Origin of the sequence: Streptomyces sp. NPDC017890 (assembly GCF_044328675.1) — a bacterium.
In the GTDB taxonomy this organism is placed as follows: Bacteria; Actinomycetota; Actinomycetes; order Streptomycetales; family Streptomycetaceae; genus Streptomyces.
In genome coordinates this window covers 1-56346 of sequence record NZ_JBIRHU010000032.1, presented here as the reverse complement: position 1 = coordinate 56346, position 56346 = coordinate 1, and the positions used below count along the sequence as shown (strand labels likewise).

Sequence of the window (56346 nt, the reverse complement as noted above, 5' to 3'; positions counted from 1 at the left end):
CGCCACGCGCGGAGGTGCTGGCCACGGCCGCGTCGACGCCGACCGTGGTCATCGGGCACCACGACGCCTCGGACACCTACGACTCGGTCGTGGACGCCGACGACCTCGGCGCCGGCCTGGTGGTGGATCACCTGGTCTCGCTCGGCCACCGAGACATCGCCCTGGTCTCGGCCCCGGGCGCCCGGGCCAACAAGTGGAGGCGCACGCCGGAGGCCGTGCTGAGCGAGGGCTATCTGCACGCGATGGAACGGCACGGACTCGCCCGGTTCGCGCGGGTCCACCACACCGCCTACTCCGACGACGGCGGTTTCAAAGCGGGCATGACGCTCCTGACGGCCGACCGTCCGCCGACCGCCGTGATGACCGGTGCGGACGTCGCAGCGCTGGGCGTCTACCGCGCTGCGCACGAACTCGGCCTGCGCATCCCCCAGGACCTGTCGCTCGTCGGCTACAACAACACCGCGCTCGCCGCTCTGGCCCCCGTGCAACTGACCAGCGTGGACCAGGCGGGACACACCATGGGCTCCGCCGCCGCCCGGATGCTCGTCGAACGCGTCGAAAGCCGAAGGGACAGACCCATGCAGACCACGATGACCCCCCGCCTGGTGGTGCGCTCCACCACCAGCGCACCGGCGGGACGCTAGGCCGTGGACCCCCGGCCGGCTGCCGTACCCACGGCACCCCGCGAAGGTCGTTCCGGCGCAGGAGCGGCCGTGGCCGGACGGGTCGGCCGTGCACGTTCCCGGGTCGGCATCAAGGACGTGGCACGGGAGGCGGGCGTCTCGCTCGGTACCGTCTCCAACGTCCTCAACCGGCCCGAGATCGTGTCCGAAGGGACGCGCACGCGCGTCCTGGAAGTGATCGACTCCCTCGGCTACGTCCGGGCCGAGGGCGCCCGGCAGTTGCGCGGGTGGGCCTCCCGGGTGATCGCCGTCATGGTGCTCGACATGGCGAACCCGTTCTTCACCGCGCTCGCCTCCGGGGTGGGAGAGGCCGCCCGTGAGGCGGACCTCGGCGTCATGGTCTGCACGGGCGCCCACGTTCCCGCCGAGGTGGCACGCCACCTGTCGCTGATCACTTCGCACCAGGTCCGCGGCGCCGTGCTGGCCTCCGGCGAGGGAGTGGGGCGCACCGTCGCGGCCTTCCGCCGCAACGCGGTCCCCTTCGTCGTGGCCGACCAGTACGCGCCCCAGCCCGCGGCCTGTTCCGTCGGGATCGACGACGTGGCGGGCGGCCGGGCCGCGGTACGTCACCTGGTCGAGCGGGGCCACCGCTCCCTCGCCTACGTCAGCGGCCCCGACCGCCTCCAGCAGGTGCGGGACCGCCGCCGGGGCGCCCTCACCGCGATCAGCGAGTCCGGCCTGCCGTCCACCGCGCTCAGGGAACTGCCCTGCGACGCCCTCACGGTGACGGCCGGAAAGGACGCCGGACATCGCATCCTCGGTCTGCCGGTGCGGCCCACCGCAGTCTTCTGCGCCAACGACCTGCTCGCCCTCGGTGTCCTGCAGGCCCTGTACGAGGCCGGCCTCGGGGTGCCGGACGACATCGCGGTGGTCGGGTACGACGACATCGAGTTCGCCGCGTCGGCCGTGGTGCCGCTCACCTCGGTACGACGACCGGCGACCGCCATGGGACGGCAGGCCGGCCGACTGCTCATCGAGGACACGGCCCACGGGGCCGGGCACACGCACAGCCACGTCGTGCTGCAACCCGAACTGGTCGTACGCCGATCGACGATGGCGCGTCCCGCACGCTGACCGCGCCGGCACGGGGGCGTGGGAAACGTGCGCGGCGACGGCCACGGTTACGGGCACGGAACGGTGAACGGGCATGACGGGACTCCGGCCGTCTGTACGGGAGATCGATCCCGGAGGCGAAGGGGTCCGGGACCGGGGAAGGACGTCGAACGGGAACGCGCCGACGTACCCCGTTCGAGCATGCGTCCTGTCGGGCGACCTGCCCACCCCTGCCGTGATCGATGTTGCGGATAGCATCCATCCGTTCCGTGGATGACGTCCGCGGTCAGTGGCGGCGCCTCACCGTTCACCTCGGGCTCGTCGGCCATCCGTCTGCCGACTCGGGCGAGGGTCTCGCGCAGCGGTGGTGGTTCTGCCTCGTCGCCGACGGCCGTCCGAGCATCGACGACCGCCTCATCCGCGAGAACCTGGTCCCGCTCGCCCGGGTCGCCCGCCACCGCGACGACGCAGCCGGCCGGCATGGCCACGCGGGACCTCACCGTCCGCAGCCCATTGACACGGAGGAAACACCCTCGCAATATGATCTGTACACCAATGATTGATGTACAGATCATTTGCGGAGCCGGAGCGGAACCGACCGCCTCCGCCTCCCGGTGCCCTCCCGTTTCGGCTCATGGAGGCCAGATGCCCGAAACCCTCTCTCCACTTCACATCGCCGTGGTCGGTGGTGGCATCGGCGGACTGGCCGCCGCGCTGGCGACCGCCCGCGCCGGCCACCGCGTGACGCTCGTGGAGCGAGCCGCCCGGTTCGGCGAGATCGGGGCCGGCCTGCAGCTCGCCCCGAACGCCTCCCTCGCCCTCGACGAACTCGGCGTGTTGCCGTCCGTCCGGCGCACCGCGGTGGCACCGCATCGGCTGGTGATGATGGACGCGCTCACCGGGAACGAGATCACCGCCCTCGACCTGCGCGGCGCCGCCTACACCGAACGCTTCGCGCACCCTTACCTGGTCACCCACCGCACCGACCTGCACGCAGCGTTGCTGGCCGCCTGCCGGCAGCACCCCGGCGTCGCACTGCGCACCGGGCACACCGTCGCCGAGGCCGAACAGGACGGCTCCCGCGTCCACCTGCACTTCGCGGAGGACCACGCGAGGCTGACCGCCGACGCGGTCGTCGCGGCGGACGGACTGCACTCCCGCCTGCGCCGGGCACTGGTGGGCGACGGGGAACCGGTCTGCTCACGCTACGTCGCGTTCCGCGGGGCCCTGCCCACCGGGAAGATGAGCGGCCGGATGTCCCAGCACGCCGCATCGGAGGCGGTGATGGTCTGGGCGGGGCCGCGCATGCACCTGGTCCAGTACCCGGTACGTCGCGGTGAGCTGTACAACCAGGTCGCCGTCTTCGAGAGTGACCACTACACGCCTGACTCCGACGAGTGGGGCACCGAGGCCGAGCTGGAGGAGCGCTTCGGCGGCGCCTGCGAGGCCGTGCGCGACGCCCTGCCCCTCGTCTCGCGCGACCGTCGCTGGCCGCTGTTCGACCGCGCCCCGATCGACAACTGGGTGCACGGCCGGATCGCGCTCCTCGGAGACGCCGCCCACCCCATGCTCCAGTACCTCGCGCAGGGCGCGTGCCAGGCGCTGGAGGACGCCGTGACGCTCGGACAGGCTCTCGGCCGGGACGCGGACCCCGTGCAGGCCTTCACCGCCTACGCGGACCGGCGCCGCGAGCGGACGGCCCGCGTCCAGACCAACGCCCGCCGCTTCGGCGAGATCTGCCACCTGGAAGGCATGGGAGCCACCCTGCGCAACATGCTCCTCTCGTCGCGCGGCCCCGAGGCGTTCGACGACATCTCCTGGGTGTGGACCCCTGCCTCCGCCCCTGTTCCCGCCCTGTGACCCAGCCGACGTAGGAGGACACCATGACGACCGACGAACTCGCGTACAAGGCCCTGGAGGGCCTGGGGGCCGCCCCGCTGTGGCGCTTCTACGGCAACCTGTTCCCCGCCCAGCCCAAGAGCCGTGCCGTCCCCTACCGCTGGAACTGGCGCGAACTCCGCCCGCACCTCCTGCACTTCTCCAAGGCCCTGTCCCTGGAGGAGGCCGAACGACGGGTCCTCATGCTCGTCAACCCCGGCCTCACCGACCCCCCGGCCACGGTCAACACCCTCTACGCGGGACTGCAGATCATCCTGCCCGGCGAGACCGCGCAGGCGCACCGGCACACGTCCAACGCCTTCCGCTTCGTCCTGGAGGGCGACGGTGCCTGGACCACGGTCAACGGCGAGCGGGTCCTCATGGCCCCTGGCGACCTCCTGCTCACCCCGGGCTGGCACTGGCACGACCACACCCACGAGGGCGACGCGCCGATGATCTGGCTCGACGCACTCGACTACCCCCTGGTCAACGCCCTGGAAGCCGGCTTCTACGAGCAGTACCCGCAGCGGCTCCAGCCCGTGACCAAGCCCGACGACAACGGCAGCCGCCAGTTCCTGCACGGCCGGCTCACCCCCGCCTGGCTCACCCAGGACGGGCCCAGCTCCCCCGTCACCCGGTACACCTGGCAGGAGACGGAGCGCGCCCTGGACGCCATCGCCGACACGGCCGACGGCAGCGACGTCGACGGAATCGTGCTGGAGTACACCAACCCCTGGACCGGCGGCCCGGTCATGCCCACCATCGGCTGCCGTGTGCAGCGGCTGCGCCCCGGTTTCGAGGGGGCCGGTCGCCGCCACACGGCCTCGACGATCTTCAACGTCGTCCGTGGCGAGGGCGCCACGATCGTCGACGGCGAGCGGCTGGAGTGGTCCGAGCACGACACCTTCGCCGTCCCCGGCTGGGCCTCCTACCGCCACGTCAACGCCTCGGCCTCCGCGGACGCCGTCCTGTTCTCCTACAGCGACGAGCCGGTCATGCGTTCCCTCGGCCTCTACCGCACCGAAGACGCCGACCCCGGCGCCTGATCCGTCCACCCGACACCCACAAGGAGGCCAGCATGCGTCTGGCACTGTTCAACAAGGGACGCCTCGGACTCGTCGACGGTGACGACCTCGTCGACGTGACCGACCAGGTCGCCGGCGCCGACACCGCCGGCCCCGCCGGGGCGCTCCAGCGCTGCATCGAGACCACCACCGACGGGAGGACCGGCCGGTTCGAAGTCACCGGCCGGGCCCGTCTCCCGCTGGCTGAAGCGGTCCTGGAAGCCCCCCTTCCCCGCCCCGGGAAGATCGTCGGCGCGCCGGTCAACTACCTGGACCACAAAGCCGAGATGGAATACACCACCTCGGTCGCCGACCTCGGCATCTTCCTCAAGGCGAACTCCTCCGTCATCGGCCCGGGCGAGGACATCCTCCTCCCCTACTCCGACAAGCGCACCGATCAGGAAGGCGAACTGGGCGTCGTCATCGGCCGCAGCGCCTCGCACGTCAGCGCAGAGGAAGCCCTGGACCACGTCTTCGGCTACACCTGCGTCCTGGACATCACCGTCCGCTCCGGCGAGGACCGCTCCACCCGCAAGTCCTTCGACACGTTCACTCCCCTCGGCCCCTGGGTCGTGACCGCCGACGAGATCCCGGACCCGGACACCCTCGGCCTGCGTTGCGACGTCGGCGGCACCACCCGGCAGCGCACCAACACCGCAGACCTCATCTTCGGCGTCCGGGAACTGATCGCCTACACCTCGTCCGTCATGACGCTGCACCCGGGCGACGTGATCGCGACCGGCACCCCGGCCGGTGTGGGACCGCTCGGCCACGGTGACCGCGTGGTCCTGGACATCGAGAAGGTCGGCCGCCTGGAGGTCGGGGTCGACGGCTCCCGGGCCACCCCCTACGACCAGCGTCCCGGCCGCCGCAGCCGCTGACCGCGCGGTCGCCGCCAGGTGGTGCCGGCCCTCGTAGACTCCTGGGCACCGGCCGTTTCCCCGGCCGGCACCACCCCGGCGGCAGACGGACGGAACACTGTGGCGCACGCACTGGAACTGCACAACTACGTCGGGCACCTGATCCGGCGCGCGGAACAGGTGCACACCGCTCTGTGGCACCGGCACGTGTCCCGGGAGATCACCTCCCAGCAGTTCGCCGTCCTCAACGCCCTCAGTCGAGACCCCGGCATCGACCAGCGCACCCTCGCGCGCTTCACCTCGCTGGACCGCTCGACGGTCAACCACATCGTCCGTCGGCTGACCGAGCAGCACTACGTCAGTCAGGTACGCGACGAGGAGGACCGCCGACGGACCCTGCTGAGCCTCACGGACGAGGGGACCGAACTGCTCGACTCCCTGATCGGTCCGGCAGAGGACATCAACGAACAACTTCTCGACGCGCTGCCCGGCGACGAGCGGAAGCTGGCCGTCGCCATCCTCCGCAAAATAGCGTCGTTGGACGACGAGTCACTCAGCGACGGCCCGTGAATCAGGGGCGAAAGCGGCCCTTTTCATCGCCGGTGTCACCCTCACCGCGGCCGGCTTCGAGGACTCCTGGACCGGCGGCGTCTCCAGCACCGCCCATCGACCCGGCCCGAACCGTCCGGAAGCGTCCCGGGACGGTCTCACCATCCGCCTTCCGCCCGGCAGGGCCCACGCCGAGGCAGACGCACGGACGGTGGCGGGCAGCAGGCCGCCCTCGTAGAAGCAGGCGTCGAGCAGCGGCTTCTCGATCAGTTTCCCGTATCAGCGCAGCTCAGGGGAGCCACACATACGCCGGGAGAGCTCTCCAATTGTCTGGACCTATTTTGTCTAGACCTCTTGCCCTGCCCGTGACCCGCGGGCTACGTTTCCCGCAGTTCGGAGCCCTTCACGTTTCCTTCGATTCCCTTGATGAGCAAGGCTGGAAGGAGCATGTCCGCATGCAGGACCGGAGTCTGTCCAGACGAACCGTTCTCGCCTCCGCGACCGCGGTCGCCGCGAGCGCGACGGGCGTCGTGGGCGTGGCGGCCACCCCCGCCCTCGCGCACCACCGCGACAACCGCCTCAAGAAGATCATCTCCAGGATGAGCATCGAGGCGAAGATCGGCCAGCTGTTCGTGCCGTACTTCTACGGTACGTCGGCGACTTCTCCCAGCCAGTTCGACCAGGACCGCAACCTCAGGGAACTCGGCGTCCGCACCGTGGCCGAGCTCATCGCCAAGTACCACATCGGCGGTGTCATCTACTTCTCCGGCTGGGCGAACAACATCCAGGACCCCCGGCAGATCGCGGACCTGACGAACGGTGTGCAGCGGGCCTCGCTCGCCCTGCCCACCCCCATCCCGTCCCTGATCTCCATCGACCAGGAGCACGGGGCCAACGTCCGCATCGGCAGCGGCGCCACCCAGCTGCCGGGCGCGATGGCGCTCGGCGCGGGCCGCTCGCTCTCCGACGCGCGCACCGCCGGACGGATATCGGGCACCGAACTCGCCGCCTTGGGCATCCATCAGAACTTCGCCCCGGTCGCCGACGTCAACGTCAATCCGGCCAACCCCATCATCAACGTCCGCTCCTTCGGCGCCGACGCCGGCGAGGTCGGTCGCATGGTGGCGGCCCAGGTGACGGGGTATCAGCAGGCCGGCGTCGTGGCCTGCGCCAAGCACTTCCCGGGCCACGGGGACACCGCGCAGGACAGCCACACCGGACTGCCCGTGATCACCCACTCCCGCGAGGAGTGGGACCGCATCGACGCCCCGCCCTTCAAGGCCGCGATCGCCGCCGGCGTGGACTCGATCATGACCGCGCACCTCCAGGTCCCCGCGCTCGACCCCAGCAACGAACCGGCCACCCTGTCGCCCGCGATCCTCCAGGGCGTGCTGCGCGACGAGCTCGGCTTCGACGGCGTGATCGTCACCGACGCCCTCAACATGCAGGGTGTGCGCACCAAGTACGGCGACGACCGCGTGCCCGTCCTCGCCCTCAAGGCCGGCGCCGACCAACTGCTGTTCCCGCCGGACATCGGCGTCGCCTACAACGGTGTCCTGGCCGCCGTCCGCAGCGGAGAGATCACCGAGGAGCGACTCGACGAGTCGGTCCTGCGCATCCTGCGGGTCAAGGACAAGGTCGGCCTGCTCAGCGACAGCCCCTACGTCTCCGCGAAGGAGGTCGACCGGGTCGTCGGCGCCCGTCGGCACCGCCTCGCCGCCGCCCGGATCGCCGAGCGCACCACCACCCTGCTGGTCAACGAGGCCGAGGCGCTCCCGCTGCGCCGCAGGCAGAAGAAGCTGCTCGTGGTCGGCGCCAGCCCGGCCTTCCCGACCGACGCCACCCGCACCACGGTGCCCGAGCTGGCCAAGGCGTTCGACGGACTGGGCTACAGCACCACCCACCTGGCCACCGGCCGGGCGCCCGACCCGGCGAAGATCGACGAGGCCGTGGCCGCCGCGCAGGGACGGGACGCGGTGGTGGTCACCACCGACAACGTCAACGCCACCAGCACCCAGCGCACCCTGGTGTCCCGGCTGCTCGCGACGGGCGTCCCCGTCGTCCACCTCGCCGTGCGCAACCCCTACGACATCGCCCACCTCGGCGACGTCCCGGCCTCTCTGGTCTCCTACTGCTGGACCGAGGTCGAACTGCGCGCCGCCGCCCGGGTGATCGCCGGCCGGGTCGAGCCGCGCGGCAAGCTGCCCGTGCCCATCCAGCGGGCCGACGACCCGGCCGAGGTCCTCTTCCGCTCCGGGCACGGTCTGTCGTACGACGGCTGACGCCGCGTCACCGCACAGCCTTCCGCCCCGGTGCCCCCTGAGGGGGAGCACCGGGGCCGACGGCGTCACCCGCTGAGGCGGACGTGCACGGCGCCCCCGACCCCGGCGCGCCGTACCGCCACGCGGTCACGTGGACCTGGTGCTCGTGTGGGCGTTCGACGGCGTTCTGTGGTCCCCGGCCGACGGGTCGGCAGGTCCGGGCAGCTCGCTGGGACCGGCGCTCGGGGCCGGACGTCCGGGGGCAGAGTCGGTGCTCTCGCCGAGGAAGCCTCCCGACTGGTGCTGCCACAGCTTGGCGTAGGCACCGTTCGCCGCGAGCAACCCCTCGTGGGTGCCCTGTTCGACGACGCTTCCGTGGTCGAGGACGACGAGACGGTCCATGCCGGCGACGGTGCTCAGGCGGTGGGCGACCACGAGGGCCGTACGCCCGTCCATCAACCGCCACAGGGCGTCCTGGACGAGGATCTCGCTCTCCGAGTCCAGCGCGCTGGTCGCCTCGTCGAGCAGCAGGATCGGGGCGTCGCGCAGAATGGCCCTGGCGAGGGCGACGCGCTGGCGCTGACCGCCCGAGAGTTTGACCCCCCTCTCCCCGACCAGTGTGGCGAAGCCGTCGGGGAGTTGCTCGGCGAACTCCCTGACGTGCGCGGCCTCGGCCGCCGCGAGGATCTCCCCGTCGGTGGCGCCGGGCCGGGCGAACGCGATGTTGTCACGCAGGCTGCGGTGGAACATGGCGGGTTCCTGCGGGACGTAGGCGATCAGTGAGCGCAGGTCGGTCTGGCGCAGCCGGCTGATGTCCTGACCACCGATCAGGATGCGTCCGTCCTCGATGTCCGACATCCGCAGCAGGAGCCGGGTGAGTGTGGTCTTGCCGCCGCCGGACCTGCCGACCAGACCGATCCGTGCGCCTGCGGGCACGTCCAGGTCGAGCTTCTGGAAGATCGGCTTCGCCTCGGCGTGGGCGAAGGTCACCGCCTCGAAGCGGATGCCGGTGTCCCGCGGTGCGAGCGGTTCGGGTTCCGTCGGGTCGACCACGGTGGGCGGATCCAGCAGCAGCTCCGTGAACTGCGCGGCCTCGGTCATCGAGCTCTCCAGACGCCGGTAGATCTGGTTGAACTCGAACATGATCTGGGTGGCGTTGGAGTAGTAGGTGAAGGCGACGACGACCTCCTCCACTCCCTGGCCCGACCCGCCGAAGGTGACGGCGACGAGCAGACCCAGCACGTTGGTCAGCACGGACATGGGGGCGATCAGGGTGTCGACGCGGAGATTGCCGTAGTCCCATGACCTCAGCGTCAGGCGCCGGGACTCCGCGACACGGCTGCGGTGTTCGTCGCCCTCCCGCCGCTCTGCCGCGAACGCCCGGATGGTCTCCATGTTCACGAGGCTGTCGGCGACGTGGCCGGAGACCCGGGCGACCGCCGCCTCACGGTCGTTGACGAGCCTCTGCCGGCGGCGGATCAGAGGTGTCGCGGCCACCACGGTCAGCGCGATCATCACCAGCAGGCCGGCGACGAGCATCGGTTCGTAGCTCCACAGCACCACGGCACCGAACAGCAGGGGGACGAGACTGCCCACGATCCGGTACGTCACGGTGTCGACGAAGTCCTCGAAGCGTTTGCCGAAGCTCAGCACCCGTTTGGTCAGGGAGCCGGCGAAGTTGTCGTGGAAGAACGCCGCGTCCTTGGCGAGGAGTTTGTCCATACCGCGCACGTACAGGTGTTCCATGCCGAGGGCGTCCACGCGGTTCAGGCAGTGCTGCCCGATCCGCCATACCGTCTCGGCGAGCAGCAGCGTCACACCGAAGCCCAGCACGTACGGCATCGCCGAGGAGAGGGTGAGACCGCCGTCCTCGGCGGCCTGTCCTGCCAGTTTGGCGATCAGCAGGGGGGCGACGTAGCGGATACCGATGTTGCCCACGGCCGGCAGCAGCAGCGCGGGCAGCGCCAGCAGTCGTAGTCGCAGCAGTTCCCGGCAGTAGTGGCGCAGCGCCAGAACGACCGCGCTCCTGCCCGGCGTCGGCCCTTGTGCATCTGTGGTCCCCATCACACCCCCGAAGGTTCGGAAGTCGGAAGTCTCCCGTCCGGGAAGGTTCTCAGTCCAGGCATTTACGGCGGACTGGCGAGAACCGGACACCCTGCCTGGCTGGGGTCGGCGGCCAACATTCAGGGCGCGCACTACGCGGGCCGCACGTGCTGACGTCCGACCATCGGTGAGCGTCTGCGGGCACAGGCGGGTGACTTCGCCTGTGCCGCGGCACCCCGTTCGCGCGTCGGCCGAGATCCGGTAACCACTGTGGCCGGCCGTCCGGACCGGTGGCGGCGGTGGGCCGTCGGTCAGAGGTCGCCGGGGCCGCCCAGGCCCGTCAGGGCGCCGACCGGGTCCAGGTCGGGGGTGCCGCGCGGCCACCAGTCCTCTCGGCCCGGCTCGGACTCGTAGGCGTACCAGAGTCCTGCCCGGCCGAGCCTGAGCTGGACGTGTTCCCGGGGGTGGGTGAGGCGGTTGCGCCAAGGGCGGAAGGCGGGGAGGTCGGCGGCGAGCAGCAGCGGACGGGCCCGGTCGAAGCGGCCGGCCGGCGGATCCCAGGGCTCCTCCAGGACGTCGAGGCCCTCCGGTCCGCCCTGGCGCCAGGCGGCCACGGCGCGCGCCAGCTCCGCCGTGCCCCGGCCGGCGGCAGCGGCGAGGGACGCGTAGAGCGCTCGGGTGCCGACGGTGAGGCCGGAACCGGGGCGGGCCGCGGCGAGGCGGACGGCGTCCTGCCACAACGTCAGCCCGCCGACCGGGTCACGGCCCGTGGTGAGCAGGGCGTGGGCGCGGGCGGCCGCGTCGGTGGCGAGCTGGTCCAGCGCGAAGGGGTCGGGGCCGCCCGGCGCCGCCGGGTAGGCCGGTGGCTGTTCGGGGTGCGGGGGCGTGGGCAGCGGCGCGGGGAGGGGCGGCAGGGCTCGCACGGTCAGGGCCTCGCCTGCCCGGACGCCGGGCAGGGGCGCCGGTCCGCGGTCCTGGGCTGCGCGGGCGGCACGGGCCGCGTTGAGCCGGGACAGGGCGTCGAGCAGCTCGCGTTCGCCGCGGCCGCGGAGCAGGAGCAGGACGAAGGGGTCCGCGTCGAGCAGCCGTGCCGTCTGGTAGCAGAGGGCGGCGGCGTGCTTGCAGGGATGCCCGGAGTCCGGACAGCTGCACTGCGGGGCGAGGTCGCCGGGGCCGGGGAGCAGCGGGACCCCGCAGTCCGCCAGGGAGTGGGGCAGCTCCTTGTCGAGGAGAGCGGCGATGTGCCCGGGCCGTTCGACGGCGGCGTCCAGGAACCGCTCCCAGTCGGCGTCGCCGAGCGTGCGCAGCCGCACCTGCACGCGGTACGGCCGGGGCCGGCTGCCCTGCACGTAGGCGAGGGCCAGGCCGGGCGTCACGGTGATGGCGTCGACGTGCCCCCGCTCGGCGTACCCGCGCCCTCGCGCCAGCCGCGCGGCGTCCAGGGCACCCTCCTCCAACGCGGTCACCCACGCGTTCCCCCACCACGTTGCGGCGAAGCCCTCGTCCGCCGCCCTGGGCGGGAGGGCGGGGAAGGTGCGACGGAGCTCGCCGTCGCGACCCGGTGCCGCCATCGAACGGGGAGCCCGAGGCTTCGCGGGCGGTGTGGGGAGGGCATGGCCGTGTGCCACCGGGTCCGGCGCCTGAGGCCGTGGGGGCGGTGGAGGAAGTGGGGGCGGTGGCTCGGACGACGATGCGGAGGAGAGCCGAGGTTCGTTGGCAGTGGACGTGGGAGGTTGGGGGGCGGGGTGGTACGGGCCGGGCGACGGGTCCGGCTCCCGGTGCGTGGCCACCGGGTTCTCGGCGGTGCCGCCATCGGCGGGCTCCCCGAAGGGCAGGGCCTCCCCGGCGGGGTCCGCCTCCGGAGGCAGACGGAACGCGTCCGCGACGAAGTCCCGCACGGCGCGGGCGCGGGCGTCGGCGGTACGCGAACCGCCGGGCCCCTGCGGGCGGCCGGCCTGGCGGGACGGTCGCCGTGTGCTCACCGCGCCGTCGGCCGCGGTGGCCGCTTTCGCCTGCCGGCGAGCCGCCCTCAACGCCTCGCGCGCCACGTCCGCCGGTCGCCCGTCGCCCCCGTCCGCGGAGCCGGGGCGGGCGGCGGGGGTGGTCGCGTCGGCGGGAGCGTGTGTCGAGCCAGGGGTGCTCGCCTCGCCGGAGTGGTCCATGGGGGCAGCGGCTGTTGTGCCGCCATGGACAGCCGCCCCGGCGGACCCGGTCACCTCTTCGGGCCGGTCCGCTTCATCTCGCGGAGCGCCGCGTGTGCCCGGTGGGCCGTCCGTGGCCGCGTCCGGCTTCGCGTCCCGAGGGATCCCTCCCTCCCCCGCCGCGCTGTCGGCGCCGCCGTCCGTCCGCACGTGCCGTGCGGTCCGCGCGCTGCGCAGCGCCGCGCGTGCGATGTCCCCGGGGCGGTGCCCGGGGTGCTCGTCCGGCTTCCGGTCCTGGTCCCGGTTCTGGTCCTGGTTCTGGTCCTGGTCCTGGTCCTGGTCCTGGTCCTGGTCCTGGCCACGGCATTGGTACTGGTTGAGGTCCTGGTCACGGCCGTGGTCCTGGTCGGGGCACTGGTCCTGGTCGTTGCCCTGGTTGGGGCCCTGGTCCTGGTCGTGGCCCTGGTCCCGGCCTTGAGCCCGCTCCCAGTCTTGCTCCGGGTTCCGGTCCCGGCCTCGGTCCTGGCCCTGCTCCCGGTCCCGTCCGTGTGCCCGCGCCGGCTCACGGCCCGTGGCTCCCGCATTGACGCCGGCGTCGACGGCGGGGCCCGGCGCCCGCTCACCTCGCTCGCGCGCCTCGCGCAGGGCGCGGCGGGCCTCGTCGGCGGGCCGGGGGGTCATGACGGCCTCCGCAGGGACACCAGGTCGGACAGTTCACGGGCCGTCAGTTCGGTGAGGGCCGCCTCGCCGGAGCCGAGGACCGCGTCGGCGAGGGCACGCTTCGACTGGAGCATCTCGGCGATGCGGTCCTCGACCGTGCCCTCGGTGATGAGCCGGTGGACCTGGACCGGCTGGGTCTGGCCGATGCGGTAGGCGCGGTCGGTGGCCTGTTCCTCGACGGCCGGGTTCCACCAACGGTCGAAGTGCACGACGTGGCCCGCGCGGGTGAGGTTCAGGCCGGTGCCGGCAGCCTTGAGGGACAGGACGAGGACGGGAGTCGCCCCGCTCTGGAAGCGGTCCACCATGCGCTCGCGCTCCGGGACCGGTGTACCACCGTGGAGCAGGTCTACGGGGACCGCGCGGGCGGTCAGGTGGGAGGTGATGAGGCGGGCCATGCCGACGTACTGCGTGAAGACCAGCGCCGAACCGTCCTCGGCGAGCAGCGTGTCCAGCAGCTCGTCCAGCAGGGCGAGCTTGCCGGAGCGGGCGGTCAGCCGGTCGGCCCCGCCCGGCGGGTGCTCCTCCTTCAGGAACAGCGCGGGGTGGTCGCAGATCTGCTTCAGCGAGGTCAGGAGCTTGAGCACCAGGCCCCGGCGGCCGATGCCCTCCGCCGACTCGATGGCGAGCATCGACTCGCGCACCACCGCCTCGTACAGTGCGGCCTGTTCGCGGGTGAGGGGGACGGGGTGGTCCGTCTCGGTCTTCGGCGGCAGCTCGGGAACGATGCCGGGGTCGGACTTCTTGCGGCGCAGCAGGAAGGGGCGGATCAGACCGGCGAGGCGCTCCACGGCCTCCTCGTCCTCGCCGTTCTCCACCGCGCGCGCGTGCCGGGCGCGGAAGGACTTCAGGGGGCCGAGGAGGCCGGGGGTGGTCCAGTCGAGCAGCGCCCACAGCTCGGAGAGGTTGTTCTCCACCGGTGTGCCGGTCAGTGCCACGCGCGCGGGGGACGGGATCGTGCGCAGGGCCTTCGCCGTCGCCGAGTACGGGTTCTTGACGTGCTGCGCCTCGTCCGCGACGACCATGCCCCAGTGCTGCTCGGCCAGTGTCTCGGCGGCGGACCTCATCGTGCCGTACGTGGTGAGGACGAAGCCGCCGGCCAGGCCGTCCAGGGTGCGGTCGGGGCCGTGGAAGCGGCGGACGGGGATGCCGGGTGCGAACCGGTTGATCTCGCGCTGCCAGTTGCCCAGCAGGGAGGCGGGGCAGACCACCAGGGTCGGTTCGGTGCGGGCCCGCTTGAGGTGCAGGGCGATGACGGTGACCGTCTTGCCGAGGCCCATGTCGTCGGCGAGGCAGCCGCCGAGGCCGAGGGAGGTCATGAGGTCGAGCCAGGCCAGGCCGCGCAGCTGGTAGTCGCGGAGGGTGGCGCGCAGGCCCGGCGGTGGTTCGGCGGGGTGTACGCCTTCGGTGAGCCGGTCGCGCAGGGCGGCCAGCGCGCCGACCGGCACCACCTCGACCGTCTCGCCGTCGGCCTCCGCGCTGCCCGTGAGGGCGACGGACAGGGCGTCGACCGGGTCGAGCAGGCCCAGGTCGCGCTTGCGGGCACGGCGGACCAGGGTCGGGTCGACCAGCACCCACCGGTCGCGCAGCCGGACGACCGGGCGGTGGGCCTCCGCGAGGGTGTCCATCTCGGCCTCGGTGAGCGGGTCGCCGCCGATCGCCAGCTGCCAGCGGAACTGGAGGAGGTCCCCGCTCTCGAAGAAGCCGGTGCCGTCGGTCGCGGAGCCGGGAGCGGGCCGGACCACCGCTGTCGCGGTGAGGTCCTGGGCGAGGTCGCGGGGCCAGTGCACGGCGACCCCGGCGGCGGAGAGCCGGCCGGCCGCCACGCCCAGCAGGTCGATGACCTCCTCCTCGGAGAGGCTGAGGACGTCGGGCGCGTCCTGCTCGGTGAGCCGGTCGAGAGGCGGCCAGACGCGCGCCGCGCGCCGCACCGCGAGGGCGGCGTCCACGCGCGCGCGGGGGCCGAACGCCGCGTCGGCGGCTCCCGACCACAGGTCCGCCGCGTCGGCCACGAGGGTGGGGTCGGCGAGGCTGTGCACCTGGACGACCGCCGCTCCCGCGCTGCGCGCGCCGGGGTTGCCGTCGCCGTCCCCGTCGAACAGGTCGTACGCCGACAGATCCAGGCGGAGCGAGATCCGCACGCCCGCGTCCATGCCCGCGGCGACCTCCGCGGCCCAGTCGTGGGCGTCGGGCAGGCGCTGGGCTCCGCGTGCGGCGAAGGGTCGCCCCGAGGCGTGGGGTGCGGCCGGGGTGCGGGGCAGGGTGTCGGCGACCGCGTCCAGGAAGGCACGGATCAGTGCTTCCGGTTCCGGCAGCCGGATCGGGCCGGGGCCGTCCAACGGGACCGCGTGGCCCTCCGGGGGCATCGCGGCGGCCACCGCCCGCAGGTGCGCGACGTCGTCGGGGTCCAGCGGGCCGGCCCGCCAGGCGTCGTGCCCGGTCGCCGTCAGGCCGGGCAGCAGCCGGCCGCGCGCGGTGAGCCGCAAGGCGTGCAGCGCCGCGGCACCCCAGCACGCGGTGGCCGGGTGGGCCGCCGGGTCGTGCCGGGCGTGCACCAGCAGGGGCAGCGCCTCGCCGAGCGGGAGCGACAGCGCGGGCGTCGTCCCGCGCCGCACCGAGGCGCCGTGCCGCCGTACGACGGTGAGCTCCGTGAATCCGGGGGGCCGGGCATCGTCGCCGGGAGGCAGGACGTCACCGGGAGACGGGGCGGCGGTCACGGGCCCGCCCTCGGGGTCCCAGAAGGCGATGCGTGCGTCGCGCGGCAGAGCCGCGGGCCGGAAGACGGCCGCGAGCCGGACGGGGACGGACGGCGCGGGCCTCTCCGGCTGCCTCGCCCCTCGCCGCTCCCCCGCTCGTCCGGCGGACGTCGTGCCCACCACAGCCATGTCGCTCATACGTCCTGTCACCTCCCGCCCGTGTGCCGGATCAGATGTCTTCGACTCTACGGGCGGGGTCTGACAATCGGCCCTGGCGGCCTGCCGGGCCCGGCCGTCACGCGTACGCGGTCAGGGGACCGTGCGCGAGACGACGTACACCATCGGGTAGTCCGGGTTGTCCATGTTCACGACGACGTCCTGGGTGGGTGCCGGGTCCCGCTGCTCGTTGACGAGGCCCCACCAGGCACCGGACCCGCCGAACTCCCAGCCGGTGACCTGCTGGGCACGGTCGCTGATGGCGATCTTGTCCCGCTCCAGTGAGTCCCGGTCGACGTCCAGTCCCGCCAGGAAGGCGTCCAGTCCGGCGCCGGTGGTCTCGAACTGGACGTAGAGGCGGCTGGTCTTCCAGTTGTTCGTCTCGTAGTACGCGACCTCGTCGGACGGGACGGGGACGGGCACCTCGTAGATGCGGCGCTGGAGCTTGGACGGCCAGCCCTCCGTCATGCCGGTCGCCGCGTACTTCGCCTCCTTCTCCCTGCCGCTGTCGCGGCTCTGGTTGGCGGAGATGACGAGGTAGCCGGCCGGGATGCCGATGAGGAGCACGATGATGAGCAGGGTGAGCGACCGGCGGCGGATCACGTGCCGGCGGTCCTCCGCCGGGGTCCGGGACCCGTCCGGGGGCCCGGCCTGGTGGGGCAGGGAATCCGTCACAGCGACTCCCGGGTCGTACGGCGGGCCTCCGCGTACCGCTCGTAGCGCTCGTACCGCTCCACCCGGCGCCGTTTGGCGCGGCGGAACCGGCGGGCGACCAGCCGGGCCAGGTCGGCGGCGCCCACCATGCCGGCCTCGGGGCCGAGCTGGGCGCGGACGATGCGGGCCTCGGGGCGGTAGCCGCGGCCGGTGAGCTGGCGCTTGAAGGCGTCGCGGGCGGGGCCGATCAGCAGGTCGTCGGCGGCGCTGACCCCGCCGCCGATGACGAAGCAGGACGGGTCGAGGGCCGCGGCGAGGTTCGCGATGCCGACGCCGAGCCACTGTCCGATGTCCTGGAGCAGCTCGACGCACATGGCGTCGCCGTCACGGGCCAGGTCGGTGATCATCGGGCCGGTGATGTCGCCGATGCTTCCCTTGACGTGCTCGATGATCCCGTAGGCCACCGGCGAGTCGGCGGCGGCCAGCTCACGGGCCTCCCTGACCAGGGCGTTGCCGGAGCTGTACTGCTCCCAGCAGCCGCGGTTGCCGCACGGGCAGCGGTGGCCGCCGGGCACGACCTGCATGTGGCCGAACTCTCCGGCGACCCCGTACTTGCCGCGCTTGACCTGGCCGTCCTCCAGGATCGCGCCGCCGATGCCGGTGCCGAGCGTGATCATGACGAGGTGGTCCTCGCCGCGCCCGGCGCCGAAACGCCACTCGGCCCAGGCGGCGGTGTTGGCGTCGTTGTCCACCAGGACGGGGACGGCGAGGCGTCCGGCGATCCGGTCGCGCAGCGGTTCGTTGCGCCACGACAGGTGGGGGGCGAACAGCACGCGGTTGCGGTCGGCGTCGACCCAGCCGGCCGCGCCGATGCCGACGGCGTGCACGTCGTGCCGGTCGGAGAGGTCCAGTACCAGTTCGACGATGGTGTCCTCGACGACCTTGGGACTCTTGGACTTGTCCGGGGTCTCCGTGCGGAGCTTCTCCAGGATGTTGCCGTCGGCGTCGACGACGCCCGCCATGACTTTCGTACCGCCGATGTCGATACCGACCGTCGGCACGCGGGGTGCCGTCAGATGCGAGCGGCGTTCCCTCGTGCCCACGGTGCGCAGGACCGGGGCGCGGCGGGAGCCGATGGGGGCGGTGAAGTCACGGTAGGTGCTCATCGGGTGCGATTGTGCCGCACGGTCGTGTCGGGTGCCGAATGGGACAGGGGGTGGTGTGACCGGTTCGTTGCCCGGCGCGGGTGCGTCGCGGCTGGTCGCGCCCGCTCGGCCGAGCCGCAGATTGACACGGCCCCGCGCCCCTCAGGGGCGTCGCAGCTCATGGCGGAGATCGTCCAGCTCGTTTCCGCCCGCCATCTGCCGCGTCAGCTCGTCGAGCGTGATGTCCTCGCGCTCGTGGTTGCCCACCATCGTGCCCCGCTTCAGCAGCACGAACCGGTCCCCCACCAGGTACGCGTGGTGCGGGTTGTGGGTGATCAAGACAACACCCAGGCCCTGGTCGCGTGCCGCCGCCACATATTTCAGGACCACACCCGACTGCTTCACGCCCAGCGCCGCAGTCGGCTCGTCCAGCACGAGCACCTTCGCACCGAAGTGCACCGCGCGGGCGATCGCCACGCACTGGCGCTCACCGCCGGAGAGGGTGCCGATGGGCTGGTCGACGTCGCGCAGGTCGATGCCCATGCGGAGGAGTTCCGCGCGGGTGGTGCGGCGCATGTGGTCGACGTCCATGCGCTTGAACGGGGCGACGCCCTTGCGCGGCTCGGAGCCGAGGAAGAAGTTGCGCCAGACCGGCATGAGGGGGACGACGGCCAGGTCCTGGTAGACGGTGGCGATGCCGCGGTCCAGGGCCTCGCGCGGGGAGGCGAGGCGGGTCTCCTCGCCGTCGAGGCTCAGTGTGCCACCGTCGTGCTGGTGCAGACCGGCGATGATCTTGATGAGGGTCGACTTGCCGGCGCCGTTGTCGCCGAGCACGCAGGTGATCTCACCGGCGTGGACCTCCAGGGTCACGCCTTCGAGGGCGCGGACGTTGCCGTAGTTCTTGCTGACGCCGGACAGCTCGACGAGCGCCGTACGTGCTTCCGTCTCGGTCACTTGGTGGCCTCCGCGCGCTTGCGGACCCAGGCGTTGAGCAGGGTCGCCAGGAGCAGCATCGCTCCGAGGAAGAACTTGAACCAGTCGGGGTTCCACTCGGCGAAGACGATGCCCTTGCTGGTCATGCCGAAGATGAGGGCGCCGACCGCCGAGCCGACGGCGCTGCCGTAGCCGCCGGTGATCAGGCAGCCGCCGATGACGGCCGCGATGATGTAGATCAGCTCGTTGCCGACTCCCTCCCCGGACTGGACGACGTCGTACGAGAAGAGCAGGTGCTGGCCCGCGATCCAGGCGCCGAACGCCACGCCCATGTAGAGGCCGATCCTGGTCCTGGTGACCGGGACGCCGACCGCGCGGGCGGCGTCCTTGTTGCCGCCGACCGCGAAGATCCAGTTGCCGGCGCGGGTACGCAGCAGGATCCAGCTGGCGACGGCGACCAGGGCGAGCCACCACAGGATGGTGACCTTGAAGCCGACACCGCCGATGGTGAGCGTGGAGGCGAAGACCTCGCGGGCGGAGGGGAAGCCCTCCATGTCGGCGATCGTCTTGGTGGAGACGGTGCCGTCGATCAGCTTGGTGAAGCCCAGGTTCAGGCCGGTCAGCATGAGGAAGGTGCCGAGCGTGATGATGAAGCTGGGCAGTTTCGTCCGGGTGAGCATGAAGCCGTTGAAGGCGCCGATCGCCAGGGTGACCAGCAGGGACACGCCGACCCCGACCCAGACGTTGGCGGTCATCTGGTAGCTGAACATCGACGACACCAGGGCCGACGTCGTGACCATGACGCCCGCGGACAGGTCGAACTCGCCGCCGATCATCAGCAGCGCCACCGGGACGGCCATGATGCCGATCGTGGAGGCGGCGTAGAGGACCGTGCTGAGGCTGGAGGCGCGCAGGAAGCTGTCGGCGAAGAACGCGAAGAAGACGAAGACGGCGATCGCGCCGACGACGGAGCCCAGCTCTGGGCGGCCCAGCAGTTTCCGCAGCGGAGAAGCCTGCAGAATCCTTTCGTCAGTCCGGGCCTCCGTGGTGGCGCTCATCGAGTGCCCCGCTTCGTGTAGTCGGCCAGCTCGGCGGCGTCGTCCTTGGTGATGATCTGCGGGCCGGTGAGCACCGGCCGGCCGCCGCCGAGGACGTCGGCGTTGTACTTGTACAGCCACAGCAGGTCGACCGCCTCGTAACCCTGGAGGTAGGGCTGCTGGTCGACGGCGAAGCCGAGGGAGCCGTCCTCCAGTCCGGCGGCCACCTTGGCGTTCAGGTCGAAGGTGTCGATCTCGGCCTTGCTGCCCGCGCCCTGCTTGGCCTTCACGGCGGTGTCGGCGTACGGCGCGCCGAGGGTGACCACGGCGTCGACGGCCTTGTCGGTCTGGAGCTTGGCCTCGATGGCGGACTGCACGTCCGGCATGCTGGTGCCGTTGACGTAGAGCCGCTCGACCTTGCCGTCGAAGGTCTTCTCCACGCCGTCGCAGCGCTGCTCGTGACCGACGTTGCCCTGCTCGTGCAGCACGCAGACCGCCTGCTCGCGCCCGCGCTCGTTCAGCTCCTCGCCGACCGCCTCACCGGCGATGGTCTCGTCCTGGCCGATGTGGGTGAGGGCGCCGAACTGCTTGGACTCCTGCGAGCCGGAGTTCACGGTGATCACCGGGATGCCCGCCTTCCGGGCACGGTCCAGGGCGGACTTCATGGCGGCGGGCTTGGCGAGCGTGACGATGATCCCGTCGACCTTCTTGTCGATGGCCGTGTTCACGAGCTCCGCCTGCTGCTGGGCCTCGTCGTCCTGGGAGTACAGGAAGTTGATGTTGTCCTTCAGCGCGGCCTGCTCGGCGCCGCTCTGGACGATGTCCCAGAACGAGTCGCCATCACCGGAGTGAGTGATCATCGCGAAGGTCCAGCGGGGCGTGTCCACCGCCGCCTTCCCCTGGGCCGACGCGGCCTTGCGGGCGTCCTCGGCGCGCTTGCCTCCAGTGCTGCTGCAGCCGGCCAAGGACACCGACAGTGCCCCTGCCAGCGCTATGCCTACCCAGGTCCGAAACCGTGCCACGAGGCCGTGCCCTTCTCGCTGTGCCGTGCTGTGCGTGCCGGAGTCCGCGGGAACCCGGCCGGGTTCTCGAAACCCCAAACGCCCCATTGTGCGACACGGGAAACGATCACTCGGCGCCGGGGAACAGGTGTCGGTCACATTGTCCGGACATTGCGACGAACTCGCACGACGAACCGCACGGCGTACCGGACGCGCATCGGACGGTGTACGGGGCAGCGCGTCGGACGCGTATCGGACGCGTTTCGGACGGCAACCGCCTGGCCGCTCCGCACCGCCCGTCGGCCCGGTCAGGACCGTACGAGGAGCTGGAACTCGAAGGAGTAGCGGGACGGCCGGTAGGTGTGCGTGCCGAACTCGACCGCGCGTCCCGTGTCGTCGAACGTCGTGCGCTCCATGGTGAGCAGGGGGGCACCCTCGTCCTCGCCGAGCCGCTCGGCCTCGCCGGCGGTGGCGGCCCGGGCGCCGATCGACTGGCGGGCGCTGTGCAGGGTGATCCCGGCGGCGCGCATCAGCCGGTACAGGCCGGTGGCCTCCAGCTGCCCGGTGTCCAGGTCGAAGAGACCGGGCGGCAGGTAGTTGCACATGTACGCCATCGGCTCCCCGTGCGTCAGCCGCAGCCGTTCCACCCGGTGCACGTCGCTCTCCTCGGCGACGCCGAGCGCGGCGGCGACCTCGGCGGTCGCGGGGACGACGGTGTTGACCAGGACCTTCGTGGCCGGGCGCTGCCCCGCCGCCTCCAGGTCGTCGTACAGGCTGCTGAGCTCGAGCGGGCGCTTGACCCTGCTGTGCACGACCTGGGTGCCGACGCCCCGGCGGCGCACGAGCAGGCCCTTGTCGACGAGCGACTGGATGGCCTGGCGGACGGTGGGCCGGGACAGGCCGAGCCGCGCGGCGAGCTCGATCTCGTTGCCGAGCAGGCTGCCCGGGGTCAGCGCGCCGTGCCCGATCGCCGCCTCCAGCTGCTGCGACAGCTGGAAGTACAGCGGCACGGGGCTGCTGCGATCCACGCTGAGGTCCAGCGACACGGTGGGATCCACTTCTGGTTTCGGCACGGGCCGAGCGTAGCTCCGTGCGCTGTTGACGGGAAGTTGTGCAGTTCGATTGTCCGGACATACACATTGACAGTGCGCGGGCTGTGAGCCCACTTTGATTCCATGCGCATCGGGGTCATCGGGACGGGCCGCATCGGCACCGTTCACGCCAACACGCTCAGCCGCCATCGCGACGTCGGATCCCTGATCCTCACGGACGCCGACATCACGCGGGCGCAGGACCTGGCCCACCGGCTGGGCGAGACCGCGGCACCGGGGGTCGACGAGATCTTCCAGTGGGGCGTGGACGCCGTGGTGATCACCACGGCGACGCCGGCCCACGCCGAACTGATCGGCCGGGCGGCGCGCTCGGGGCTGCCGGTGTTCTGCGAGAAGCCCATCGCCCTGGACGTGCCCGGCACGGTGCAGGCGATCGCCGAGGTGGAAGCCGCCGGAACGATTCTTCAGATGGGGTTCCAGCGCCGCTTCGACGCCGGCTACACGGGGGCCCGCGAGGCGGTACGGTCCGGGCGGCTCGGCCGGCTGCACACCGTCCGGGCGGTGACCAGCGACCAGGCGCCGCCACCGGCCGCGTATCTGCCGCAGTCCGGCGGGCTCTACCGGGACACGCTGATCCACGACTTCGACATCCTGCGCTGGGTGACCGGCCGGGAGATCACCGACGTGTACGCCGCCGGGTCCGACGCCGGGCCGCCGATGTTCCGCGCGGCACACGACGTGGACACCGGCGCGGCGCTCCTCACGCTGGACGACGGCACGCTGGCCACGGTGACGGCGACGCGGCTGAACGGCGCGGGGTACGACGTGCGCATGGAGCTGGCCGGTGAGCTGGACCAGATCGTCGTCGGCCTGGACGACCGTACGCCGATCGCCTCGACGGAGCCGACCGGGCCGCCGGCCGCGGACAAGCCGTGGACCGGCTTCGTGGAGCGGTTCGGGCCCGCCTACGAGGCGGAGCTGGCCACGTTCGTCGAGGTCGTGCGCGGCGAGCGGGCCAACCCGTGCGACGGGCGCGAGGCGCTGCAGGCGCTGCGGATCGCCGAGGCCTGCGAGATCTCCCGGCGCGAGCGCAGACCGGTGCGGCCGGACGAGGTCCCGGGGGCCGCCGCGTCCCTCGCGGGGTGAGCGGGCCGCCGGGTGCGTCTGCGCGCCGCGCCCCGCCGTGTCGTCCCCGTGCTAGCCGCCGCCGGGTGCGTCTCCGCGCTCCGCCCCGTCCTCCTCGTATGCCTCCAGGAGTCCCGCGTCGTACGCCAGCAGCGCGATCTGGACCCGGTTGCCGAGGCGGAGCTTGGCCAGGATGCGGGAGACGTGCGTCTTGACGGTGGCGAGGCTCATGAAGAGTTCCGCCGCGATGGCGGCGTTGGCCATGCCCCGGCCGACCGCGACGGCGACCTCGCGCTCGCGGTCGTTGAGCACGGCGACGCGCGCACGCGCGCGCGTGCGCCTGGCGTCGGCGGCGCCGCCTGCCGCGTGCTCCATCAGCCGGCGGGTCACGGCGGGCGACAGAACGGGATCGCCGGCCGCGACCCTGCGCACGGCGTCGAGGATCTCCGCGGGCGGGGTGTCCTTGAGGACGAACCCGGCGGCACCCGCGCGCAGGGCCCGCAGCACCTGCTCGTCCGCGTGGAAGGTGGTGAGCACGACGACCTGCGGGGCGTCCGGGCGGCCCCGCAGCCGCTCGGTGGCCGTCAGGCCGTCCACCCCCGGCATCCGGATGTCCATGAGGACGACGTCCGGGCGGGTGCGGTCGACGAGCGCCCCGACCTCGTCGCCGTCGGCGGCCTCACCGACGATCTCGATGTCGTCGGCGCCGCCCAGCATGAAGGACAGCCCTGCCCGCACCAGCGGGTCGTCGTCGACGAGGAGCAGTCTGATCGCAGTCATGGTGCTTACGTAATCACGGTTGCGGCGGGCCGACTTGGTTCCTGGGGCAAGCGGCGACCCGTCGGCGGCGGCACGCCGACGGCGGACGGCAGGCGGGCGACGGCCGTCCGGCCCCGGACGTCCGGCTCACCCCCACGGCAACAGCGCCCGCACTTCGAAGCCGCCCTCGGGTGTGGGGCCGTGCTCCAGGGTGCCGCCCGCGAGCGTGGCTCGCTCGGCCAGCCCGATCAGGCCCTGCCCCGAGCCGGGCACGTCCGGCACCTCGCCCTCGGGCGGGGAGTTGCGCACGGACATGGCGAGGCCGTCGCCCGGGGCCCCCGCGACGGAGACGGTGACCTCGGTGCCGGGGGCGTGCTTGCGCGCGTTGGTCAACGCCTCCTGGGCGATGCGGTAGGCGGTGCGGCCGACGGAGGCCGGCACCGCGGCGGGGTCGGTGACGCGGCCCACGAGGGCGATCTTCATGTCCGCCTCGCGGGACTCGGCGACCAGGGCGTCGAGCGCCGAGAGCGTCGGCTGGGGGCGGCCCGCGTCGTCGGACTCCGCCGCCCGCAGCACGCCGATGATCTCCCGCAGGTCCTGGAGGGCCTCGTGCGCGCTCTCGCGGATGACACCGGCCGCCCGCGCCACCTCCTCCCGGGAGGCGTCGGGCCGGAACTCCAGCGCGCCCGCGTGCACGCTGAGCAGCGTCAGCCGGTGCGCGAGGACGTCGTGCATCTCGCGGGCGATGGCCTCCCGGGCCAGCCGTTGCGCCTGCTCGGCCCGCAGCCGGGCCTCCGTCTCGGCGCGCCGGGCGCGGTCGCGCAGGCTGAGCATGAGCTGCCGCTTGGAGCGGGCGAGCATGCCCCAGCCCGCCACGGCGGTGGCGAGCAGGATGCCGAAGACGACGACCCCGACGTAGGGGAGCTGGGGATCGGGGCGTAGCCAGTAGTGGACGGGCTGCAACACGATGTGCGCGCCCGCAACCCAGGCCACGTACCGGAAGGGCCGGTGCACGGCCAGGGTGAAGAGGGAGACGAGGGCGGTACCGCTCGAGGTGACCGAGACGAATCCGATGGGCAGCATGGCCACGGCGAGCCCGGCCGGCCACCGGCGCCTGAGCCAGACGGCGGCGCAGGCTAGGGCGCCGATCAGCTGGTCGGCGATCTCCATGGAGTACGGGAGGTTCGGCTCGTCCTCCAGGGCGTCCGCGCTGAGGATGCCGATCACGACGGCGATCAGGAAGCAGCTGAAGTCGACGATCCAGTCGCGCGCGGTTCGCCGGGGCCGCCCGGACCCCCGGAATCGCCTTCCGGACGGTGCGCGGTCTTCGTGCTCCTGGCCCGGGTCGAGCTGTGCGATCAGCGCCGAGGGCAGCAGCCAGCGGCGCTCCGGGAACGCCGGGGTGATCCGCGCCGGCCTGTCTTCGTTCACAGTCCACGAACCTATGCGGCGCCGGACACCGTGACCGCCGTGCGTACGGGATCGCCGACCAAAGTCGCGGAACCGGGGACTTTCGGCGCGCCGGGCGACGGGTGACGGGGACTTCGGTCGGGCGGGGCTCGCCCCGCGGCCGATGCGCGTGGGGGGTCCGCGGGGCGAGAGTCGGGGGCATGAAGGAACTACTGGGAATCATCGGCTTCCTCGCCCTGGTGCAGGGCGTGGCGGGCCTGGTGCACGAGTTCACCGACCTGGACTGGGGACTCGTGCACCGGGTCGGTTTTCTCGACGGCTACGGGATCTACGCGAGTGTGGCCCTCATCGTGCTGGCCCTCGCGCTGTTCGCCGCCGCCGAGAGCCGGAAACCCGGGTGATCCGGGAAGCCGGTGATCCGGGAAGCCGGCGATCCGGAGCCCCCGGGCGATCCGGGGTGCCGGCTCGGTGTGCGCGGCCTTCAGCAGCCGTGGTCGACGAGGTCGAACGAGGCGTAGTGGTCGGCCGTGTAGTAGTCCTCCTGGTAGTCCTCACCGGTGACGATGCGGCGGGCGCCACGCGTGTCGGAGCCCGGCGTGATCACCGTGTACTCGTGGTAGTAGCCGGTGGACCGGCCGGGCAGGATGCCCTCCCGGTTCTGGAAGACGGTCCCGTCCTGTTCGAAGGGGTAGGGGCCGCCCTGCTCGATCAGGTCGAGCGTGTCGTGGGCTTGGGAGGGCAGGTCGCTGTAGCAGATGTCGCCGACCGCCGCGGTGGCGGCGCCCGACACGGTGGCGGCGCCCGCCGTGGTCGCGGAGACGGTGCCGCCCATGAGGAGGGCGGACAGGACTGCGGCTGCTGCGCCGAGCCGAGCGGCGCGTGGGGGGAATCGCATGACCTCATGATGACGCGCGTAGACAGTGGCATGTCAATGACAAGGTCGTGGAGTTTCCCGGAACGTCGTATGTGTTTTCGGCGAGTTCACCGACCACCGCCCGGGACGCGCCCGTCCGGGCGGCGGCGACGCGACCCCGTCGCGGTCACGCGTTCTCCGGCAGCTCGTACGTGCCGTACTCGGGGCGTCCGGCCAGGTCGTACGACTGGATGGAGACGCCCGCGGCCGTCACGCGCCCGCCGGTGTGCCGGAAGGCCGTCGGCAGGGTGCCCTCCACGAAGAGGCGGCGCCCGGCGCCGAGCACCACGGGGAAGGTCAGCAGGTGGACCGTGTCGACGAGGCCGAGCGCCAGCAGCGACCCCGCGAGGGCGCCGCTGCCGTGCACCTGGAGCTCTCCGTCGGTGCGCTCCTTCAGCACGGTGACCTCCTTGGCGAGGTCACCGCCGAGCACGGTCGTGCCCGCCCAGCCGGGGTCGGTGAGGGTGGTGGAGGCGACGTACTTCGGCAGACCGTTGAGCTTGGACGCGACGGGGTCGGCGGGGTCGGTCATCTTCGGCCAGTACGAGGCGAAGATCTGGTACGTACGACGGCCGAGGAGGAACGCGCCGACGCGGCCGAACACCTCGTCGACGAACCGGCCGAAGTCCTCGTCGCCGTACGGGACGCTCCAGCCGCCCTGGCCGAAGCCGTCGCGGGTGTCCTCCTGGGGTCCGCCGGGGGCCTGGTAGACGCCGTCGAGGGTGAGGAAGGTGGTGAGTACGAGCTTTCCCATGACGGGTGCCTGCTTTCCGGTGCCGTGAGTCGTGCCGTGACTCGTGCTGTGAGTGGTGTCGTCACCGTTGAGACTCCGGCGGCGTCGGCGACTCATCGGTCAGGTCGACGTCCGTTCACCGCCAGCGGGTGCGGGGCGGGCCCGCTGGGATGGACCCATGAACACGAACTCACTCACTCACCCCTCCGCACTTCTGACCGGCCGGACGGCCCTGGTGACGGGCGGCAGCCGCGGGATCGGCGCGGCGACCGCGCTGCGGCTGGCGCGTGAGGGCGCGGACGTGGCCCTCACCTATGTCAACGGCAAGGACGCGGCCGAGGACGTCGTGCGGGCCGTCGAGGCACTGGGGCGCCGGGCGGTGGCCCTGCGGGCGGACTCCGCCGACGCGGACGAGGCGGCGGGCTCGGTGGAGCGGGCGGCACAGGCGCTCGGCGGCCTCGACGTGCTGGTCAACAACGTGGGCCTGGGCGTGCTCGGTCCGCTGGAGAGCCTGTCCCTCACCGACGTCGACCGGCTGCTGGCCGTGAACGTCCGCGGGGTCTTCCTGACCTCGCAGGCGGCCGCGTCCCGCATGCCCGAGGGCGGCCGGATCATCACGGTCGGCAGCTGCATGACGCAGCGGGTGCCCGGACCCGGCGGGACGCTGTACGCGATGAGCAAGTCGGCGCTGATCGGGCTGACCAAGGCACTGGCCAGGGAGCTGGGTCCGCGCGGGATCACCGCCAACATCGTCCACCCGGGGCCGATCGACACCGACATGAACCCGGCGGACGGCCCCTACGCCGACGGTCAGTCGGCCCTGACGGCGCTGAACCGCTTCGGCACGGCGGACGAAGTGGCCTCGACGGTGACGTACCTGGCGGGTGCCTCGTACGTCACCGGCGCGGAGTTCGCGGTGGACGGCGGTCACGCGGCGTAGGCGGCACGCCCGCACGACTGCGCGCGGGGCGCACCGGTGCTGTCCGGCCGGTGCGCCCCGCGGGTCCTGGAGGGCCGGCCGTCCCGTTCCGGTGGGGCGGCCGGTCCTTTCGTGCGTCAGCCGCCGAGTTCCTGGTGGCGGGCGGCCAGGTGGCCGGCGCCGTCCTCCGTCAGGGAGCCGAACAGGCGCAGGCGGGAGATGCCGCCGTCGGGGAAGATGTCCACGCGCGCGTGAGTGCCGACGGCCGCCTCGGGCAGGACGAAGCGGTGGTTGGTGTCGGGCTGCATCCGGGTGCGCGGGAGCACCTCGCGCCACTCGCCGGACTCGCCGTCCTTCACGGACACCGACGCCCAGCCGGCCGAGTTGCCCTTCAGGTACGCCGTGTCGATCTCGATCGCGCGGATCTGTACGCGGTCCGCCAGGCGGTAGCTGATCCAGTCGTTGCCCTGGTCGCGGCGGCGGCGGGTCTCCCAGCCGTCGTCCATCTTGCGGGAGCGGCCCGGCTGGATGGTGTTGGTGGCCGGCGAGTAGAAGAGGTTGGAGGCGTCCTCGACCTGGCCGCCGTTCTCCAGGGCGACCACGTCGAAGGTGCCGAGGGCCGCGAGCCACGCCGGGTCCGGGACGACCTCGCCGTACACGCGCAGGCGGGCGATGCCCCCGTCGGGGTGCTGCTTGAGGCGCAGGTGGGTGAAGCGCTGCTCGGCGGAGACGGCGAAGCCGTTGGCGGCGTGGCCGCCGACCGCGGTGCGCGGGACGAGGGTCGTCCACTTCACGTCGTCCGCGAGCAGTTCCTCGGGCGACGGGGAGCCGGCGACCGAGGTGCCCTCGACGGAGACGGCCTGCGGGTAGTTGCCGCGGAAGTGGGCGGTGTCGACGACGATGCCGCGGATCACTCCGGGGGCGCCGAGGCGGATCAGCGCCCAGTCGTGGTCGTCCTCGGTGGGCCAGGGGTGCCCGGCCGAGGCGCCACGGCGCCGGCGGGTCTCCCAGCCGTCCATGACCTTGCCCTTGTGCCCGAAGTGCTCGGGGTCGAACTCGGCGGGCCCGGGCACCAGCAGGTTCTCGCGCTGGGCGAAGAACTCGTCGTTGGCGGCGACGACACCCGCGCCGAGCTGCCGGTCGGCAAGGTTGGCGTACTGGGTGAAGGGAAGGTCGGCGGTGCGGTAGTCCGCGTACGGGTCGCCGCCTCCGTAGGGGTTCGCGTCGCCGGTGAAGCTGGCCAACGAGGGGTTCTGCTGGGCCGTCACGGTGATCAGGTGTTCCTTTCGGGGTCGTTCGAGGTGATCTGGATTCAGGAGGTCCGGACGGGTCAGGCCCGGGTGAGGAGCTGTCCCTTCGGCTCGGTGAACGCGCCGTCCGCCACGACGCGCTGTCCGCGCAGCCAGGTGGACTTCACGACGCCGTACAGGGTCCTGCCCGCGTACGCGGTGACGCGGTTGCGGTGCTGGAGGGCGGCCGGGTCGACGGTGAACGTCTCGTCGGGGGCGAGGACCGCGAAGTCGGCGTCGTGGCCGGCCGCGATGGCGCCCTTGCGCCCGTCGAGGCCGACCTGGCGGGCCGTGTTCGCGGACATCCAGCGCACGATGTCCTCCAGACCCAGGCCGCGCTCGCGGGTCTTGGTCCACATCGCCGGCAGGCTGAGCTGGAGGCCGGCGATGCCGCCCCAGGCGGTGGCGAAGTCGTCGGTCTTGAGGTCGGCGGTGGACGGCGAGTGGTCGGTGACCACGCAGTCGATCGTGCCGTCGGCCAGTGCCTGCCACAGCAGGTCCTGGTTGGCGGCCTCGCGGATGGGCGGGCAGCACTTGAACTCGCTCGCGCCGTCCGGCACTTCCTCGGCGGTGAGGGTGAGGTAGTGGGGGCAGGTCTCGACGGTCACCTTCACACCCTCGGCGCGGGCCTCGGCTATCAGCGGCAGGGCGTCGCTGGAGGAGAGGTGCAGGATGTGCACGCGGGCGTCGAACCGCTTGGCCTGCGCGAGGAGGCCCGCGATCGCGGTGTCCTCGGCGTCGCGCGGGCGGCTGGCGAGGAAGTGGGAGTACTTGGGGCCGCCCTGCTGCGGGGCGGCGGCCAGGTGGTGCGGGTCCTCGGCGTGCACGATCAGCAGGCCGTCGAAGGCCGCGATCTCCGCGAGGGACCGGGCGAGCTGCTCCTGGTCGAGGTGCGGGAACTCGTCCACGCCCGACGGCGACAGGAACGCCTTGAAGCCGAAGACCCCGGCCTCGTGCAGCGGGCGCAGGTCCTTGACGTTGTCGGGAAGGGCACCGCCCCAGAAGCCGACGTCGATGTGGGCCTTGTCGGCGGCGACCTCGCGCTTGGTGCGCAGGTTGTCGACGGTCGTGGTCGGCGGGATGGAGTTCAGCGGCATGTCGACGAGGGTGGTGATGCCGCCGGCCGCAGCGGCGCGGGTGGCGGTCCAGAAGCCCTCCCACTCGGTGCGGCCGGGGTCGTTCACATGTACATGGGTGTCGACCAGGCCGGGCAGGACGACGTGGTCGCCGACGTCCTCCAGCCGGGCGCCGGCGGGTACGGGGGCGTCGTACGGCAGAACGGCCGTGATCTCCCCCCCGGTCACCGCGATCGACGCGGCGCGTATCCCCTCGGGAGTGATGACGCGCGTCGAGCGCAGCACCAGTTCAGCCTCGGACACCCGAACCCCTCTCTCTGCCGTCGATTTCAACGTTCTGTTGAAGGAGTCTTCATTCCCCGTTCCGCGACGTCAAGAGGCACCGTTTGCGCAGACATGCCCGACGGCACCCCTCTAGACGTTTCCACAAAGCGGAATTAGAATTCCAGCAAGCAGAACGTAGCTACGTACAAGCCGGTAGTCAACCGGCCGCCGGGTACGCTTCTTTCCTCCCGCCAGCCTCGAAAGGAACGTGCCGTGCCGACGTCCAGCGCCAGCACCACCGACTCCGCCAGGTCCGCCACCGGGGGCGTCCAGTCCCTGGAGCGCGCCTTCGACCTGCTCGAACGGATGGCGGACGCGGGCGGCGAGGTCGGCCTCAGCGAGCTCTCCGCGAGCAGCGGGCTGCCGCTGCCGACCATCCACCGCCTGATGCGCACGCTCGTGGCCTGCGGATACGTACGCCAGCAGCCCAACCGGCGCTACGCCCTCGGCCCTCGTCTGATCCGGCTCGGCGAGTCCGCCTCCCGGCTGCTCGGCACCTGGGCGCGCCCGCACCTGGCCCGCCTGGTCGAGGAGACCGGCGAGACGGCGAACATGGCACTGCTCGACGGCGACGAGATCGTGTACGTCGCGCAGGTGCCGTCCAAGCACTCCATGCGCATGTTCACCGAGGTCGGCCGGCGCGTCCTGCCGCACTCCACCGGCGTCGGCAAGGCGCTGCTCGCGGACTTCCCGGCGGAGGACGTGCGGGCCCTGCTGGGGCGGACCGGCATGCCGGCCGCGACCGAGAAGACGATCACCACGCCGGACGGGTTCATCGCGGCGCTGGAAGAGGTGCGGCGCCAGGGATACGCGATCGACGACAACGAGCAGGAGATCGGCGTCCGCTGCCTGGCCGTCTCCGTGCCGGACTCCCCCACCGCGGCCGCCATCTCGATCTCCGGTCCGGCCGGCCGCGTCACGGAGGCCGCGACCGAGCGGATGGTGCCGCTGCTCCAGCAGGTGGCGGCGGAACTGTCGGAGGCCCTGCTCGCCTCGAACGGCAACCCGGCCGCCTGAGGCACACCACGGGCCGCACCACGAACGGACAGCCCCCGGCCTGCCGAGGCCGGGGGCCGCGGGCGTCGCGCGTCCGGCGCGTCAGTGTCTGAGCGCCTCGGCGTCCGAGCACCTCACGGGCGCGTCGGTTCGCCGAACAGTTCCACGGCGTGACGGACGTCCGCCAGTCCTCGCGACAGGGCGCTGACGGAGCCGATCGCGCCCACTATCAGCAGCAGGGAGCGGTGCAGTCGCGGCACCTCGGGGACACCGTGGTCCGTCATCGCGGCGAGGTCGGCCAGTTCGTCCTCGGCGAAGACCCTGTCCGGGAAGTCGGTGGGCAGCAGGGCGAGTTGGCGGCGTAACCGGGACACCGCGGTCCGCAGTGCGGTCACTCTCACGTCCTCGTCCCCGACGGCCACTTGCTCCTGCCCCAAGCTCCGCAACACAGTCCCTCCCCCTCGCACCCCGTTGTGCGCCCCTCCGCGGTGAACGTGCCGAGCGCCCCTCGGCACCGGCCGGGCACCGGGGACGCGGGCAAGTAAAGTCCACCCCGCACCGGACGCGCCACCGGATGGACCGAAATTCAGCCTTCGGAAACCCGGCGCACGCCGGAGCGTTCGGCGGGCGGTCAGGTATGCAGGACGCATGACGGACAACGAAGACCAGGTAGCGGGGGTAGCGGGGCTGTTGCTCGCCGCCGGGGGCGGGCGGCGGCTCGGCGGACGCCCCAAGGCCCTGCTGGAACACCGCGGACATCCACTCGTCGAACACGCGGTCGCCGCGTTGCGCGCGGCAGGCTGCGCCCGCGTGCACGTCGTCCTGGGGGCGCGGGCAGCGGATGTGCGGGCGCGGGCGGCGCTCGAAGGGTGCGTTCTCGTGGACAACCCCGACTGGGAACGCGGCATGGGGTCGTCACTGTGCGCCGGACTCGCCTCGCTGACCGGCACCGGGGCGGGGGCCGCACTGGTCTCACTGGTGGACCAGCCCGGGATCGGCACGGAGGCGATGGCGCGGGTGCGTGCCGGGTACCGGGACGAGACGTCACTCGCCTCGGCGGCGTACGCGGGCGTGCGCGGACATCCCGTCCTCCTCGGCGCCGCCCACTGGGCCGGTGTCTTGGCGACTGCGACCGGGGACCGGGGGGCACGCGCCTACCTGAGGGCACACGCGGCGGAGATCGCGCTGGTGGAGTGCGGGGACGTGGCGCAGCCCTACGACATCGACACCGAGGCCGACCTGGTCCACCTTGAGTGAGGGAGGTGGCACCGAGCGCCACCTTCCCTCGACCCGGAGAATCTCGACATCAACAAACCATTGAAGTTCCACGATGAGGAAACTACTATCCACTGACCAGAAGCACCCGGCCGCACATCGGGTGCGCAATGCCCCATACGCGCCCTCTGGCACCCGGTGCCACCGCTGAAGGAAGTGACAGCTCATGTCCGCACCAGCGCCGTCCCCGCTGGCCATCGTCGACGCCGAGCCCCTGCCCCGGCAGGAGGAGGTCCTCACCGATGCGGCGCTCGCCTTCGTGGCCGAGCTGCACCGGCGGTTCACGCCCCGGCGTGACGAACTCCTCGCCCGCCGTGCGGAGCGCCGCGCCGAGATCGCCCGCACCTCCACGCTCGACTTCCTCCCGGAGACGGCCGCGATCCGCGCGGACGACTCCTGGAAGGTGGCCCCCGCTCCGGCCGCGCTGCAGGACCGCCGGGTCGAGATCACCGGCCCCACCGACCGCAAGATGACCATCAACGCACTCAACTCGGGCGCGAAGGTCTGGCTCGCGGACTTCGAGGACGCCTCCGCGCCGACCTGGGAGAACGTCGTCCTCGGCCAGCTCAACCTGGCCTCCGCCTACACCCGCACCATCGACTTCACCGACGAGCGCACCGGCAAGTCGTACGCCCTGCGCCCGGACGAGGAGCTGGCGACGGTCGTCATGCGCCCGCGTGGCTGGCACCTCGACGAGCGCCACCTCCAGGTGGACGGCCGCCCGGTCCCCGGCGCCCTGGTCGACTTCGGCCTGTACTTCTTCCACAACGCCCAGCGCCTGCTGGACCTCGGCAAGGGCCCGTACTTCTACCTCCCGAAGACGGAGTCCCACCTGGAGGCCCGCCTCTGGAACGAGGTCTTCGTCTTCGCGCAGGACCACGTCGGCATTCCGCAGGGCACCGTCCGCGCCACCGTCCTGATCGAGACGATCACAGCCGCGTACGAGATGGAGGAGATCCTCTACGAACTGCGCGACCACGCCTCCGGGCTGAACGCGGGCCGCTGGGACTACCTGTTCTCCATCGTCAAGAACTTCCGGGACGGCGGCGCCAGGTTCGTCCTGCCGGACCGCAACGCGGTCACGATGACCGCCCCGTTCATGCGGGCGTACACCGAACTCCTCGTCCGCACCTGCCACAAGCGCGGCGCGCACGCGATCGGCGGCATGGCGGCGTTCATCCCGTCGCGCCGGGACGCCGAGGTCAACAAGGTCGCCTTCGAGAAGGTCCGCGCCGACAAGGACCGCGAGGCCGGCGACGGCTTCGACGGCTCCTGGGTCGCCCACCCCGACCTGGTCCCGATCGCCATGGAGTCCTTCGACAAGGTCCTCGGCGACAGGCCCAACCAGAAGGACCGACTGCGCGAGGACGTCGACGTCAAGGCGGCCGACCTGATCGCCGTCGACTCCCTGGACGCCAAGCCGACCTACGCGGGCCTGGTCAACGCCGTGCAGGTCGGCATCCGCTACATCGAGGCGTGGCTGCGCGGCCTCGGCGCCGTCGCCATCTTCAACCTGATGGAGGACGCGGCCACCGCCGAGATCTCCCGCTCGCAGATCTGGCAGTGGATCAACGCGGAGGTCGTCCTCGACAACGGCGAGCAGGTCACCGCCGAGCTGGCCCGCAAGGTCGCCGCCGAGGAACTGGCGAACATCCGCGCCGAGATCGGCGACGAGGCCTTCGCGGCCGGCAACTGGCAGCAGGCCCACGACCTGCTGCTCACCGTCTCCCTCGACGAGGACTACGCCGACTTCCTGACACTGCCGGCGTACGAGCAGCTGAAGGGCTGACGCCCGGTCACGGCAAGGCCCGCCCGCGCCCCGGTACCGCACGGCACCGGGGCGCGGGCGTGTGCGTGCGCGCGTGCCGGGCCGCGTACGTCAGCCCAGGTGCACGGACCAGTCCTGCTCGGCGGGCGGCTTGCCGTGCAGGTCGGGGACCCGCTTGAGCCAGTCGGGACGGCCACGCTCGGTACGTGCCGCACGCGCGGCGTTCTCGGCGGCGAGTTCCTCGCGGGTCGGGAAGTCGGTGGGCAGCCACTCCCGGGAGGCCCGCACGCGCGCGTGCAGATAGCCGACGTAGGCGGCACGGACCTCGTCCGGCGTGCCGAAGCCGGCCTCACAGGTCAGCCAGGCCTCCGGCACCCGCGCCACCACGTCGCGCAGCAGCTCCTCAGTCACCTTCGGCGCCAGCTCGGCGTCGGCGGCCCGGACGTCGGGCGCGTAGTGGCCGAGGGCGTGGTGGCGGAAGTCGTACGCCTTCTGGGGCGGGGAGGCGCCCCAGCGGTGGTGGAAGACGAGGGCCGCCCCGTGGTCGATCAGCCACAGGCGCGGGGGCGCGATGCCGAAGGTGGGCCAGACCATCAGGTTGGAGCTGTGCACCGTGCGGTCGACGTTCACGGTGAGGGCGTCCAGCCAGACGACGCGTCCGGCCTCCTCGGAGCCGACGGGGAAGACGTTCGCGACCTCGGGCGTGAGGTCGGCGCCGCCCGACAGGTAGTCCATGCCGAGGTTGAGTCCCGCGCTCGCGTCCAGCAGGTCCCGCACCTCCTGGTGCGGCTCGCCGGCGGCGATCGCCGGGTCGAAGTGGGCGAGGACCAGCTCCGGCACCCGAAGCCCCAGCTCACGCGCCAGCTCCCCGACGATCACCTCGGCGACCAGCGCCTTGCGGCCCTGCGCGGAGCCGGTGAACTTCACGACGTAGGTGCCGAGGTCGTCGGCCTCGACGACACCGGGGACGGAGCCGCCGGTGCGCAGGGGCTCGACGTAGCGGGTCACTACGACCTTTTTCAACACTTCCCAGGCCACCCATCTCTTCAACCTTATGATCCACGGATCACTTTTCCGGGGCGGGGAGGCAGGAACCATCGGTCCCCTCCGTTGCCCACGATCCCCGCAGGGTAGGCGACCAGTTTGGACGAATGAGGACTGCCCGTAAGCAAGCCTGCGACGAAGACCACCGGGGCCGGACGCTGTCCGCTGTGCTGCGTGTGCACCGGCCGAAGGACGTGTCCCGGACACCACCCGCGGCGGAACCGTCGTCGTCGCAGCTCTGTCTGCTGGTGGTGTGCGTCGGCTGACCCGGCCGTCCCTGGCGTGGGCGGGTGGCGGCACCGGCCCCGCCCAGCTATGTGGCATCCGTTTCACGAGCAGCGGTCGCGGCGTAGTCGGTCGGGGTCCGGCCGTAGTACTTGCGGAAGGCGCGGGCGAAGTGGCCGCTGTCGGCGAACTGCCAGCGGGCGGCTATCTCCGTGACGGTCATGCGCCGGTGCGATGCGACGAGCGCGCGGCATGCCTCCTCGAGGCGGCGGCGCCGGATGTAGGCGCTCAGCGGTCGGCCTTCCCTGGCGAAGGCCCGTTGGAGGGTACGCGGGGAGACGTTCAGCTCCCGGGCGAGAGCCGAGGGGGACAGAGCGGGGTCGGTGAGCCGGCGGTCGGCCAGGTCCCGCGCGGCTTGGGCCAGGGCCGGCGACAAGAGGGGCTCCACGTCGTCCAGGCCGCCCCCGGCGGCGGCCCGGGCCAATTCGGCCAGAGTGCCGCGGGCGGCGTCGACCCCGGCCGGCCCGAGACGGTCCAGCATCCGGCCCACCATGGCGGCGTGCGCCGTCAGCAGCCGCACCTCGGCGGTGTCGGCCGGACCGGAGGCCGGCCCGCCGCGTTGGGGCCGCACCTCTGCGGCGGGCAGGACGAGTACCTGCACGACGGTGCGTGGCGCCGCGGAGAAGTGGGACAGCCTTCCCGTCTGTACCAGCAGGCGGCCGGCCGGTGCCGTGTGCTCGGCTCCTCCCGGTTCACCGAACCGCCAGGCCCCCCGGTGGACGATCCACAGGCGTACGTGATCGTCGACCCCGACCCGCCGGCCCCCTGTCCGCAGGGCGGCCGCCGTCTCGAAGCGGTTGAACATCATGTCCCGCACCCGGAACCCACGGGACCGCACCGAGAACCCGGACACGGTCGTCCGGCGGAAGGGCGCCAGAGCGAAGGACTCGCCCATCCTGCTCCGCCACTCCTGTGCGAAGACGCTGAAGGCGTTCGCGCCGCTCACGTCCGCCGAGAAAGTCCCGCTCATCGTTGTCGCGAATCTCCCGTTCGAGCTGACGCACCGGTCCGAGGCGCCGGGACCACACGCTTCCTACCCTTGTTCCGGCATACATCGAAGATCCGACATCCGCAGTCCGGAATGTCGATACAAGGGTAACGAGGTGGCGAAATTGAGCACGCTCGCGATCGTGGGCGCAGGCCCTCAACTCGGGCGCGCGATCGGCCGGCGGTTCGCCGCCGAGGGGGTCGACGTGGCGCTGATCGCCCGCAGCCGTACGACGCTGCAGGCGGTGGCCGACGAGTTGTCCGACACGGGCGTGCGGGCCGAGGCGTTCCCCGCCGACGTGACCGACCGTCCCGCTCTGCACGCGGCGCTCAGCGCCGCCGAGGAGCGGCTGGGACCGATCGACATACTCGAGTACTCGCCCGCGCCGTCCCTGGCCGACCTGCGCCGGGCGCCGCTGGTCGAGGCCACGAAGGTCACCGTCGACTCGGTTCTGGCCCAGCTGGACCTCTATCTGCTCGGGGGCGTGGCGGCGGTGCAGCACGTCCTGCCCGGCATGCTGGAGCGTGGCACGGGGACGATCCTGGTCAGCAGCGGGGCGGGGTCGGGGCCGGTGATCGCCCCGCAGGTGGCGAACGTCCAGATCGCCACCGGTGGGATGCGCAACTGGGTACTCAACCTGCACGCGGCGCTCTCCGGTACCGGCGTCTACGCCGCGCACGTGGCGATCGCCGCCTTCATCGGCCAGGGGGGCCACGACTCCCAGCCGCAGACGATCGCCGACGCCTACTGGCGGCTGCACACCGGGCGGACCGAAGCCGAGCTGGTCATCCAGGATCTGCCGGACGACTACCTGGACCGGGGACTGGCCGACAAGTTCGTCGAGCCCTGAGGCGGCCGGAGCGGTGACAGGGGGCCGGGCCGTGGGCGTTCCCGCCGACGGGCGCCGGTCTGCTGTCCGGCGCAGGCGTGTTCACGGCCCCGCGGCCCGGGAGATCGCCAGACTCGCCCTGCGCAGCGCCGTCACGGCCGCGGTACGGGGCCCGCCCTCATCGGGTGCGACCAACGACAACGCGCCCAGTGCGTCGCCGCGGCGGTTCAGGATCGGGGCGGCGACGGTCGACATGGCGGTGGGCCCGGAGCGCAGTGGGTTGGGCAGCGTCACGGCACAGACGCCGTCCGTGCGGACGGTGGCCAGGAGCCGGCGGACGCAGGCCGCGTCGTCCGCGCCGGCCAGCGCTTCCTTCCGTATGCGCCCGGGGGCGTGCGCCAGCAGGGCGATGCCGATGCCGGTCCCGGTGAGGGGGAGGCGTCCGCCGACCCGGTACTTGACCGCCGCCGCGCCCCGTGCGGACAGCCGCTCCACCAGAACGGCCTCGTCACCGTCGCGCACGGCGAGGAGGATGTGCTGGCCGGTGACCCGGTGCAGGTCCTGCATGAACGGCAACGCGGCGGCGCGCAGTCCATGGCCGCGGGGTGCCAGCGAGGCGATCTCGAGCAGTTGCAGACCGACGACGAAGTCGCCGTTGTCGAGGCGTTCGAGGGCTCCCACCTCCATCAGCTGAGCCGCGATCCGGGACGTGGTGCTCTTCGGAAGGCCCGCCCGGGCCGCGAGTGTGTGGAGTGCCAGGCCCTCGCCCGCCTCGGTGAAGGCACCCAGGACCCGGAAGGCCCGCTCCAGGACCGGCTCGCCGCGCAACGGCCTGCCCGAGCGCGGGACTTGTACCGGTGTTCCACTCATCGGAATCGTCGGTGCGCGTCGTCTGCCACGGTTCGAATAATAGCTCTGTGACGTGCCCACCCGGTGAGGGCGGGCGCCGGCTCTGATCACCGGCGCCGGGCCGCGGGAAGCGCCGTCCGCCCGTAACGACGGGCAGCACAGACCGAGGAGAATACAATGGTGAACAGCCCCGCGCTGCGCGACGTCCACGTCCCTCACGCCTACCCCGAACAGCAGGTCGATCTCGGCGAGATCACCATGAACTATGCCGAGGCCGGTGACCCGGACCGGCCCGCCGTGCTGCTGATCCCCGAGCAGACGGGATCCTGGTGGTCGTACGAGGAGGCGATGGGCCTCCTCTCGGAGCACTTCCACGTCTACGCCGTCGACCTGCGGGGCCAGGGGCGCAGCAGTTGGACCCCGAAGCGGTACAGCCTCGACAACTTCGGCAACGACCTGGTCCGGTTCATCACCCTGGTGGTGAAGCGGCCCGTCGTCGTCGCGGGCAATTCCTCCGGCGGCGTCCTCGCGGCGTGGCTGTCGGCGTACTCCATGCCCGGTCAGCTCCGCGGCGTCCTGTGCGAGGACCCGCCGTTCTTCGCGTCCGAGCTCGTCCCCGCACACGGTCACTCGGTCCGGCAGGGGGCAGGCCCGGTCTTCGAGCTGTTCCGCACGTATCTCGGCGACCAGTGGAGTGTGGGTGACTGGGAGGAGTTCTGCCGCGCGGCCGGCGCCTCGGCGTCGCCGATGGCGCGGTCCTTCGTGGCGGACGCGATCCCGCAGCACCTGAAGGAGTACGACCCGGAATGGGCCCGGGCCTTCTACGAGGGGACCGTCGGGCTGAACTGCCCGCACGAGCGCATGCTGGGCCGGGTCAACACGCCGGTGCTCCTCACGCACCACATGCGCGGCACCGACCAGGAGACCGGAAACCTGCTCGGGGCACTCTCCGACGAACAGGCCGCACAGGCCCGGCGGTTGATGGAAGCGGCAGGGGTGAAGGTCGACTACGAGTCGGTGCCGGACGCGTCACACATGATGCACCAGTCCGACCCGGCACGGTACGCCGAGATCTTCACACGGTGGGCGGCCGCACTGGCCCCGTGACCGGGCGCCGCGCGGGCACGCGCGGTCGGGCCTCGAGCGCCGGAGCTCCACGGCCGGCTGGTGGGCGGGTGCGTGTGACCGAGCGGGCCGCCGCTCTGCCGGGGTCTCAGGCCCGCAGCCAGGAGGTGGCGGGTCTCTTCGTCACCAGCCCGCAGGTGAACTCCGCCGTCTCCAGGAGCCGGCGCGTCAGCCGGACTCCGGTGACGTGGTGCGCCAAGGCGAACTTGGCCGGGGTGAGGCTCTTCACCTCGTCCTCGTCCTCGTCCGCGTCCGGGTCTTCCATCGGCCCGAATCCCACCTTGCGCATGACGTGGAGCAGGTCATCAGGGTGGCTGCCTACACGGCAGTACTCGATCGTCCACTCGCGCAGCGCGCTCAGCCCGGTCACCGCCGGCCCGGCGGCGACCCGCAGAGCCTTCAGCTCCCCGAGGGAAGAGGCCTGTCCGGCGCTCGGCTCCAGACTCACGTGAACCCCTACGGCCGGTTCCAGCTCGACATGAACGGCGGTCAACACCTGGAACGCATGCCGGGCGCCGGGGAAGGCCGAGGACGCCCGGCCGAGTACCCGGCGCCGCGGTGCGCGAGCTAGAACTTGCGGGACAGCCATTTGTTGATGATGTTGGTGGTGCTGTCGGCGTTGCGCTGGAGGGCCAGGTCGTGGCCGGCTCCGGGAATGGACTTCACATCGACGTCAGGGCTGGCCGGGTAAGCGGCGGTCTCCGCCTTGAGGGTCGTGTTCAGATCGGCAGGATCGAAGTACAGGTCGTCGTGCCGGCCCACGAGCGACAGGACAGGAACGTTGACGTTCTTGCCGTAGGTGCCGTCGTTCTGTTCGTCCTCGAAGGAGGTGAATTCCCCGAGGGTGGCGATCTGCTTGACCTTGTCGTCGGCCTTCACGGTGCTCAGATCGGCGTTGAACGGCCAGTAGAACAGGTGGCGCATGCCGTCCCGGGTGGTGAGGGAGCCGTCCGGAATCGCGCGGCCGGCGAAGGCAGCGTCTTCGGCGGCCGGGTGCATCGCGGCATTGAACAACAGGCGGCCGGGGCCGGTATGGTGCATGAATCCGGTGACGACAACGGCGTCGACGTCCTTGTAGGACGCGGCCTCCTGGATGGCGACCACGCTGCCCATGGAGTGGCCGACCAGTGCAATCGGCAGCCCCTTGTGGTCGCTCCTCAGCCTGCTGATCAGTTGGTGGATGGTGGCGGAGTGAGTCGTGCCGTTCAGCTGGTCCGCGGCCGGGCTGCTGGAGTCGCCGGTTCCGAGGCGGTCGACGGCGACGGTGATCCAGCCGTCCTTGGCCGCCTCGCGGGCTTGCGAAATCCAGCCGCGGTTCGTGTGGAGATCGAAGTACCGGTGGTCGTAGGTGACGCCCGGGATCATCACCTGAATGCCCTTCACGCGGGCGTGGCTCGGTCGGTATTTCACGGCGCTCAGCGTCTGGTCGGCCGGCCCGCTGCCGGTGAGCGAGACCTTCTGGGTGATCGTGTGGAGGGTGTAGCCCGGCCCACGGTCGGGGACGGCAGACGCGCCCTGGGCCGTGACGAGCAACGCGGCGAACGCCGCGCCCGCGGTGAGGCGGGCCGTGCGGTTTCGTGGTTTGTCCGATGACATGGGGAAGCTCCTTGTTGTCTGGGCCGAGGCGCACGCCTCGGGTGAACCGAGCGGTCGAGGCCGCAGCACGCGGACACGTCGACCACAGCCTGCTCAGCGTGGACTCCACTGCGGCCAAGGCCCACCACGACGCCGCTGGCATGCTCGTGGATGCCGAAGTCCTCACCACGCTGGAGAAGGCGGTCGAGGAGGAGAAGCCGCGCGCGAAGAGGGCGGACGGTGGCGGGCGCCGAATCTGTGGGCCCGACTCGTGCGGCAGCCCGAGCTGAAAGAGGCACCTCTCCGACGACCGGCGCTGCCGCCCGCTGTCCGTCGTTCTCACCCCGGGCCGTGCGCCGACAGCCCCCTGCTGCTGGAGTTCGACGAGGGTCTCGAAGGGCTCGGCGAGCGAGCCGGGCTGAGGGCCCTGGGCGTCGCCGAGCCGGAGGTTGACCACGTCGAGTGCATCGAGGCCGAGGTCCGCAAGGTTCTCGCGGACGGCGCGGCGCAGGTCGTCGGGCTGCCGGGCCGGGGGCCATCCGCCGTGCTGATCGCGGACCGCGCCGACCTTGGTCACGATGTGCAGCGACTCGGGGTAGGGGTGGAGTGCTTCACGGATCAGCTGGTTGGTGACGCGCGGTCCGTATGCGCCGGATGTGTCGATGTGGGCGATCCCGAGATCGGTGGCTTCGCGCAGGACGGCGAGAGCGCCGTCGTGATCGGCGGGCGGGCCCATGACGCCGGGGCCGGCGAGCTGCATGACGCCGTAGCCGAAGCGGGTAACGCTCAGGTCGCCCGGGGTCCAGGTGCCGCCGGGCAGTGGCGCGGGGAGTGTGTTCATGACTGTGCCTTTCCTGCTGAGCCGGATACTTGAGAGGGCTGCGGGTCGCCTGGTCCGCCGCTCGTCAACGGCGCCTTGCCCGCGTCGGCTACCGGCGCAGACTTCCGTTCCCCATGCCGTCGATGTTCGCTCGTCGACCAGCAACGCATCCAATACCGATGCGGTGCTCTGTCATACCCGGTAGGTATCACCGAGGTACGCTGTGGCGATGGACGCCCTGGAGCCCCGCGAGCTGAGGTACTTCGTGGCCGTCGCAGAGGAGCTGCACTTCGGCCGCGCAGCCGAGCGCCTCGGTATGGCCCAGCCACCGCTGTCCCGGGCGATCCAACAGCTTGAGCGGCGCCTCGGCGTCTTGCTGCTGGAACGCAACCGTCGCAAAGTCGCCCTGACCGGCGCCGGAGAGATGCTGCTGCACGAGGGCCGCGCAGCCCTCGACGCGACCACCGCCGCCGTTCGCCGCACCCGTCGCGCCGGTGGCGCCGACAGGCTGGGCGGCCCCCGCAACCGCCTGGTCCTTGCGGTGAAGGCCGGCGCGTCTCACGAGCTGCTGCACAAGCTCCTCGACGCCTACGCGGCCGAGCCCGACGCCGCCGCAATCGACGTGCTGCCGAGCGGCACATGTGAACAGGGGGAGATGCTGCGCGACGGCCGCGCCGATGTGGCGCTCATGCACGCGCCGTTCAACTCCCTCGCCGGGTTCGACAGCGAGGAGCTGATGACCGAGGGGCAGATCGCCATCCTGCCCACCGGGCACCCGCTTGCCGCGCACAGGACCCTGTCACTGGCCGCCGTCAGCGACATCCCCGATCTCCCCCTCGCCCGCTGGGCCCACGACGGCACCTACCCACCCGGCCCAGGCCCCGAGATCCACGACCAGACGCAGCTGGCCCAACTCATCGCCCTGGGACGCACCGCGGCCGTCTTCCCCGACTCGGCCCGCGCCTGGCTGTGGGCCGAGCACACCGCAGTTCCCCTGACCGACGCGCCCCCCGTCGTCACGCACATCGCCTGGCCCGCACACAGCCGCTCCCTCGCCCTCGCCGGGCTGATCCGAACGGCCACGCGACTATGACCCTCGCGTGCCTTCCACCGCCGCCGTCACCCTGATGACACACCGCCTGACCGCCCGCCCCGACGCTCCTTCATCCCCTCCTGGCAACGCTGGTAGAGCTGTCCCTGCCTGCCCGTGAAGTTGCTCGACCAGGAGCCGGAATCGGGGTGCCGGTAAGAACTCTGTCACCGATCCTGCTGGCTTATTCCGTGCCCAGCGGGGCTGGCGGCTCGTTGGTCGGGACAGCAGCGGCCGTCTTGACGCCCCGGTCGCGGGTGGGGTGTGCAATGTCGATGCAGCCGAGGCCGTGGCCGAAGGTGCCCGAGCTGACCGCGCAGGTGGCGCGGGCGGTGGCGGCACGGGGTCCGTACCCGTTGGCGATGCGGGTCCGTGATGAGCTGGGCGAGTTGTTCGCGGATGCCGAGTTCGCCGAGGCGTTCGGGGTGCGGGGGCGGCCGGGCTGGTCACCGGGCCTGGTGAAGGCCGGAGGCAGGCAGCGCACCGACTCCACCCGCGTGCTGGCGGCAGTACGCGACCTGAACCGGCTGGAGCTGGCCGGGGAAACACTGCGGGCCGCGCTGGAGGCGCTGGCCTGCGCAGCACCGGACTGGCTGCCCCGAGACGATCCACGTCCGGGACTCGAAGGTACGGCAGGGTTCACAGCTCGCCGTCACTCCAGCCGCGTGGACCCACTTCCTCTCGTACGCGACGAGCGTCTGACACTGCCGCACGGCCGAACGCCCCGCTCCTGAGCCGCCTCCGGGGCGGTGCGCTCCACGAGCACGCGGGAGTCACCCCCGTCCACGGCGCCGGGTACCGGCGAGGCACTCAGGCCGGCTTGACCGCGATGTCTCCGTTGCCGCTGGTCAGGTCGATCCGGTGGGCGCCGGACGGGTCGTTGCGGACACCGATGTTCTCGTCCCCGTTGCCGGTCTTCACGGAGATCCGGTAGGTGCTGTCGGGCAGCCTGACCGTCTGTTCGCCGTTGCTCGTCCTGGCGCGGATGTCCTGTGGCTTTGCGGGGGCCAGGTCGATGTCGCCGTTGGAGGTCTCCACGTCGGTCCGGCCGCCCCGCAGGTCCTTGCCGTTGACGTCTCCGTTGGAAGTCCGGGCCTTCACCGGCCCCGTCACACCTTCCAGCGTGACATCGCCCGAGCCGGTGCTCAGGTCCACCGGGCCGACCTGGGACAGGTCGGCGTCCCCCCGCGACGTCTTGCCGTCGACCGGGACCCCGGCGGGCACTTCCACCGTGTAGTCCACCTCGCAGTCGTCGCCGCAGCCGCCGAGTGTGAGACGTCCCGCGTCGATCCGGTGGGTCGCTTCCTCGGGCCTGTCCCCGTGGTACGTGATCTCACGGTGCACGGTGACCTCGTCGAGCCCTTCCCGGCCGCGGATCGTGGCACTGCCGTTGCCCATGTCCAGCCGCACCGAAGTGACCTGCTCCCGCAGCGACGCGTCGTCCTCGAAGGTCTCCCCGGGCCCGCACGCGCTGAGCGTCACTGCGGCCAGCCCGCCCGCGACCACGGCCGAGAGCGTGCGTGCGCGCGTCATCGTCATTTCGGTGACTCCAGTCCTGGTCCAAGTGCGAGCGGGGGCAGCCGGCTTCGACGCTAGCGACGTCCGAACGGTCGCGGCGATGGGGGTATCCCCCCTCTTCGACCACCGGCTGTCCCGAACACGGCCCGGCGTTCACGCCCCGAGCAGCGGGTTGGGCAGCGGCCGGTAGCGGGCGGCGGCGCCGTCCGCGCCCGTCCAGCGGAGCAGGAGGTTGGTCTTGCCGGGGAGGGTGGGTGAGGCGAGGAGGGCGCGGATCTCGGGCAGGTCGTCGTGGCGGGCCAGGGCGCGGCGGGCGGCGGGCCAGGGGTCGAGGCCGGGGTGGTGTTCGGCGAGGGCGGCGGCGATCTCGCAGAGGTGGTTGACGACGAGGCAGTAGACCAGTCGCTCCCAGCCGGCCGGGCGGGAGGTGTCCGGCAGGAGCTTGACGCCCTCGGCGTCCCGGAACAGGGCCTGTACCGGTGTGCCCGAGGCGTCCACGGCGACCAGGGTGTTCTGCAGGTGTGCCTCCAGGACTACGCCGTCGTCGTCGAAGGCGGTCAGGACGGGCGGGACGACGGCGGCGAGGTACGCCTCCCACCAGGCCGCCGGGTCCGTGGTGCGCGCCAGCGGGTTGTCCGGGAAGCCCTCCACGAGCGCGGCGGCGAGCAGCGGGGTCGCGCCGGGAAGGACGCGGTCGCGCAGTCCGTCGCGGACGACGACGGCGAGCTCCTCGAAGGCGAAGTCCGCGGTGCGGTAGCCGCGGTCGCCGAGCCAGGCCGCCGCCGGGGAGCCGAGGGCGGTGAAGGCCTCGGTGACCGCCGTGTCGGCGCGGCGCAGTTTCAGCAGGTCGTGGCGCCACAGGCGGCGGATGTCGTTGGTGATGCGCACGTCGAGGCTGAACTTGAGGAACAGGTCGCGGTCGGGGAGGTATTCGGGTGCGTACACCGTGCGGATGGCGGCCGTCGGCCAGGTGAAGAAGCCGGTCGTGCCGAGGCGGAGGAGGCGGCCGTCGGCGAAGGCGGGGGCGAGGGCGGCCGCTGTCAGGTTCAGCTGCCAGGGGTGGGCGGGCAGCAGCCGGTAGCCGGGCGGGGGGTTGCCGAGGGCGTCCAGGGCGGCGGTGTCGCCCTCGTCGACGACCGTGTCCTCGCGCACGGCGAGCAGCGTCAACGGGAAGCGGGCGTGCGCCTCGGGCGCGTACGGCAGCCAGCCGGCGTGCGGGCCGCCGCCGCGCGCCTTGGGGGCGGGGTGGTGGGTGTGGCCGGTGAGGAGGGACTGTTCGGAGCGGAGGTAGGGGTCCTCGGGCGGGATGGCACGCGCGCGCGCCGTCAGCAGCGCGGCCACCGCGTCCCGGCTGTCGGTCATCTCGGTGGGCAGTTCGTGGTTGGGCAGGCCGGTGTGGTGGCGCAGCTCCTCCGCGACGAGTTTCACCAGCTCGGTGTGGCCGGCGCGCTGCCAGCCGTCCGCCGTGCGCACCTCCGGCTCGGCGGGCCGCCGGCCGCCTCGCACGCGCAGCAGTCTGCCGCCGGGCAGCCGGTACACCGGCCGGACGCCGGGGCCCGGCAGCGGTTCGGCCACCTCGCGCAGCAGGCAGTTCAGCAGTGGCACCGCCGCGTAGGCGTCGGCGCGTTCCGCGACGTCGTCCCGGGAGGTGGAGTCGGCGCCGGTGGGCGGGGGCAGGAGATCCACGCGTTCCACTCGTTCCCTACGGTCTGTCCATGGCGGAGATGGCGGAGGTGGCGAAGGTGCCGGGGACGATCAGTATGTCTGCCCGTCGCCCCTCCGTCGTGACGCCCTACTCGTACCCGAGGAGCCCGCCCGTGCACCGTCCCCCCAGCGCAGAGGCCGAGGTCGCCGGCGAACTGTCGGCCGTCCGCCCCGGTCTGGTCGCCCGCTACACGGCCGAACTGGCCGGCGCCCGTGCGGCCGTGCTGACCCGGCTGTGGCGCGCGTTCGCCCACGAACCGCTGCCGTGGATCGCGGGCCGGCAGCCCGTCCGGGACGGACTCGTCCTGCGCCTGCGGGACGGCCGCCGGCTGACCGGTCCGGCGGCCGACCCGTACCGCACGGACGCCTACGTCCGCGTCGTACGGCTCGAAGGGGCCGCGTACGACGATCCGGCGCGGCTGGTGACGGACGTCGCCGCACCGCACTCGGCGGGGTTCGCCGCGGAACTCGGACACAGCGTCGCGTCGTTGGCGCTCTCGCGGGCGGGGCAGGAGGATCACCCGGACGAGTGGCCGGACAGCGACTGGGGCTGGGAGCGGCGGGTGGTCGACGGACATCCGTACCACCCGGGCTGCCGCTCCCGGCCCGGCTTCTCGGTGGCCGATCAGCTCGCGTTCGGGCCCGAGCACGGGCCGGTGGTGGGGCTGGGGCTGGTGCCGGTGCCGGCGACCGGATGCCTGGTGACGGGGTCGTGGCCGCCGGAGCTGCGGGACGGGACGAGGGTGCTGGTCCCGGTGCATCCGTGGCAGGCGGCGCACGTGCTCAAGCGGCCGTGTGAGGAGGGGCTCGCCGCGCACCCGCTGATGTCCCTGCGCACGCTCGCCGTGCCCGGCGGGCCGCACGTCAAGACCGCGCTGAGCGCCCGGCTGACGTCGTCGGTGCGGGACATCTCGGTCGCCTCGATCGCCGCGTCGGCCCAGGTGTCGGACTTCGGGCAGGCGCTGACGGCGCGCGCGGACGGGCTGCTGCACGTCACCCGCACGCTGGGCGCGGTGGCCGCCGGCTCCCCCGACCTGGCCGCCGTACTGCGCGAGTCGCCCCGGGTGTACGCGGCCCCCGGCGAGCACGTCGTCCCGGTGGCCGCACTGGCGGGCACCGGGCTGCCCGGCTCCCCCGCGTGGCGGGCGGCGTTCGCCCGCCTCGCCCTCACCGTGGGGCTGCGCCTGCTGGAGGTGGGCGTGGCCCTGGAGGCGCACGGCCAGAACCTCCTCGTGGTGCTGTCCCCGGCGGGCGATCCGCTGCGTCTGGTCTACCGCGACCTGGCCGACATCCGGGTCAGCCCGGCGCGCCTCGTCCGCCACGGCGTCGACGCACCGGACCTGCCCGCACGGATGCTCACCGACGACCCGGCCGTGCTGCGCCGCAAGCTGTTCGGCTCGCTGGTGGGAGGCGCGCTGGCGGCGACGGCGGGCTCGGGGGCGGCGTTGCGGGAGGCGATGGAGGCGGCCGTGGGTGAACTGCCGCGCACACCGGACGTCGTGGCGCTGTGCGAGGAGCCGCTGCCGGTGAAGGCGCTGACGCTGATGCGCACTTCGCCGGGAAACGCCGGGGACCTGTGGGCTCAGTTGCCCAGTCCGCTGCGCTGGAAATGAAGTCGTGGCGTCGTCGCGGTCTCGTTTTGGAGCCCGGCACCACTGATCAATAAGATCCGCCGATGATCACAAGAACACGGCTGGCGGCGGGTGCCTGTGCCCTGCTCGCCGCGCTCACGGCCGGGATCGCCTTCCCGGCCGGGGCGGCCGCCGGTGAACCCACGGGCGAGGACGCGCCGAAGGTCAACCTGGTGCTCGACGTCAGCGGTTCGATGCGGACGCGGGACATCGACGGCGGTACGCGGATGGCCGCGGCGAAGCAGGCGTTCAACGAGGTGCTCGACGCGACGCCCGAGGAAGTGCGGCTGGGGATCCGGACCCTGGGCGCCGACTACCCGGGCGACGACCGCAGGACCGGCTGCAAGGACACCGCGCAGCTCTACCCGGTCGGCCCGCTGGACCGCACCGAGGCCAAGACGGCGGTCGCGACGCTGGCGCCCACCGGCTGGACGCCGATCGGCCCCGCGCTGCTCGCGGCGGCCGACGACCTCGACGGCGGCGACGGCTCCAAGCGCATCGTGCTGATCAGCGACGGCGAGGACACCTGCGCCCCGCTCGACCCGTGCGAGGTGGCCCGCGAGATCGCCGCCAAGGGCATCGGGCTGACCATCGACACGCTGGGTCTGGTCCCCAACGTCAAGATGCGGCAGCAGCTCAGCTGCATCGCCGAGGCGACCGGCGGGACGTACACCTCCGTCGAGCACACCGACGAACTGACCGACAAGGTCAACCAGTTGGTGGACCGGGCGGCCGACCCGGTGGTGACGCCGGTCGCCACCGAGGGCGCGGACACGTGCGCCAAAGCGCCGACGCTGACGTCGGGGCTGTACACCGACCGCGAGGAGTTCGGCCGGCAGCGCTGGTACCGGGTGGACGTGCTGCCCGGTCAGGAGCTGCGTGCCTCGGTGAGCGTCGGCGCCGACCGGGCCGTGAACCCGTCCTACGGGGTGCTGCTGCGGGCGGTGACGGTGCACGGCCGGGAGATCGTGCGCGGTGAGGCGGCGGGCAACGGCCGCACCGACGTGCTCTCCACGGGGCTGCGCTACCCGAAGGCGGAGCGCGACGACGTGGACGCGGACAAGCCGGCCGCGGAGACCGTGTGCCTCCAGGTCACCAACTCCTTCTCCGTCCCCTCCGGTGCGAAGACCACACCCGGGCTGCCGCTGGAGCTGACGGTCGACGTCGTGGACGGTCCGAGCGACGCCGGCGACGTGGCCTCCTTCGGCCTCGGACGCGGCTGGTGGCTGCTCGGTGCGCTGGTGCTCATCGGTTTCGTCGCCGGTCTGCTGTGGGGCTGGCTGTCGCGCTGGCGGTTCGCGGTCTGGAGGACCAACTGATGCGTTTCACCCGAGTGCCGATCGCCGCCGTGCTGCTGCTCGGCCTCGCCGCGACCCCCGCGGCGACCGACTCCTCGCCCACCGCCGGCCCGTCGGGCGACGGCGGCGCGCCGACCCGGGCGGGCACGTCCTTCCGTACGGCGGCCGAGTTCGAGCAGGGCCGGCGGGCCACCGCCGACGCTTCCGCGGGCGACTACCTGTACTGGTCGTTCCCGGCCGACGCCGGACAGCGTCCCACCGTGAAGGCCACGGTGAAGCTGCCCGAGACGCATGCCGCGCAGACCTGGCGGATCGACGTGTACGACGGTCTGCGCCGCCGCCAGGCCTGCCAGTACGGCGCACAGACCCGCACCGCGGCGGCGGGCACCCCCACCACGGAGCTGGCCTGCGTGCTGCGCACGGTCCGTGCCTGGTCCGAGCCGTGGGCGGACGACCCGCTGCCGGGGACCTACTACATCCGGCTGACGGCGGTGAACCTGCCGACGTCCGACCTGGGCGTCCCGGTCTCCGCCGAGGTCCAGGCGGGCTCCGAGGACATGGGCGGGGCGGCCGCGGTGGACGGTTCGCTGGCCGAGCCGCTGGTACCGGGCGTGGCGATGACGTCCGGCGCGGACGAGGAGGACTCGGACGGCAGTGCCGTACTGTCCGCGATCGAGCCCGAGGACGGCTGGTCCTCCGGCTGGTGGTCCGACCGGTGGGTGTGGACCGGGATCGGCGGTGTGCTGGCCGCGCTGGCGGGCATCGGCGGGTATGCGCTGACCCGAGGGTCGGGCCGACCGCCACGGGTCCCGCCGGCGGCCTGACGTGACCGCGCAAGGCCCGCCCGGGGGGCGGGCCTTGCGCGGTCTCAGCCCTCCCGGAGCGCCTTGGCGGCGGTGCCGTCGCCGGTCACCTGGACCCGCCCGTCCCGCACCGCGTCCCGCAGACCGAGCCGCCCGCGGGCGAGCGCCGCGCAGGCCCCGGCGTCCAGGACCAGCCGGGCGTCGGGCTCCCCCGGTGCGGGCCCGTCGCCGTACACGGGACCCGGCTCGTCCGCGCCCACGCGCAGGTGGAAGTCGCCCTCCTCCAGGCGCACTTCGACGAGCCCCTCCCCCGCCCCGGCCTCCCGCAGGGCCCTCAGCAGGGGCAGCGCGAACCAGTGCGCCCGTACGGCGTCCGTCGGCCGCCGCTCCCCCAGCTCGTCGGCGCCCCACGCGCCCAGCGCCTCCAGCACCGGCAACAACTCACGTCCACGGGCGGTGAGTTCGTAGACGGACGCCGCTCCGGGCGGCGGCAGGCGGCGCCGGGTCGTCAGCCCGTCGCGCTCGGTGTCCTTCAGCCGCGACGCGAGTACGTCCGTACTGACGCCGGGGAGGTCGGCGTGCAGGTCGGTGTAGCGCCGCGGACCGGCGAGCAACTCCCGGACGATCAGCAGGGTCCAGCGGTCGCCGACGACGTCGAGCGCGCGGGCGGCGGAACAGTACTGGTCGTAGCTTCGGCGAGGTGACATGCGACGCAGTGTAGACAAGTTGTTGGACTTTCCAAGCTCCAACTTGGTAAAACCAAGCAACACCAGATACCGGAGGGGAAGCGCCGCATGGAATTCCGGCAGTCGAACAAGCTCAGCGAGGTCTGTTACGAGATCCGCGGCCCGGTGATAGAGCACGCGAACGCGCTGGAGGAGGCGGGGCACAGCGTGCTCCGCCTGAACACCGGCAACCCGGCGGTCTTCGGTTTCGAGGCGCCGGAGGAGATCGTCCAGGACATGATCCGCATGCTGCCTCGGGCGCACGGCTACACCGACTCGCGCGGCATCCTCTCCGCCCGCCGGGCCGTCGCCCAGCGCTACCAGGCCCTCGGTCTGGAGGTCGACGTGGACGACGTCTTCCTGGGCAACGGCGTCTCCGAGCTGATCTCCATGGCCGTACAGGCCCTGCTGGAGGACGGCGACGAGGTCCTGATCCCCGCCCCCGACTTCCCCCTCTGGACGGCGGTGACGACCCTCGCGGGCGGCAAGGCGGTCCACTATCTGTGCGACGAGCAGGCGGAGTGGTACCCGGACCTGGCCGACATGGAGTCGAAGATCACCGACCGCACCAAGGCGGTCGTCATCATCAACCCCAACAACCCCACCGGTGCCGTCTACCCCAAGGAGATCGTCGAGGGCATCCTCGACCTCGCCCGCCGCCACGGCCTGATGGTCTTCGCCGACGAGATCTACGACCAGATCCTGTACGACGACGCCGTGCACCACTCGGCCGCCGCGCTCGCCCCCGACCTCGTGGTCCTGACCTTCTGCGGCCTGTCCAAGACCTACCGGGTGGCGGGCTTCCGGTCGGGCTGGCTGGTGGTCACGGGCCCGCGGCAGCACGCGCGCGACTACCTGGAGGGCCTGACCATGCTGGCCTCCATGCGCCTGTGCGCCAACGCGCCCGCCCAGTACGCCATCCAGGCCGCGCTCGGCGGCCGTCAGTCCATCCGCGAGCTGACGGCACCGGGCGGGCGACTGCGCGAACAGCGGGACGTGGCCTGGGAGAAGCTGAACGAGATCCCCGGCGTGTCGTGCGTGAAGCCCAAGGGGGCGCTGTACGCGTTCCCGCGCATCGATCCGGCCGTGCACAAGATCCACGACGACGAGAAGTTCGTCCTGGACCTGCTGCTGAGGGAGAAGATCCAGGTGGTCCAGGGCACCGGCTTCAACTGGCCGAGCCCGGACCACTTCCGCATCCTGACGCTGCCGCACGCGGAGGACCTGGAGGCCGCCATCGGGCGGATCGGACGGTTCCTCAGCGGGTACCGGCAGTAGCCGCCGGCCCGGAACCCGGGGAGTGCGTCCTCGGGGCGGTCGTCCGCTGGCCGAGCGGCAGGCTGGAGACCGTGAAGGGGAGACTCTCCGGGGGAAGGCCGGCGACCCAGCGGTTGTACTGGCTGTTCACGACCAGAAGGCGGTCGTGGTCGGTGAGGGCCGCGGCGGAGGGATGCAGGAGGCCCTCCGGCGGCACCAGTCGGTCCACGAAGCGGCCGTGGGTGAGGTCGTCGTTCATCTCGATGACGGCGACCTGCGGCTCGGTGCCGGGATCGGCGTACAGGTTGCCCTGCGTCACGTAGAGCCGGCCGTCCCTCCAGGCCAGGGCGTCGCCGTTGACGACGGTGTCGCCGCCGAGGTCGACCTCGGCGGTCCGGCCGGTGGAGCGGTCGACGCGCCACAGCTTCCCGGTGTTGCTCTGCACGGCCAGCAGGTGGCGGTCGCCGACCGCGACGATGCCGTTGAGGTTGTGCTGTCCGTCGACCCAGTCGACGCCCGAGTCATCGACGTCGAGCCAGTGCTCCAGCTTCCACCGGCCGCGCTCGTCCTCGGTCAGGCGGTAGACGACCGGCTTGAAGGAGTCGGTGACATAGGCGGTGCCGTCCGCGGCCACCGTGACATCGTTGACGAAACCGCCCTCCGCGCCGTGCAGTGTGGTCAGCAGATCGCCGGTCGCCGTGTCGTAGACACGCAGCGTGCCCGTGGCGCCCCCGTTGACGTAGAGCCGTCCCTCGCCGTCGATGGTCATGCCGGCGGTGAAGGAGCGTCCGTCCCTCCCGTCGGGCGACCAGACCCGTGCGGTCGGTTTGCGCACGTGGCCCCGGTAGAGGGTGCCGTCCTGGGCGCTGCCCACGTAGTAGTGACCGCTGCGCGGATCGTAGGCCACGCCGGTGGGAAATGCCTTGTCTCCCGGGATCACGTAGTGGTCGGGGAGCCGCGTGGTGGCGGTATCGGGGCGGGTGGCGGATTCGGAACCGGTGGCGGCCCGAGAGTCGGTGGCGGCGGTGAGGGCGAGCGCGGTGACGGCTGCCAGGGCGGACGCGAACAGGCGCATGGAGGACCTCGGCGGGGTCGGTGGGGCGGATGGGTCCTGTTCATCCTGGGCTGGTCGCGGTTCGTCTCCCTCCGCCCTGTCCCACCGGGGACACGCCGAACCTGGGTACTCCCGGTCCCCCCTCACCGGCGGCTCCCGCGGGCCTGAGCCTTGGCCATGACGCGCAGCGCCTCCTCCTCGGGCGAGCCCGGAGCGGCCGTGTAGACGAGGAGGCTCAGCTCGGGGTCCTGGGGGAAGTGGGTGATCTCGTACGAGAGGGTGAGCGGACCGGCGTCGGGGTGGTCGATGCGTTTGAGGCCGTGGGACTTGGTGCGCACGGTGTGCTGTTGCCAGTGGCGCCTGAACTCCTCGCTGCCCTGGTTGAGTTCCTCGACCAGCCGCCACAGTTCGGGGTCCTCGGGGAAGCGGCCCGCCGCGATGCGGAGATGGCCCACCGCCTCGCGGGCGATCATCTCGCGGTCCGGGTAGCGGCGGCCGATCTCGTCGTTCAGCAGGTGGAGCCGGCACAGGTTGCGCCCGGCCGGCGGCAGCGCGGCGAAATCGGTGATGAGGGCGCACAGGGGCCGGTTCCAGGCCACCACGTCCATCCGGCGGCCCATGGCGAGCGCCGGCGCGGTGATCCAGTCCAGCAGCCGACGCACTCCGGGGCGGACCACCCCACCGTCGGTCTGCCCGGCGTCGGGCTGCCCGGCGTCCGGGTCCGGTTTCCGGGGCCGCGCCAGCCGGAAGAGGTGGGCGCGCTCGTCCTCGTCCAGCCTGAGGGCGGCGGCCACCGCCCCGAGCACGGCGTCCGACACGCTGCGGTTGCGGCCCTGCTCCAGGCGTACGTAGTAGTCGATACTCACCCCCGCCAGGTGCGCCAGCTCCTCACGGCGCAGCCCCGGCACGCGCCGCAGGCCCGAGCCGGAGGCGTAACCGACGTCCTCGGGGCGGATCCTGGCCCGCCGTGTGCGTAGGAAGTCTCCCAACTCGCCGCGTGACTGCATGATTTCATTATCGCTTCACCGATGTTCGTTGTCCTGGGGTGCGACGGCCACGCTGTCGCCGGCCGTCCCCGACGCGCCGCGCGGGCTCGTGGTCGCGGCGCCGGACCGTAGCCTGGACGCATGGGTGATCTCTTTCTGGTCCGGCACGGTGAGACCGAGTGGTCCCGGTCCGGGCGGCACACCGGGCTGACCGACGTGCCACTGACCGAGCACGGACGGAAGCAGGCGCGCGGTCTCGTGCCGTTGATCCGGTCGCACCGGATCGGGGCGGCGTTCGTCAGCCCGTTCCAGCGGGCCCGGGAGACGGCCGAGCTGATCGGGCTCCAGGAGGTGCGGGTCGACCCCGACCTGCACGAGTGGGACTACGGCGGGTACGAGGGCATCACGACGGTCGAGATCCACCGGAGCCGGCCGGACTGGTTCCTGTTCACGGACGGGGTCGCACCCGGGCCGCCGGACCGTCCCGGGGAGACGCCGGAGCAGGTCGGCGACCGGGCCGACCGGGTGCTGGCCAGGGTGGAGGCCGCTTTCGCCAACACCGAGGGGTGTGTGGTGCTGGTGGCGCACGGGCACTTCCTGCGCGCGCTCACCGCGCGGTACCTGGGGCTTCCGGCATCGCACGGGGCGCTGTTCCAGCTGGGCACGGGCACGCTGTGCCGGCTGGGCACGGAGCACGCGCGGCCGGTGATCGCGGCCTGGAATGTCAGACCTCCGTCGTAGCCTTCGAAGGCATCACCGGTGAGGGAAGGAGGACGCCGTGGCACTGTCACCCACCGCGGCGCAGCGGCGCGTCATCGACGCCGCCGAGCCCGTCACCGGGCGTCTGAAGGGCACGGAGGCGCAGCTCGCGGCGCTGGTGAGACGAGGACTCGCCTTCCGGCACCCGCGGCCGCCGCACGACCACTTCCTTACGCCGGCCGGGCATCGGATACGGGAGGCCCCCGCCGAGCCGGAGCCGCCGAAGGCGCCCGAGCCCGCCGCACCGGCCGCCGGCGGCGTCTTCGCCGCACGGGTGGGCGGGGAGGAGGCCGTGCCGGGCGAGGCCGGACCGGCGCGGCTGCGCGAGGTGCGGAGCGCCTGGGAGGGGCTGCTGGAGTTGCGCCGGATGACGCGTTCGGACGGGAGCACGGAGCGGCCCTGCGAGTGGGAGCGGACGCATCTCGTGCGCGCCGCGGCCCTCGCGCTGGAGGCGGCGGGGCATCGTCCGGCGGGACCGGACGGCGGTGACGGATACCGGGTCCGCGCGACTCCGCAGCCGGAGGCAGTCGCCGTGTACGAGCCGGACGGCACGGCACTGCGGGGCTGCGCGGCGACGCTGGAACGGGCGGGGTGGCAGGTCGGGGAGCACACCGAGCCGCGTACGCGGGCCCGTTACCTGCTGGCCTCGCCGCGGAAGGTGTGAGGCACCCAGCTCGCGGCGGAACCCGGGCTGTTCTGCCTGTGAGACGCGGCCTCCGCTCGGCCGACGGGTCAGGCCTGTGCCAGGTGCCGTGGACGGCGGACCGAGGCACGTGTGAGGCAACGGGCGAACGAATGCGCCCATATGCATAGGTATGAGTGCGTGACAGCATGAATCTTCTCGGGATCGGCTCATGACAGCTACTGAGGGGAATGCTCGATGCACGCACACCAGGGATTGGTTCGGTCGGCGAAGACGGCGCGGCGGCGGGTGACGACCGTCGCGGTGGCCCTCGCCGGAGCATGCGCGTTGGGCGTGGTGACGGCGGCCCCGGCGAGCGCCGAGGTCTCGACTCGCTGCGGCACCTACATCTGCGTCAACACCGCACACCAGGACAAGGACTACGTCCAGGACATCACGGTCACGACGAGGGACGGAGTGACGGGAACGCTGCGTGGTTTCGTGCGCGACTACGCGAAGAGCACGGCCGGAGTGTCGCGGGCACGGTTCGTCGTCAACCGCGAGTTCAGCGGGGAGCCGCTGCTCGTCTGCGGTGGCCTGGACCGCGGGGGCAGGGTCATCGAGAACGTCTGCGTGAAGCTCTCCTGAACCCTCGGTGACGGGCCGGCGCGGGGGCGGAGCCGGTGACGGCCCCCGGCGGGGGGGGGGGGCCCCCCCGGGGGGGGGGCCCCCCCCCGGCGGGGGGCCGGCGGGGGGGGGGGGGGGGGGGGGGGGGGTGGGGCGGAGGGCCGGGTGAGTCAGCCCGCCCCCCAGC

52 protein-coding genes and 2 pseudogenes (1 of these 54 only partly in view) are annotated in these 56346 nt (G+C 72.3%); 27 read left to right on the top strand and 27 right to left on the bottom strand.

Annotation, left to right across the window (positions count from 1 at the left end):
- The 8 genes from ACH4F2_RS31975 to ACH4F2_RS31940 all read left to right on the top strand — a co-directional run.
- Positions 1 to 644 carry the 3' portion of a LacI family DNA-binding transcriptional regulator gene (locus ACH4F2_RS31975; protein WP_398136244.1) on the top strand. 406 nt of this gene lie to the left of the window's left edge, so 644 of the gene's 1050 nt are visible here — the last part of the coding sequence; its start codon lies beyond the left edge, outside the window; the stop codon is at positions 642 to 644.
- 69 nt (positions 645 to 713) lie between these two features.
- Positions 714 to 1757 (top strand): LacI family DNA-binding transcriptional regulator, encoded by a 1044-nt coding sequence (locus ACH4F2_RS31970; protein WP_398136243.1) that lies wholly within the window; start codon positions 714 to 716, stop codon positions 1755 to 1757.
- Positions 1758 to 2005: 248 nt separating this feature from the next.
- Positions 2006 to 2299, top strand: coding sequence for a hypothetical protein (locus tag ACH4F2_RS31965; protein ID WP_398136242.1), 294 nt, complete (start codon positions 2006 to 2008; stop codon positions 2297 to 2299).
- Between the two features lie 82 nt (positions 2300 to 2381).
- Positions 2382 to 3596, top strand: coding sequence for an FAD-dependent monooxygenase (locus ACH4F2_RS31960; RefSeq protein WP_398136241.1), 1215 nt, complete (start codon positions 2382 to 2384; stop codon positions 3594 to 3596).
- A gap of 23 nt (positions 3597 to 3619) precedes the next feature.
- Entirely contained in the window at positions 3620 to 4660 is a 1041-nt protein-coding gene (locus tag ACH4F2_RS31955) for a cupin domain-containing protein (RefSeq protein WP_398136240.1), read from the top strand.
- A 32-nt stretch (positions 4661 to 4692) separates the two neighbouring features.
- The gene (locus tag ACH4F2_RS31950) at positions 4693 to 5559 is read left to right on the top strand and encodes a fumarylacetoacetate hydrolase family protein (RefSeq protein WP_398136239.1); all 867 of its coding nucleotides are present in this window, start codon (positions 4693 to 4695) and stop codon (positions 5557 to 5559) included.
- 99 nt (positions 5560 to 5658) lie between these two features.
- Positions 5659 to 6108, top strand: coding sequence for a MarR family winged helix-turn-helix transcriptional regulator (locus tag ACH4F2_RS31945; RefSeq protein ID WP_398136238.1), 450 nt, complete (start codon positions 5659 to 5661; stop codon positions 6106 to 6108).
- Positions 6109 to 6542: 434 nt separating this feature from the next.
- On the top strand, positions 6543 to 8369 hold the full coding sequence (locus ACH4F2_RS31940) for a glycoside hydrolase family 3 protein (RefSeq protein WP_398136237.1): 1827 nt from the start codon (positions 6543 to 6545) through the stop codon (positions 8367 to 8369).
- Positions 8370 to 8495: 126 nt separating this feature from the next.
- Here the strand turns inward: ACH4F2_RS31940 and ACH4F2_RS31935 are convergent, their stop codons facing one another.
- From ACH4F2_RS31935 to ACH4F2_RS31895, 9 genes are all read right to left on the bottom strand, one after another.
- Positions 8496 to 10412, bottom strand: coding sequence for an ABC transporter ATP-binding protein (locus ACH4F2_RS31935; protein ID WP_398136236.1), 1917 nt, complete (start codon positions 10410 to 10412; stop codon positions 8496 to 8498).
- A gap of 290 nt (positions 10413 to 10702) precedes the next feature.
- The gene (locus ACH4F2_RS31930) at positions 10703 to 13213 is read right to left on the bottom strand and encodes an SWIM zinc finger family protein (RefSeq protein WP_398136235.1); all 2511 of its coding nucleotides are present in this window, start codon (positions 13211 to 13213) and stop codon (positions 10703 to 10705) included.
- Positions 13210 to 16143, bottom strand: coding sequence for an SNF2-related protein (locus tag ACH4F2_RS31925; protein WP_398136234.1), 2934 nt, complete (start codon positions 16141 to 16143; stop codon positions 13210 to 13212). The genes ACH4F2_RS31930 and ACH4F2_RS31925 overlap by 4 nt, the downstream gene beginning before the upstream one ends.
- Positions 16144 to 16254: 111 nt before the next feature.
- On the bottom strand, positions 16255 to 16836 hold the full coding sequence (locus ACH4F2_RS31920; protein ID WP_398136233.1) for a sugar kinase: 582 nt from the start codon (positions 16834 to 16836) through the stop codon (positions 16255 to 16257).
- Positions 16833 to 17981 carry an ROK family glucokinase gene (locus ACH4F2_RS31915; protein ID WP_398136232.1) on the bottom strand — a complete coding sequence of 383 codons (1149 nt, stop codon included), beginning with the start codon at positions 17979 to 17981 and terminating at the stop codon, positions 16833 to 16835. Before ACH4F2_RS31915 ends, ACH4F2_RS31920 begins: the two co-directional genes overlap by 4 nt.
- Positions 17982 to 18122: 141 nt before the next feature.
- On the bottom strand, positions 18123 to 18914 hold the full coding sequence (locus ACH4F2_RS31910; RefSeq protein WP_398136231.1) for an ATP-binding cassette domain-containing protein: 792 nt from the start codon (positions 18912 to 18914) through the stop codon (positions 18123 to 18125).
- Positions 18911 to 19951 (bottom strand): ABC transporter permease, encoded by a 1041-nt coding sequence (locus tag ACH4F2_RS31905; protein WP_398136230.1) that lies wholly within the window; start codon positions 19949 to 19951, stop codon positions 18911 to 18913. The genes ACH4F2_RS31910 and ACH4F2_RS31905 overlap by 4 nt, the downstream gene beginning before the upstream one ends.
- The gene (locus ACH4F2_RS31900; RefSeq protein WP_398136229.1) at positions 19948 to 20952 is read right to left on the bottom strand and encodes a sugar ABC transporter substrate-binding protein; all 1005 of its coding nucleotides are present in this window, start codon (positions 20950 to 20952) and stop codon (positions 19948 to 19950) included. The genes ACH4F2_RS31905 and ACH4F2_RS31900 overlap by 4 nt, the downstream gene beginning before the upstream one ends.
- 287 nt (positions 20953 to 21239) lie before the next feature.
- Positions 21240 to 21977: a myo-inositol degradation transcriptional regulator gene (locus tag ACH4F2_RS31895; RefSeq protein WP_398136256.1), complete on the bottom strand. Its 738-nt coding sequence runs from the start codon at positions 21975 to 21977 to the stop codon at positions 21240 to 21242.
- Between the two features lie 129 nt (positions 21978 to 22106).
- On the opposite strand from ACH4F2_RS31895, the gene ACH4F2_RS31890 reads away from it, so the two are divergent.
- Complete coding sequence (locus tag ACH4F2_RS31890; RefSeq protein ID WP_398136228.1) at positions 22107 to 23129, top strand: Gfo/Idh/MocA family oxidoreductase; 1023 nt, start codon at positions 22107 to 22109, stop codon at positions 23127 to 23129.
- A 51-nt stretch (positions 23130 to 23180) separates the two neighbouring features.
- Here the strand turns inward: ACH4F2_RS31890 and ACH4F2_RS31885 are convergent, their stop codons facing one another.
- Together ACH4F2_RS31885 and ACH4F2_RS31880 are read right to left on the bottom strand one after the other, a co-directional pair.
- On the bottom strand, positions 23181 to 23888 hold the full coding sequence (locus tag ACH4F2_RS31885) for a response regulator (protein WP_398136227.1): 708 nt from the start codon (positions 23886 to 23888) through the stop codon (positions 23181 to 23183).
- 126 nt (positions 23889 to 24014) lie between these two features.
- Positions 24015 to 25298, bottom strand: a complete 1284-nt coding sequence (locus ACH4F2_RS31880; protein ID WP_398136226.1) for a histidine kinase — start codon at positions 25296 to 25298, stop codon at positions 24015 to 24017.
- A gap of 179 nt (positions 25299 to 25477) precedes the next feature.
- Here ACH4F2_RS31880 and ACH4F2_RS31875 point away from each other — a divergent pair, with 179 nt between their 5' ends.
- Complete coding sequence (locus tag ACH4F2_RS31875; protein ID WP_398136225.1) at positions 25478 to 25678, top strand: hypothetical protein; 201 nt, start codon at positions 25478 to 25480, stop codon at positions 25676 to 25678.
- A gap of 80 nt (positions 25679 to 25758) precedes the next feature.
- On the opposite strand, the gene ACH4F2_RS31870 is transcribed toward ACH4F2_RS31875, so the two are convergent.
- Together ACH4F2_RS31870 and ACH4F2_RS31865 are read right to left on the bottom strand one after the other, a co-directional pair.
- Entirely contained in the window at positions 25759 to 26172 is a 414-nt protein-coding gene (locus ACH4F2_RS31870) for a ribonuclease domain-containing protein (protein WP_398136224.1), read from the bottom strand.
- A 145-nt stretch (positions 26173 to 26317) separates the two neighbouring features.
- Positions 26318 to 26944 carry a dihydrofolate reductase family protein gene (locus ACH4F2_RS31865; RefSeq protein WP_398136223.1) on the bottom strand — a complete coding sequence of 209 codons (627 nt, stop codon included), beginning with the start codon at positions 26942 to 26944 and terminating at the stop codon, positions 26318 to 26320.
- Positions 26945 to 27101: 157 nt separating this feature from the next.
- Between ACH4F2_RS31865 and ACH4F2_RS31860 the strand changes: the two genes are divergently transcribed.
- Positions 27102 to 27863 carry an SDR family NAD(P)-dependent oxidoreductase gene (locus ACH4F2_RS31860; RefSeq protein ID WP_398136222.1) on the top strand — a complete coding sequence of 254 codons (762 nt, stop codon included), beginning with the start codon at positions 27102 to 27104 and terminating at the stop codon, positions 27861 to 27863.
- 116 nt (positions 27864 to 27979) lie between these two features.
- Here the strand turns inward: ACH4F2_RS31860 and alc are convergent, their stop codons facing one another.
- Positions 27980 to 29110, bottom strand: coding sequence for an allantoicase (alc, locus tag ACH4F2_RS31855; protein ID WP_398136221.1), 1131 nt, complete (start codon positions 29108 to 29110; stop codon positions 27980 to 27982).
- 62 nt (positions 29111 to 29172) lie between these two features.
- Positions 29173 to 30510 carry an allantoinase AllB gene (allB, locus tag ACH4F2_RS31850; protein WP_398136220.1) on the bottom strand — a complete coding sequence of 446 codons (1338 nt, stop codon included), beginning with the start codon at positions 30508 to 30510 and terminating at the stop codon, positions 29173 to 29175.
- A gap of 234 nt (positions 30511 to 30744) precedes the next feature.
- Here allB and allR point away from each other — a divergent pair, with 234 nt between their 5' ends.
- Complete coding sequence (gene allR / locus ACH4F2_RS31845) at positions 30745 to 31548, top strand: allantoin degradation transcriptional regulator AllR (protein ID WP_398136219.1); 804 nt, start codon at positions 30745 to 30747, stop codon at positions 31546 to 31548.
- Between the two features lie 113 nt (positions 31549 to 31661).
- Here the strand turns inward: allR and ACH4F2_RS31840 are convergent, their stop codons facing one another.
- Positions 31662 to 31976, bottom strand: a complete 315-nt coding sequence (locus ACH4F2_RS31840; protein WP_398136218.1) for a DUF5955 family protein — start codon at positions 31974 to 31976, stop codon at positions 31662 to 31664.
- Between the two features lie 199 nt (positions 31977 to 32175).
- Between ACH4F2_RS31840 and ACH4F2_RS31835 the strand changes: the two genes are divergently transcribed.
- Positions 32176 to 32784 carry an NTP transferase domain-containing protein gene (locus ACH4F2_RS31835; RefSeq protein ID WP_398136217.1) on the top strand — a complete coding sequence of 203 codons (609 nt, stop codon included), beginning with the start codon at positions 32176 to 32178 and terminating at the stop codon, positions 32782 to 32784.
- A 184-nt stretch (positions 32785 to 32968) separates the two neighbouring features.
- Complete coding sequence (aceB, locus tag ACH4F2_RS31830) at positions 32969 to 34591, top strand: malate synthase A (protein ID WP_398136216.1); 1623 nt, start codon at positions 32969 to 32971, stop codon at positions 34589 to 34591.
- Positions 34592 to 34681: 90 nt separating this feature from the next.
- Here the strand turns inward: aceB and ACH4F2_RS31825 are convergent, their stop codons facing one another.
- Positions 34682 to 35596, bottom strand: a complete 915-nt coding sequence (locus tag ACH4F2_RS31825) for a HipA family kinase (RefSeq protein WP_398136255.1) — start codon at positions 35594 to 35596, stop codon at positions 34682 to 34684.
- Positions 35597 to 35927: 331 nt separating this feature from the next.
- Positions 35928 to 36869: a helix-turn-helix domain-containing protein gene (locus tag ACH4F2_RS31820; RefSeq protein WP_398136215.1), complete on the bottom strand. Its 942-nt coding sequence runs from the start codon at positions 36867 to 36869 to the stop codon at positions 35928 to 35930.
- Between the two features lie 142 nt (positions 36870 to 37011).
- Between ACH4F2_RS31820 and ACH4F2_RS31815 the strand changes: the two genes are divergently transcribed.
- Positions 37012 to 37737, top strand: a complete 726-nt coding sequence (locus ACH4F2_RS31815; protein WP_398136214.1) for an SDR family NAD(P)-dependent oxidoreductase — start codon at positions 37012 to 37014, stop codon at positions 37735 to 37737.
- 81 nt (positions 37738 to 37818) lie between these two features.
- Here the strand turns inward: ACH4F2_RS31815 and ACH4F2_RS31810 are convergent, their stop codons facing one another.
- Entirely contained in the window at positions 37819 to 38586 is a 768-nt protein-coding gene (locus tag ACH4F2_RS31810; RefSeq protein ID WP_398136213.1) for an IclR family transcriptional regulator, read from the bottom strand.
- Between the two features lie 156 nt (positions 38587 to 38742).
- Here ACH4F2_RS31810 and ACH4F2_RS31805 point away from each other — a divergent pair, with 156 nt between their 5' ends.
- Positions 38743 to 39672 (top strand): alpha/beta fold hydrolase, encoded by a 930-nt coding sequence (locus ACH4F2_RS31805; protein ID WP_398136212.1) that lies wholly within the window; start codon positions 38743 to 38745, stop codon positions 39670 to 39672.
- A gap of 106 nt (positions 39673 to 39778) precedes the next feature.
- On the opposite strand, the gene ACH4F2_RS31800 is transcribed toward ACH4F2_RS31805, so the two are convergent.
- Together ACH4F2_RS31800 and ACH4F2_RS31795 are read right to left on the bottom strand one after the other, a co-directional pair.
- On the bottom strand, positions 39779 to 40138 hold the full coding sequence (locus tag ACH4F2_RS31800) for a DUF6461 domain-containing protein (RefSeq protein ID WP_398136211.1): 360 nt from the start codon (positions 40136 to 40138) through the stop codon (positions 39779 to 39781).
- Between the two features lie 119 nt (positions 40139 to 40257).
- Entirely contained in the window at positions 40258 to 41286 is a 1029-nt protein-coding gene (locus tag ACH4F2_RS31795) for an alpha/beta hydrolase (RefSeq protein WP_398136210.1), read from the bottom strand.
- A 98-nt stretch (positions 41287 to 41384) separates the two neighbouring features.
- On the opposite strand from ACH4F2_RS31795, the gene ACH4F2_RS31790 reads away from it, so the two are divergent.
- Entirely contained in the window at positions 41385 to 41555 is a 171-nt protein-coding gene (locus tag ACH4F2_RS31790) for a hypothetical protein (RefSeq protein WP_398136209.1), read from the top strand.
- A gap of 68 nt (positions 41556 to 41623) precedes the next feature.
- Here the strand turns inward: ACH4F2_RS31790 and ACH4F2_RS31785 are convergent.
- Positions 41624 to 42106, bottom strand: a pseudogene (locus ACH4F2_RS31785) (aldo/keto reductase); the annotation flags it as partial.
- A gap of 208 nt (positions 42107 to 42314) precedes the next feature.
- On the opposite strand from ACH4F2_RS31785, the gene ACH4F2_RS31780 reads away from it, so the two are divergent.
- The 3 genes and pseudogenes from ACH4F2_RS31780 (at position 42315) to ACH4F2_RS31770 (ending at position 43877) form a co-directional block, all read left to right on the top strand.
- Positions 42315 to 43178, top strand: coding sequence for a LysR family transcriptional regulator (locus ACH4F2_RS31780; RefSeq protein ID WP_398136208.1), 864 nt, complete (start codon positions 42315 to 42317; stop codon positions 43176 to 43178).
- A gap of 266 nt (positions 43179 to 43444) precedes the next feature.
- A pseudogene (locus ACH4F2_RS31775) lies at positions 43445 to 43771 on the top strand (IS1182 family transposase); the annotation flags it as partial.
- A gap of 10 nt (positions 43772 to 43781) precedes the next feature.
- Positions 43782 to 43877 carry a DUF397 domain-containing protein gene (locus ACH4F2_RS31770; RefSeq protein WP_398136254.1) on the top strand — a complete coding sequence of 32 codons (96 nt, stop codon included), beginning with the start codon at positions 43782 to 43784 and terminating at the stop codon, positions 43875 to 43877.
- A 108-nt stretch (positions 43878 to 43985) separates the two neighbouring features.
- On the opposite strand, the gene ACH4F2_RS31765 is transcribed toward ACH4F2_RS31770, so the two are convergent.
- Positions 43986 to 44714 carry a DUF4097 family beta strand repeat-containing protein gene (locus tag ACH4F2_RS31765; protein WP_398136207.1) on the bottom strand — a complete coding sequence of 243 codons (729 nt, stop codon included), beginning with the start codon at positions 44712 to 44714 and terminating at the stop codon, positions 43986 to 43988.
- A 132-nt stretch (positions 44715 to 44846) separates the two neighbouring features.
- Positions 44847 to 46388 (bottom strand): IucA/IucC family protein, encoded by a 1542-nt coding sequence (locus ACH4F2_RS31760; protein ID WP_398136206.1) that lies wholly within the window; start codon positions 46386 to 46388, stop codon positions 44847 to 44849.
- A gap of 122 nt (positions 46389 to 46510) precedes the next feature.
- Between ACH4F2_RS31760 and ACH4F2_RS31755 the strand changes: the two genes are divergently transcribed.
- From ACH4F2_RS31755 to ACH4F2_RS31745, 3 genes are all read left to right on the top strand, one after another.
- Positions 46511 to 48010, top strand: coding sequence for an IucA/IucC family protein (locus ACH4F2_RS31755; protein ID WP_398136205.1), 1500 nt, complete (start codon positions 46511 to 46513; stop codon positions 48008 to 48010).
- 62 nt (positions 48011 to 48072) lie between these two features.
- Complete coding sequence (locus tag ACH4F2_RS31750) at positions 48073 to 49347, top strand: VWA domain-containing protein (protein ID WP_398136204.1); 1275 nt, start codon at positions 48073 to 48075, stop codon at positions 49345 to 49347.
- A complete protein-coding gene (locus tag ACH4F2_RS31745; protein ID WP_398136203.1) occupies positions 49347 to 50150 on the top strand; it encodes a hypothetical protein in 804 nt (267 codons plus the stop codon). The genes ACH4F2_RS31750 and ACH4F2_RS31745 overlap by 1 nt, the downstream gene beginning before the upstream one ends.
- A gap of 44 nt (positions 50151 to 50194) precedes the next feature.
- Here ACH4F2_RS31745 and ACH4F2_RS31740 read toward each other — a convergent pair whose 3' ends face one another.
- Entirely contained in the window at positions 50195 to 50836 is a 642-nt protein-coding gene (locus ACH4F2_RS31740) for a winged helix-turn-helix transcriptional regulator (RefSeq protein WP_398136202.1), read from the bottom strand.
- Between the two features lie 87 nt (positions 50837 to 50923).
- Here ACH4F2_RS31740 and ACH4F2_RS31735 point away from each other — a divergent pair, with 87 nt between their 5' ends.
- Positions 50924 to 52132, top strand: a complete 1209-nt coding sequence (locus ACH4F2_RS31735; protein WP_398136201.1) for a pyridoxal phosphate-dependent aminotransferase — start codon at positions 50924 to 50926, stop codon at positions 52130 to 52132.
- Here the strand turns inward: ACH4F2_RS31735 and ACH4F2_RS31730 are convergent.
- Positions 52113 to 53186, bottom strand: coding sequence for an SMP-30/gluconolactonase/LRE family protein (locus tag ACH4F2_RS31730; protein ID WP_398136200.1), 1074 nt, complete (start codon positions 53184 to 53186; stop codon positions 52113 to 52115). The two genes, ACH4F2_RS31735 and ACH4F2_RS31730, sit on opposite strands and share 20 nt — an antisense overlap.
- Positions 53187 to 53308: 122 nt before the next feature.
- Positions 53309 to 54172 (bottom strand): helix-turn-helix transcriptional regulator, encoded by an 864-nt coding sequence (locus tag ACH4F2_RS31725; protein ID WP_398136199.1) that lies wholly within the window; start codon positions 54170 to 54172, stop codon positions 53309 to 53311.
- A gap of 120 nt (positions 54173 to 54292) precedes the next feature.
- On the opposite strand from ACH4F2_RS31725, the gene ACH4F2_RS31720 reads away from it, so the two are divergent.
- The 3 genes from ACH4F2_RS31720 (at position 54293) to ACH4F2_RS31710 (ending at position 56180) form a co-directional block, all read left to right on the top strand.
- The gene (locus ACH4F2_RS31720) at positions 54293 to 54892 is read left to right on the top strand and encodes a histidine phosphatase family protein (RefSeq protein ID WP_398136198.1); all 600 of its coding nucleotides are present in this window, start codon (positions 54293 to 54295) and stop codon (positions 54890 to 54892) included.
- A 37-nt stretch (positions 54893 to 54929) separates the two neighbouring features.
- Positions 54930 to 55574, top strand: a complete 645-nt coding sequence (locus tag ACH4F2_RS31715) for a hypothetical protein (protein ID WP_398136197.1) — start codon at positions 54930 to 54932, stop codon at positions 55572 to 55574.
- Between the two features lie 216 nt (positions 55575 to 55790).
- Positions 55791 to 56180, top strand: a complete 390-nt coding sequence (locus ACH4F2_RS31710; RefSeq protein ID WP_398136196.1) for a hypothetical protein — start codon at positions 55791 to 55793, stop codon at positions 56178 to 56180.
- Positions 56181 to 56346: the final 166 nt, after the last annotated feature.

Excerpts from the sequence above, each read along its gene's own strand:
- ACH4F2_RS31960 (WP_398136241.1), top strand. The coding sequence starts at position 2,382 with ATGCCCGAAACCCTCTCTCCACTTCACATCGCCGTGGTCGGTGGTGGC.
- ACH4F2_RS31955 (WP_398136240.1), top strand. The coding sequence starts at position 3,620 with ATGACGACCGACGAACTCGCGTACAAGGCCCTGGAGGGCCTGGGGGCC.
- ACH4F2_RS31950 (WP_398136239.1), top strand. The coding sequence starts at position 4,693 with ATGCGTCTGGCACTGTTCAACAAGGGACGCCTCGGACTCGTCGACGGT.
- ACH4F2_RS31940 (WP_398136237.1), top strand. The coding sequence starts at position 6,543 with ATGCAGGACCGGAGTCTGTCCAGACGAACCGTTCTCGCCTCCGCGACC.
- ACH4F2_RS31935 (WP_398136236.1), bottom strand. The coding sequence starts at position 10,412 with ATGGGGACCACAGATGCACAAGGGCCGACGCCGGGCAGGAGCGCGGTC.
- ACH4F2_RS31930 (WP_398136235.1), bottom strand. The coding sequence starts at position 13,213 with ATGACCCCCCGGCCCGCCGACGAGGCCCGCCGCGCCCTGCGCGAGGCG.
- ACH4F2_RS31925 (WP_398136234.1), bottom strand. The coding sequence starts at position 16,143 with ATGAGCGACATGGCTGTGGTGGGCACGACGTCCGCCGGACGAGCGGGG.
- ACH4F2_RS31915 (WP_398136232.1), bottom strand. The coding sequence starts at position 17,981 with ATGAGCACCTACCGTGACTTCACCGCCCCCATCGGCTCCCGCCGCGCC.
- ACH4F2_RS31905 (WP_398136230.1), bottom strand. The coding sequence starts at position 19,951 with ATGAGCGCCACCACGGAGGCCCGGACTGACGAAAGGATTCTGCAGGCT.
- ACH4F2_RS31890 (WP_398136228.1), top strand. The coding sequence starts at position 22,107 with ATGCGCATCGGGGTCATCGGGACGGGCCGCATCGGCACCGTTCACGCC.
- ACH4F2_RS31885 (WP_398136227.1), bottom strand. The coding sequence starts at position 23,888 with ATGACTGCGATCAGACTGCTCCTCGTCGACGACGACCCGCTGGTGCGG.
- ACH4F2_RS31875 (WP_398136225.1), top strand. The coding sequence starts at position 25,478 with ATGAAGGAACTACTGGGAATCATCGGCTTCCTCGCCCTGGTGCAGGGC.
- ACH4F2_RS31870 (WP_398136224.1), bottom strand. The coding sequence starts at position 26,172 with ATGCGATTCCCCCCACGCGCCGCTCGGCTCGGCGCAGCAGCCGCAGTC.
- ACH4F2_RS31865 (WP_398136223.1), bottom strand. The coding sequence starts at position 26,944 with ATGGGAAAGCTCGTACTCACCACCTTCCTCACCCTCGACGGCGTCTAC.
- ACH4F2_RS31860 (WP_398136222.1), top strand. The coding sequence starts at position 27,102 with ATGAACACGAACTCACTCACTCACCCCTCCGCACTTCTGACCGGCCGG.
- ACH4F2_RS31835 (WP_398136217.1), top strand. The coding sequence starts at position 32,176 with ATGACGGACAACGAAGACCAGGTAGCGGGGGTAGCGGGGCTGTTGCTC.
- aceB (WP_398136216.1), top strand. The coding sequence starts at position 32,969 with ATGTCCGCACCAGCGCCGTCCCCGCTGGCCATCGTCGACGCCGAGCCC.
- ACH4F2_RS31820 (WP_398136215.1), bottom strand. The coding sequence starts at position 36,869 with ATGAGCGGGACTTTCTCGGCGGACGTGAGCGGCGCGAACGCCTTCAGC.
- ACH4F2_RS31810 (WP_398136213.1), bottom strand. The coding sequence starts at position 38,586 with ATGAGTGGAACACCGGTACAAGTCCCGCGCTCGGGCAGGCCGTTGCGC.
- ACH4F2_RS31805 (WP_398136212.1), top strand. The coding sequence starts at position 38,743 with ATGGTGAACAGCCCCGCGCTGCGCGACGTCCACGTCCCTCACGCCTAC.
- ACH4F2_RS31795 (WP_398136210.1), bottom strand. The coding sequence starts at position 41,286 with ATGTCATCGGACAAACCACGAAACCGCACGGCCCGCCTCACCGCGGGC.
- ACH4F2_RS31780 (WP_398136208.1), top strand. The coding sequence starts at position 42,315 with ATGGACGCCCTGGAGCCCCGCGAGCTGAGGTACTTCGTGGCCGTCGCA.
- ACH4F2_RS31765 (WP_398136207.1), bottom strand. The coding sequence starts at position 44,714 with ATGACGATGACGCGCGCACGCACGCTCTCGGCCGTGGTCGCGGGCGGG.
- ACH4F2_RS31750 (WP_398136204.1), top strand. The coding sequence starts at position 48,073 with ATGATCACAAGAACACGGCTGGCGGCGGGTGCCTGTGCCCTGCTCGCC.
- ACH4F2_RS31745 (WP_398136203.1), top strand. The coding sequence starts at position 49,347 with ATGCGTTTCACCCGAGTGCCGATCGCCGCCGTGCTGCTGCTCGGCCTC.
- ACH4F2_RS31740 (WP_398136202.1), bottom strand. The coding sequence starts at position 50,836 with ATGTCACCTCGCCGAAGCTACGACCAGTACTGTTCCGCCGCCCGCGCG.
- ACH4F2_RS31735 (WP_398136201.1), top strand. The coding sequence starts at position 50,924 with ATGGAATTCCGGCAGTCGAACAAGCTCAGCGAGGTCTGTTACGAGATC.
- ACH4F2_RS31730 (WP_398136200.1), bottom strand. The coding sequence starts at position 53,186 with ATGCGCCTGTTCGCGTCCGCCCTGGCAGCCGTCACCGCGCTCGCCCTC.
- ACH4F2_RS31725 (WP_398136199.1), bottom strand. The coding sequence starts at position 54,172 with ATGCAGTCACGCGGCGAGTTGGGAGACTTCCTACGCACACGGCGGGCC.
- ACH4F2_RS31720 (WP_398136198.1), top strand. The coding sequence starts at position 54,293 with ATGGGTGATCTCTTTCTGGTCCGGCACGGTGAGACCGAGTGGTCCCGG.
- ACH4F2_RS31710 (WP_398136196.1), top strand. The coding sequence starts at position 55,791 with ATGCACGCACACCAGGGATTGGTTCGGTCGGCGAAGACGGCGCGGCGG.